This window comes from Kitasatospora sp. A2-31 (assembly GCF_022288725.1).
Taxonomy (GTDB): Bacteria; Actinomycetota; Actinomycetes; order Streptomycetales; family Streptomycetaceae; genus Kitasatospora.
Window position 1 is genome coordinate 118,620 of the sequence record NZ_JAKNTA010000006.1, and the last position, 55,183, is coordinate 173,802.

Below are 55,183 nucleotides of genomic sequence, written 5' to 3' on the forward strand. Positions count from 1 at the left end.
ACCAGCTCTGGAAGTCGACCGGGCGGTAGAGGTCGATGGCGATGTCACCGCTGCGGAAGCGGTCCTTGATGTCGTCCTGGAAGCCGCCGCCCAGGACGGCGACGGTGGCCAGCAGGGCCTGGCTGATCCAGATGTAGGTGACGGCCTGGGTGGTGTCGTAGCCGCCGAGGCCGGGCCTGGCCTGCCAGAGGGCCAGGAAGGTGTAGGCGAGGATGAAGCCGAAGACGGTGTTGGTGACGGTGCCGGCCAGGGTGGCGGCGCGGTAGCCGGCGAAGCGGCGGAAGCCTGCGCGGGCGACGGCGAGGTAGAGGCGGGCGGAGGGGCCGAGGCGGGCGACGCCGCCGGTATCGGGAGGGGGCCTGAGCTGCGTCGCAGCCGGCACGGCGTTCAGCATATTGTCTCCTTGTCGACAAATACGGGCGCGGAGCTGCGCCCGGGAACACCAGCGCACGCCGGAGTAGCCCCGACCGCCGCAACCCGGGGGGTACCGGGTCCGACGGGCAGAGCTGCCCGAACCGAGTGCGCTATGTGGTTTGCACCTTTCACCGTACCGCCGGCGATCACCACGCGCATCCGGTTTCCGCAACACCTGATCGCGGATCAAATAGCACATAATCGCGGCATGACACTGAGGGCAGACCACCGCACCCGGCGCCAGGCCAAACGGGCCGCCCGCCGCGAAGCGCGCCGCGCCAAGCCGCTCTGGCGCCGGCTCCTGCCCACCTGGCGGGTCACCCTCGGCGCGCTCACCGCCGTGCTGCTCCTCGCCGTCGGCTCCTTCGCGGTGCTCTACCTCATCGTCCCGGTGCCCGACGCCAACGCCCACGCCGTCGCCCAGAACAACATCTACCTCTACGCCGACGGCACCACCGAGATCGCCCGCACCGGCGCGGTCAACCGCACCGACGTGACGATCGAGCAGATCCCGCTGGACACCCAGCACGCCGTCGTCTCCGCCGAGGACCGCACCTTCTACCAGAACCGCGGGATCGACCTGTCCGGCATGATCCGGGCCGGCTGGAACACCCTCACCGGCAAGGGCATGCAGGGCGGCTCCACCATCACCCAGCAGTACGTCAAGAACTACTACCTGACCCAGGACCAGACCATCGAGCGCAAGGGCCGCGAGCTCTTCATCGCCCTCAAGGTCGACCAGCAGCGCGGCAAGGACGAGATCCTCTCCGGCTACCTCAACAGCAGCTACTTCGGCCGTGGCGCCTACGGCATCCAGAGCGCCGCCCACGCCTACTACGGCGTCGACGTCTCCGCCCTCACCCTCCCCCAGGGCGCCTACCTCGCCGCCCTGCTCCAGGGCCCCAGCATCTACGACGTCAAGACCGCCACCCCCGCCAACCGCGAGAAGGCCCTCGCCCGCTGGAACTACACCCTCGACGGCATGGTCCAGCTCGGCTTCCTCAGCCCCTCCGACCGCGCCACCACCACCTTCCCCGAGCCGATCGACCCCCAGCCCGCGACGGGCCTCAGCGGCCAGGCCGGCTACCTGGTCGGCGTCGCCGACGACTACCTCGTCACCTCCGGCATCATCGACACCCCCACCCTCAAGGCCGGCGGCTGGCGGATCACCACCACCTTCGACAAGGACAAGCAGGACGCCTTCGCCAAGGCCGTCCAGCAGGAACTCACCGACGAGCTGGACCCCAAGGCCCGGCCCAGCACCGACACCGACGTCCGCGTCGCCGGCGCCTCCGTCGAGCCCGCCACCGGCCGCGTCGTCGCCGTCTACGGCGGCCCCGACTACGCCAAGCAGCCGTACAACGACGCGCTCCGCCAGGACAACCAGATCGGCTCCACCTTCAAGCCCTTCGACCTCGCCGCCGGCCTCGACTCCGGCCGCAGCAGCGGCGACGGCCGCCCGATCACCACCGAGACCCGCTACGACGGCACCAGCGAACGCCCCGTCACCGGCGGCCCCACCCCGTACGCCCCACCCAACGAGGACGACACCGACTACGGCAACATCACCCTGCGCTACGCCATGGTCAAGTCGGTCAACTCGGTCTACGCCCAGGAGGGCGTCGACGCCGGGCTCGCGCACGTCCGCGAGACCGCCGTCCGCCTCGGCATCCCCGACAACGTCCGCGGCATGGACCCGGCCAACACCTCGATGACCCTGGGCACCGCGACGCCCAGCGCCCTCAACCTGGCCGGCGCCTACGCCGGTTTCGCCAACCACGGCCAGGCGTTCACCCCGTGGTCGGTCGTCAAGCTCGAACGCGTCCACCCCGGGGGCGCCATCGACGTCCCCAAGATGCCCGACCACGTCGCCACCACCGCGCTCGACCGCGGCACCGCCGACGCCGTCACCGACGTGCTGCGCGACGTCGTCACCCCGCGCGGCACCGGCGCCGCCGCCCTCGAACTGGGCCGCCCCGCCGCCGGCAAGACCGGCACCACCGACTCCAACCTCTCGGCCTGGTTCGCCGGCTTCACCCCCGAGCTCGCCACCACCGTCGGCCTCTTCCGGGAGCACCCGAAGACCCACGCCAAGGAGCCGCTCTCCGGCACCGCCGGCTTCACCCGGATCAACGGCGGCACCTTCCCCACCCGGATCTGGACCGCCTACATGAGCGAGGCGCTCGACGGCACCGACGTCCAGGACTTCGACCTCGAACCCAGCCGCGGCAACAACCGGGCGGAGACCCCGACCGCCACCACCGCCCCCTCGCCCACCGCGACCCCGACCACCACGGCGACGGCCACGGCGACCGCCACCGCGCCCGCCCCCAGCGCCCCGGCGCCCACCCAGCCGGCCCCCACCGCCCCGCGCCCGGAGCCCAGCAGCAGGCCCGCCGAACCCCAGCAGCCCACCACCGCCCCGACGCCGCCGAGCTTCACCCCCGCCCCGGAGCAACCCTCCGCACCGCCACAGCCACCCACCCCCACCGGTCGACCCACGCCCACCCGGCCGACGGCGCCGCCGACCGCGACCACGCCGCCCCAGCCCACCGGAGTGGCCACCCCGCCACCGGCCCGGTAGCCGCGGCCGCGGGCGCGGCGGGGCCCGGCGGGCGCAGCCGGACCCGCCCTACGCCGACAGCTCCCGCTCCAGCGGCGTCCGGAAGCGCGGCGTCACCCGCACCTCCCCCAGCCAGCCGGCCAGCCGCGCCGCCTCCGCCGCGACCGCCGCCCCGGCCTGCGCCCCGACGTCCGAGAAGAACCGCCACACCACCTCGCCGTCGGGGCGCTGCGCCCAGCCGCCCACCACCCGGCCGCACCACCACACCGTCGGCCCCGCGTTCCCGGCCCGGTCGAACAGCGCCGGCACGTCCTCCGGCCGCAGGTACCAGTCCCGGCCGCGCCAGCCCATCACCGTCGGGTCCAGCCCCGGCAGCAGCGCCGCCCACGGCTCGGGCTCCGGCACCGGCTCGGTGTCCGACGGCAGCACCAGCCCCGCCCCGCCGCCCGCCAGCGCCACGTCCACCGCGCCCACGTCGGCCAGCGCCTTGCGGGTGTCGCCCAGCGTCCAGCCGGTCCACCACTTCACGTCCTCGACCGTGGCCGGTCCGTACGCCGCCAGCCAGCGCCGCACCACCTCGGCCTTCGCCTCCCGCACCGGCACGTCCGGCCACTGCGCCACCGGCGCCCAGGGGTAGCTGCTGCTCAGCCAGGACCCGCGCGGACGGCACCGCCGCACGTGCCCGTCCGAGGCCAGCAACCGCAGCAGCCTGCTGCCCACGCTCTGCTTCGCCTCGTACGGCTTGCCGGCCGACATCAGCATGGTCTCGCGCAGGGCCGGCACGTCCGCACCGAGTTCGCTCGTGGTCGCCTCCCCGCGCCGCTCCAGCGCGGCCAGCACCGCCCGCTCCGTCTCGGCCAGCCGGGCCTCGTCCCAGCCCTCGGCGAACTCGCGCAGGTGCTTCAGCAGCGTCGCCCGCTCCTTGACGGCGATCGCCCGCGCCGTCGACGCGCTCACGTAGGGCGCGAACTCCTCGGTGACCGCGAAGAGCGTCCGCCGCATCGACAGCAGCTTCACCAGCGTGACGTCGTCGTAGAGCGCCCGCTCGACCTCCGCCGCCGACGGCTCCGCCAGCCGGGCACAGGCCGACAGGTACACCGTCGCCGCGTCGGTGGCGTGCAGGCCCACCACCGCGTCCGCCACCTGCTCGACCCGGGCCGCCCGCCCGCCGGGCGCCAACAGGTGCCGCCGGCCCAGCCGGGCACGGCGCTGCTCGTCACTGATCGGAATCGGACCGCTGCTCATGGCCGGACCCTAGCGCCCGCCACCGACACCGCCACCGACGACGCCCACACCCATCACCGGCCGGGGCGGCCTTCGGGGTCGGCGGCCGCCGACCCCGAAGGCCCCGCAGGACCCGCAGGCCCCGCAGGCCCGGAAGCCCCGAGGACCCCGGAAGCCCCGGTGCCCCGTGCCCCCGTGCCCCGGTCAGAGATACAGGCCGGTCGAGCCCTCCGTGTCACCGAAGCGCATCGCGGCCACGGCATGCAGGTCACGCTCGCGCAGCAGCACGTAGGTGGCACCGCGGACCTCGACCTCCAGCTTGTCCTCCGGGTCGTACAGCACGCGGTCGCCCGGCTCCACCGAGCGCACGCTCTGGCCGACCGCGACGGCCTCCGCCCAGGCGCAGCGCTTGGACAGCTCGGCGGTGGCCGGAATGAGGATGCCGCCGGTGGAGCGGCGCTCGCCCTCGCCGCCCTCGGTCCTCACCAGGACGCGGTCGTGCAGCATCTTGATCGGCAGCTTCTCGCCCAGCCGGTCGTGACGCGGCGAGTCGGACACGTGCGGGGCGCTCTGCGGGGTCGGTTCGTCGTTCGTACTCACGTCCCCGAAGGTACCGCTCCCGGGCGGGCGGTGTGACGCTGGCCCGGCATGCGGAAGGGCCGGGCACCACCGGCGCCCGGCCCCGACGACCTCCCGCTCAGCCCTTGCGGCGCTTGCCGGACGAAGCCACCAGCAGCACCAGCCCGACACCGACCAGCGCGGCCGGGACGATCCGCTCCTTGCGCGGCTGCCCCTTGTCGTCGACGAACTGCGCCTTCGCCTTCTCGACCAGCCCGCTGGCCGCCACGTAGGCCCGGCCCGCCTTCTCCTCCACCGTGGCCACGGCCCTGGCCTTGACCTGGGCGGAGATGGTGCTCGGGTGCACGCGCATGGCCAGCTCGTCCAGGGTCGACGCCAGCTGGGTGCGGGTACGGGCGATGTCCGCCTCGATCTGGGCGGTCGTCCGCGTCGCCATGTCCTTGCTCGCCTCGCCCACTCGGGCCACCCCAATTCACTGATGTTGTCCTGTGCGACTGACCCAGTCTGTCAGCTGCGCCGCACGGCCGCGCGGCCCCACCCACCAACGGGGGTAAGTTTGCGGTGGTACGACCACCCGTCCACGCACCAGGAGAGTCCCCCGTGTCTGAGCGACTCCAGCCCGGCGACACCGCGCCCGCCTTCAGCCTGTCCGACGCCGACGGCAACCAGGTGTCCCTCGCCGACCACCTCGGCCGCAAGGTGATCGTCTACTTCTACCCCGCCGCGCTCACCCCCGGCTGCACCAAGCAGGCCTGCGACTTCACCGACAACCTGGAGGTGTTCGCCGGCGCCGGCTACGACGTCATCGGCATCTCGCCGGACAAGCCCGAGAAGCTCGGCAGGTTCCGCGAGGCCGAGGACCTCAAGGTCACCCTGCTCTCCGACCCGGACCACGCCGTCCTGGAGGCCTACGGAGCGTACGGCGAGAAGCAGAACTACGGCCGGACGTACGTCGGCGTGATCCGCTCCACCGTCGTCGTCGACGAGCAGGGCAAGGTCGAGCGCGCCCTCTACAACGTCAAGGCCACCGGCCACGTGGCCAAGCTGCTGCGCGACCTCAAGGTCGAGGCGGCCTGACCGGACGCCCTCCGGGCCTGACCGGACCCCCGCCGGGGCACGGCCGGTGTCACTTCGTCACCGCCGTGTCCCGGTGCTGTCCGCGCTCCGCGAGATCCCTGACGAGCGACCCCCGCCGCCCCTAGCGTGCTGCTCACCGGGTCCGAACCACCCGGGTCACCCGGCCCACCGGCCGGGTCCGTCCTCGTCACAGGAGTGAGCCGCGTGCAGAGCGCCAGATCCGGGTACGCCACCCGCCTCGCCGTCGTCGGAGCGGTCACCGCCGCCCTCGCCCTGACCGCCTGCGGGCCCGAGAACTCCGACACCACCGCACCGGCAGCCACCACCACGCCCACCGCGGCCGCCCCGCCCGCCGCCACGGCTGCGCCCACCTCCACCGGTGCGCCTGCCGCCACCGGTGCGCCCACCGTGACGGCGAAGCCGACGGGCAGCGCCTCCGCCCCCGCCGGCAAGCGCCAGGTGGTCGAGGCGAAGACGGCCGGCGGGCTCGCCAGGACGACCGGCCCGGACGCCGTCTCCGACGTCGCCATCGACCCCGGTGAGATGCGCGACACCATGCACCTGGTGGTCTCGAACTTCGACCGGCCCGGCCAGACCTCCGGCCGCCGGATCCTGCTGGTCGCCGTGGACAACGTCCCCGAGGACCCGGCCAAGCGCCGCGAGCACCTCTGGCGCGGCCTGATCGACTACGCCCTGCAGCACGGCTCCACCGGCACCCCGACCACCGCCGAGCCGTACCCGGCGGGGCCGCTCGGCGGCTCGCTGGAGTGCCTGCAACTGCCCGAGGCCGCCACCACGGACGTCATCTGCGGCTGGTCCGACGCCTCCACCGCGGGGGTGGCGCTCTTCCCGAAGACCACGCCCGCCGATGCGGCCGGGCTGTTCGCGAAGATGCGGGCGGACGTCGAGAAGTAGGCACGCCGGCACGACGCAGCGGTGGCGGCGCACCCCCCGACCGGGTGCACCGCCACCGCCGTTCCTCACCTCGGCGGACCGCCGTGATCAGCAGGCCCCGAGGTCGCTCCAGACTCCCCAGGCTCCGCTGAGCGAGGGGTCCTCACCCTTGGTCCACCACTTGTTCTGGTAGTAGTGGCCCTTCCACGACACCTTGGTGGTGGTCGCGTAGGTGGTGGCCGCGTCCCAGCTCGGAGCGCCGGCGCAGCCGGCCGGGGTGGTCGGCGGGGTGGTGGGCGGTGTCGTCGGCGGGGTGGTGGGCGGGGTCGTCGGCGGCGTCGTCGGCGGCGTCGTCGGCGGGGTGGTGGGCGGCGTGCTCCCGTCCACCGCGCCGCGCGTCAGATCGCCCTTCAGGCCGTACAGCGTGCCGCCGACGTTGACCGTCCAGTTCGACGGCGTCGACACCGGCAGGTAGTAGACGAAGTCCATGTCGATCGACGCGCCCGGCGCCAGCGACTGCCAGCCCGGCAGCTTCACCGACACCCGGTTGTAGGTGCCCTTGAGACCGCCCACGTTGCCCGGCCCGGGGTTGTCCTGCTTGATGACGGTGAGGCCGAAGCCGGACTGGTCCTTGGCGTTGCCCGGGGCCGAGTTGCCGTAGTCGAACTGGAACTCGGTGCCGCCCGGCAGAGTCAGCGTCGAGTTGTTGACGATGTGGATCTTCGGGTTGATCGGGTAGTTCGAGTCGCCCAGCGCGAAGTTGGTGAACGACACGTCGACCGGCAGGGTCTGCTGCGGCAGCGCCGTGGTCGACCGGACGGCGCCGTACGGCGCGGCCGCCTTGAACTTGTCGTACATCACCGAGGTCAGCGTCGAGCCCGGCACGTACTGGCCCTTGCCGCCGTTGGCGGCCGCGTCCCACCTGTAGTCGCCCGCCAGCTCCCAGATCATCGCACCGCCGGCGCCCCGGTCGACGATGTAGTCCGCCTTGGCGGCCACCGACTGCTCGTCCTCGGTGGAGAGGAACACCTTCTTGGTGTCGTTCCACAACCACGGCGCCACCAGGGCGGAGCTGTAGTTGCGGGTGTAGGTGCCCTGCAGTGCGGTGTCCGTCACGCCGTACTTGGCGAGGTAGTCGGGCACGACGCCCTTCTCCAGGTTCTTGGCGTGCCACATCGGGTTCGACCCGGCCGGGGACTCCTTGCCCGCGTCGTCCTTGTCGTTCCAGATGTTGTCGATGCCGACCGCGCCGTCACCGCAGGTGGTCAGGCCGGAGCCGACCGGACAGGTGTTGGTGGACGCGGTGCCCCAGAGGCCGTTGGTGCCGCCGGTGACGTTCTTGAACCCGCGGGTGTAGTACGGCAGACCGACGTTGATCCGGCCGCCCGGCATCGCACCGCGGAAGTAGTGGTACGACCAGTCCGCGTTCAGGTAGCCGATCCCGCCGTACTGCGCGGTGCCGTAGACGTTGGCCGCCGCCAGCTCGCCGTCCTTGCCGTCGTCGAACAGCGAGGCGTTCGGGCCGACGTACTTGTTCCAGGCGCCGTGCAGGTCGTACGACATGATGTTGACGTAGTCCAGGTACTGCGCGACCTGGAAGGTCTCCATCCCGCGCAGCAGGTAGCCGGACGACGGGGCCGCGACCGAGAGCAGGTAGTGCCTGCCGTCGGCGGCCCCGGCCCGGTCCAGCTTCTCGCGCAGCGTCTTCATCAGCGCCGCGTAGCCCTTGGCCAGCGAGCCGCGCTTGCCGTTGGCGAGCTGCCAGTCCAGCGGGTTGCCGGCGTCCTTCATCGAGGTCGGGTACTCGTAGTCGATGTCGACGCCGTTGAAGCCGTACTTCTTGATGAAGTCGACCGCCGAGGTGGCGAAGGTGTCGATGCCGGCCTGGTTGACGCTGCCGTCCGGGTTGACGGTCATCGAGTAGAAGCCGCCGGAGTTGACGCGCTTGCCGTCGTCGCCGAAGTACCCGCCCGTCTCGGTCCAACCGCCCACCGAGATCATGGTCTTGACGTTCGGGTACTGCTTCTTGAACTTCGTCAGCAGGTTGAAGTGGCCCTTGTAGGGCAGCGACGGGTCCAGCTCGGCGCCGGGCACCCCCGGGAACGAGATGCCGGTGGCCTCGTTCTTGTCGTTGTCGGTGCCGACGGAGATCCTGTTGTCGCCGCCGACGTGCCCGAACGCGTAGTTGAGGTGGGTGACCTTGTCCCAGGGGACGTCGCTCACCAGGTAGGGCGGGGTGCCGTCCTTGCCGGTCCGCCAGCCGGTGAAGTAGCCGATGATGCGGCGCTGGTGGTCGGCGCCCATCTTCTCGCGGCCGGCGCTGTCGTAGACGCTGCAGTACGGGACGTCGACCCCGGGGGTCTGGTACAGCCCGTCGGGGCGACAGGCCGCGTTGTCGACGGCGGCGGACGCCTGCGAGGGCGCGGCGCCCAGCGTCGCCATCAGCAGGCCGGCCAGGCCGGCGGCCGCCAGCGAGGCCAGGCCGGCGCGGGCGGCCGGGCTCGTGGAGCGGCGGTCGGCGGGGGGACGCCGCGTCGCCGTGCTTCGGATCAACACTCGGTCCTCCGGGAGAGAGTGTCGGCGCGTGCCTGTGGGGGAGCACGCACGTGGGGGAATGCAGAATTGGCGCCGAACGTATGTGGTCTGAACCACATAGGTCAATAGGTCTGTACCAATTGATCGTCAGTTTCCTCCCGGCGAGGCCGTGACCGATCCTCGCGCCGATCGTTCACCGACCGGGGACGGGCGCACACCAGCCCGAAGGGGGACGACCATGACGATCAAGTACACGCGTGAACTGCTCGCGGCCACCGCGGCGACGGCGGCCTCGCTCGACGAGATGCTCACCGCCCTCGGCAAGGAGCCGAACAAGGACCGGCGCAAGTACCTGCGCCGCAAGCTGACCGAGTACGCGATCGACACGTCGCACTTCCGGCGCACTGGCAGCGTCTACACCCGCGAGGTCCTCACGGAAGCGGTCTCCGCCTGCCAGAGCGTCGCCGGCGTCGTTCGGTACCTCAACCAGCGCCAGGCCGGTGGCACCCAGGCTCACATCGGCCGCCGGATCAAGGCGCTGGGCATCGACATCTCGCACTTCACCGGGCAGGCGCACAGCCGCGGCAAGCCGGGCCCCACCCGCATTCCGGCCGAACGGCTCCTCACCCGCCGCCCGTGGGACGCCAAACGGCTGCCGGGCGGGCGGATCCGGCGGGCCCTGACGGAACTCGGTCGACCCGAGCTGTGCGAGGGCTGCGGCACCGGCCCCGAGTGGCAAGGGCGTCGGCTGACCCTGGAGGTCGATCACATCAGCGGGGACTGGTCCGACAACCGCCCCTGCAACCTCCGGCTGCTCTGCCCGAACTGCCACGCCGTCACCGAGACTTACTGCGGCCGCAACAGGAGCAGGCGGCGCGAGCCGGCCCTGGAGGTCGGCCAGGGCGACGCCCCCCCTCGAAATGGCGGTGTCCGCGCCCGGGACAAGCCCCTAGACTGAAGGCCATGCGGCCTTGGCGAAATGGCAGCCGCGCGGGTTTTAGGTGCCCGTGGGAGAAATCCCGTGAGGGTTCGAATCCCTCAGGCCGCACGAGCCTTTGAATCGAAGGCCCGCTCGAAGAAGATCTTCGAGCGGGCCTTCGGCTGCCAGAGGCTGCCTCAGCCCAGCAGGTCCTTCACCACCGGGGCCAGGGCGCGGAAGGCCTGGCCGCGGTGGCTGATGGCGTTCTTCTCCGCCGGGGTCAGCTCGGCGCAGGTGCGGGTCTCGCCGAGGGGCTGGAGGATCGGGTCGTAGCCGAAGCCGCCGTCGCCGGACGGCGCGGTGCGCAGGGTGCCGAGGAGGCGGCCCTCGACGACGCGCTCGGTGCCGTCGGGCAGGGCGAGGGCGGCCGCGCAGAAGAAGTGGGCGCCGCGGTGGGCGGCGTCGATGTCGGAGAGCTGGGCGAGCAGCAGCTCCAGGTTGGCGCGGTCGTCGCCGTGCTTGCCGGCCCAGCGGGCGGAGAAGATGCCGGGGGCACCGTTCAGCACGTCCACGCAGAGGCCGGAGTCGTCGGCCACGGCGGGCAGGCCGGTGGCACGGGCGAGCGCGTGGGCCTTGAGGAGCGCGTTCTCGGCGAAGGTCACGCCGGTCTCGGGGACGTCCGGGACCTCGGGGTAGGCGTCGGCGCCGACCAGTTCGACGTCGAGGCCGGCGTCACCCAGGATGGCCCGGAGCTCGGCGACCTTGTGCTGGTTGCGGGTGGCGAGAATCAGACGGGTGGACATGAACCCACCCTAACCGCCCGGTCTCCGGGGCCCGGCGTCAGCCGGTGCAGACCTTGGTCAGGTTGCCGGCGGCGTCGCCCAGCGGCTTGAGGTCCGGGACCTGCTTGTTGTTGACGGCCTGCTGGAGCTTGTCGACCTGGGTGTTGAGGTCGGTGACGGCCTTGGCGACGTCGGTGTTCGAGGAGTTCTTGCCCAGCTGGTCCAGGTCGTTCTTCAGCTTCTGCAGCGACTGCCCGGCGGCGGCGGCGTCGTTGCTCGCGTTGTTGAACGCGGAGACGACGTCGTTGACGTCGCCCGTGATGGTGACGGCGGTGTTGCCGCAGTCGATGGCCTTCTGGACGGCCGAGCAGCTGACCACGCTGAGCGGCAGGACGGCGATGAGCGCGGCCACGGCGAGGGCGGCGGGGCGGGTGATGCCGGCGCGGGTGATGCTGTCGGGCATCAGGTCCTCCTCGGGGCGCAGGTTCCGTAGGGGACGGACGCGCGCGAGGGGGCTCGCGGTTCCCGCAACGGTGTGCTGCGGGAACCGTACGGTCTCCGGGCCCGGCGTGTAAACGCCGGACCGCGGAGAGCCGGTGGTGAAGCGGGGTGCGGCAGGAGGGAGCGACGTGAAGGGGGGTCAGCCCTCCAGGGCCTTGCGCTGGATCTCGTCCAGCTCGGCGCAGCCGAGGGTGCCGAGGTCGAGGAGCCGGTCGAGCAGGGCGCGGTCGAAGGGGGCGCCCTCGGCGGTGCCCTGGACCTCGACGAAGCGGCCGTCGGAGGTGCAGACGATGTTCATGTCGGTCTCGGCGCGGACGTCCTCCTCGTACTGGAGGTCGAGCATGGGGACGCCGTCGATGATGCCGACGCTGACGGCGCTCACGCCGCCGGTGATCGGCTGGCCCTTGGCGCGCAGGATCTTCTTCTCGCGGGCCCAGGAGACGGCGTCGACGAGGGCGACGTAGGCGCCGGTGATGGCGGCGGTGCGGGTGCCGCCGTCGGCCTGGAGGACGTCGCAGTCGAGCACGATGGTGTTCTCGGCCAGCGCGCGGTGGTCGATGACGGCGCGCAGGGAGCGGCCGATCAGGCGGCTGATCTCGTGGGTGCGGCCGCCGATCCGGCCCTTGACGGCCTCGCGGTCGCCGCGGGTGTTGGTGGCGCGCGGGAGCATGGAGTACTCGGCGGTGACCCAGCCCTCGCCGCTGCCCTTGCGCCAGCGCGGGACGCCCTCGGTGACGCTGGCGGTGCACAGCACCTTGGTGTCGCCGTAGGAGATGAGGACGGAGCCTTCGGCGTGCTTGCTCCAGCCCCGTTCGATGGTGACGGGGCGGAGCTGGTCGGGGGTGCGGCCGTCGATGCGTGACATAGGCACCGAGCGTAGCCGCTCCGCCGGGTGCTCCGGGTTCGCCCCGACCGGTCCGCGATCGTGCTCCGAAAGGCGCCGGCCCGCCGGCCCCGGAGGGCGGGCGGGCCGGCGGCGGCGCGTCCGAGCGCGGTGCCCGGGGGCCCCGGGCGTCCCGGGCGTCCCGGGCGCAGCGGGGGCGGCGGGGGCGGCGAGCCCGGTGCGAGCAGCCGGGTGACGAGCCGCGCGGCGGGCCGAGGGGCTCAGCTCACATCATGTCCTCGATGTCGGCGGCGATCGGGTCGGCGTCGGTGCCGATGACGACCTGGATCGCGGTGCCCATCTTGACGACGCCGTGGGCGCCGGCGGCCTTCAGCGCGGCCTCGTCGACGAGGGAGGCGTCCTTGACCTCGGTGCGCAGGCGGGTGATGCAGCCCTCGACCTCTTCGATGTTCTCGATGCCGCCCAGACCGGCGACGATCTTCTCAGCCTTGCTGGCCATCTGTCTCTCCCTCTGTCTCGGCCCGCCGGCTGATCTGCCGGGTGCCGTCCTGCGCTGTGCTGGGTACCCCCGGCCGGAGGCCGGTGGCGGGTCGGTACCGGTGCTGACGCGGATTCAGCCGCCGTCGCGCCGCACGGCGGCGCGACAAGCATCACCCGATCTGGACCGGTCTGCCACGTTAGTCCACTTTTGGCCCATTTCGGCGCGCACCGTATGGATCTTCGCCGGAGGATGGCGATCAGCGGGGCTTCGTCCCGGCGCGCGCGGCCTGCGTACCGAAAAGTGGTCTACACCAATATATGTGTACTCCGATGAACGCAGGAAGGGCCCCGGTGGTTCCAGAGCCCCGCCCGGCGGCCCCGACCGGGGGATCCGCGGCCGGCAGCTGCTCGGAGGGCGACGGATGAGTTCGGCAGGCGCCGCGGCCCCGCGGACCACGCGGTGGCACACCTTCTACGGCGGGCTCCAGAAGATGGGCCGCTCGCTGCAGCTGCCGGTGGCGGTGCTCCCGGCGGCCGGCATCCTCAACCGGCTCGGCCAGCCCGACGTCTTCGGCCCGGACGGCCTGGGCTGGGACAACGTGGCCAAGGTCTTCGCGGCGGCGGGCGGAGCCCTGCTGGACTCCTCCTTCGGTCTGCCGATGCTGTTCTGCGTCGGCGTCGCCATCGGGATGGCCAAGAAGGCGGACGGCTCGACGGCGCTCGCGGCGGTGGTCGGCTTCCTCGTCTACTTCGAGGTGCTCCAGGCCTTCCCCGAGAAGTGCAAGCCGCCGACGGTGCTGATCAGCGACCAGTGCATCGACTTCACCTCGGCCAAGGCCGCGGCCGCGGTCTACCAGAACCCGGGCGTGCTGGGCGGCCTCCTGCTGGGCCTGATCTCGGCCTGGCTCTGGATGCGCTTCCACCGCACCAGGCTGGTGGACTGGCTGGGCTTCTTCAACGGCCGCCGCCTGGTGCCGATGATCACCGCCGTGGCGGGCCTGTTGCTGGCCTGCCTCTCGGTCTGGGTCTGGCCGCCGATCGGCCGCACCCTCACCGACCTGAGCCAGCACCTCTCCGACCTGGGGTCGGTCGGCGCCGGCATCTTCGGCGTCCTCAACCGCGTGCTGCTGCTGGTCGGCATGCACCAGCTGCTGAACTTCTTCCTCTGGTTCCAGTTCGGCGACTACACCAAGCCGGACGGCGCCGTCGTCCACGGCGACATCCCGCGCTTCCTGGCGGGCGACCCGACGGCCGGGCAGTTCACCTCCGGATTCTTCCCCATCATGATGTTCGCCCTGCCCGCCGCCGCGCTGGCGATCGCCCACGCCGCCAAGCCGCACCGCCGCAAGGAGATCTACGGCCTGATGCTCTCGGTCGGCCTGACCTCCTTCGTCACGGGCATCACCGAGCCGATCGAGTACTCCTTCGCCTACATCGCGCCCGCCCTGTACGCGGTGCACGCCCTGCTGACCGGTGCGTCGATGGCGATCACCTGGGGGCTCGGGGTCCACGACGGGTTCAGCTTCTCGGCCGGCCTGATCGACTACGCGCTCAACTGGGGGCTGGCCACCAAGCCCTGGCTGATCCTCCCGATCGGGGCCTGCTTCGCCGTCGTGTACTACGCGCTGTTCCGCTTCATCATCGTGAAATTCGACGTGAAAACCCCCGGACGCGAGGACGAGAGCGAGGTCGAGGACGTGACGAAGGCATAAACCGAGCGTCACCGCGCATTGTCCGCGACCGGCCCCCGGAGCGTTCGGCCGGGGGGCTTCGCCATTTCCGGAACAGCGGTTCGGCCGAATGTCCGGAACACCGGCATTTCCCCGGCGGGGAATTCGGCGGCGGCCCGGACGGCGCGGCCGGGCGGGCCGCGGCGCCGCCCGCACGGTGCCGCGGCGGCGCCGGGCGGGGCTGCGACCCGGCCCGGGAGGCAGGGTCCGCGGCACGCCGGCCGGGTGGGGGAATGATCGCCCGCCGGCGCGCGCCGGACCGACCGACAATCGGCGGCCACGGTTCCCCACGGGCGCCGCCACGGGTTTCTCGGAGCGAACGGGACGGAGCCTTCGACTCCGCCGCCACGGGTCCAGGGGGGAATCCGGACTCCGGGGTGCGGCGAGCCGGGCCTCCGGCCGGGCGGGGATGGGCCGCGGCAGACCCGCCCGGCCGCGACCGCCGGGAGGCGGGGGCGGCCGCGGCCCATCCCCGCCCGGGTGTCACCGCCCGGCCGTCCCCGCACCGCCGGGCCCGCCGACCGGGCCCCGCCGGCACCCGGGCCTTTTTGTTGCGCAAATAGCCAAAATCCCAATCACCGCCGGTAATCATGATCGTCGTTCCGCGGGTAGGTTTCGATTTCATAGCGCTTCCCGCCGACACCGCTTTCGAGGGTTCCCCCCCTTCCCCGCCCGTGCTACAAAACTGGTCTACACCACGTGTGGTGTAGACCAGTTCGCGGTTCGGCCCCCTGTGCACCTACCCCCGACCGACCCGCCCTGCCGTTAGGAACCCACCCCCATGAGTCAGTCTGCGCAGGCACCGGCGCCCGCCGCGGCTCCGGCCAAGACCAAGAAGTTCGGCTCCGGCCTCCTGCCCGGCCTCCAGAAGGTCGGCCGCAGCCTCCAGCTCCCCATCGCCGTGCTGCCCGCGGCCGGTCTGCTGGCTCGCCTGGGCCAGCCGGACGTCCACGAGAGCTGGCACTTCCCGGCGAAGCTGGTCGAGGTCTTCGGCGCCGCCGGCACCGCGATCACCGGCGCCCTGCCGCTGCTGTTCTGCGTCGGCATCGCCATCGGCTACGCCAAGAAGGCGGACGGCTCCACCGCGCTCGCCGCGCTGGTCGGCTACCTCGTCTTCAAGAACGTGCTGACCGCGTTCCCGGCCGACGGCACCGTCACGGCGGCCCTGCCGAAGGGCGAACCGCAGAACCCGGGCGTGCTCGGCGGCATCGTCGTCGGCCTGCTCTCCGCGATCCTCTGGCAGAAGTTCCACCGCACCAAGCTGGTGGACTGGCTGGGCTTCTTCAACGGCCGCCGCCTGGTGCCGATCATCATGGCCTTCGTCGGCACCGGCCTGGGCATCCTCTTCGGCCTCTGCTGGCAGCCGATCGGTGACGCGATCTCCCACGTCAACGACGGCCTGGTGGGCGCGGGCGCGGCCGGTGCCGGCATCTTCGGCCTGATCAACCGCGCGCTGATCCCGATCGGCATGCACCAGTTCGTCAACACGTACGCGTGGTTCCAGACCGGCGACTACACCGCCGCCGACGGCACCGCCGTCCACGGCGACATCAACCGCTTCCTGGCGGGCGACCCGACGGCCGGCCAGTTCATGTCCGGCTTCTTCCCGATCATGATGTTCGCGCTGCCCGCCGCCGCGCTGGCCATCGCCCACGCCGCCCGTCCGGAGCGCCGCAAGGTCGTCCTGGGCATGATGACCTCGCTGGCCCTCACCAGCATCGTCACCGGCGTCACCGAGCCGATCGAGTTCACCTTCCTCTTCATCGCCCCGGCGCTCTACGCCGTGCACGCCGTCCTGACCGCCGTCTCGATGGCGGTGACCTGGGCCCTCGGCGTCCACGACGGCTTCAGCTTCTCGGCCGGCCTGATCGACTACGCGATCAACTTCCACCTGGCCTCCAAGCCGCTGCTGATCATCCCGATCGGTCTGGTCTTCGGCGCGATCTACTACTTCGTGTTCCGCTTCGCGATCGTCAGGTTCAACCTCAAGACCCCCGGTCGCGAGGACGACGACGAGATCGAGGACGTGACGAAGGCCTAACGCCCGTCAGCTCCCCGACGCCGCTCACGGCCCCGCCCCGCCGCCTGCTCCCCCAGGCGGCGGGGCGGGGCCGTTCCGCGTTCGGGGCGCCGGGCCGGGCGGGGCCGTTCCGCGTTCGGGGCGCCGGGCCGGGCGCTGCTCCGGGCGCGGTCCGGGCGCGGGCGGGGGCGACCACGGCCGGTCCGCGGCCGTTCCGTCGTCGGTCCGCCGTCGGTCCGCCGTGGGTCCTCCACCGAGCCGAGGGCTGAGACGACGGCTGAGACGACGGTTGACGAACCGACGAGATCGCTGGTCAACTGATCCGGTGAACGCCCGGCGCATCCTGGTCTCCCGCAGCCACATCGACTTCGGTCGCGTGTGGTCGGCGGCGTGTTGCGCCTGACCTGACCGTTCCCCCGCCGCCGCCCGGCTGACGTCCCGCCGCGCCCGGCCCGCCTCCCGTCCCGGGTCCGCCCGCACCTCCGGGCCGCCGCCGCGTACCCGTCTGCGCTCCCGCGCGCACCCGCGCCCCCGCACGAGGAAGTCAAGGCCTCACCATGCCCCGCCAGCTGCACCTCTCCGCCGCCCTCGACAGCCCCGGCCACTTCGACGCCGGGCACTTCACGGCCCTCGCCCGCCTCGCCGAACGGGCCGCCCTCGACTTCGTCACCCTCGACGACTCCTACACCCCCGAACCGCGCCGGCTCGACGCCCTCGCCACCTTCGCCCGGATCGCTCCGCTGACGCGGGGCCTCGGCCTGGTTCCGACCGTGACCACCACCCACACCGAGCCGTTCCACACCTCCATCTCGGTCAACACGCTGGACTGGGTGAGCGAGGGCCGGGCCGGCTGGCTGGTCGGGGTCTCCGACACCGAGGCCGAGACCAGGGCCTTCGGCCGCAAGGACGTCGCACCGGCCGACGTGCTCTGGGCCGAGGCCGCGGAGGCCGCCGAGGTCGCCGTGCGGCTCTGGGACAGCTGGGAGGACGACGCGGAGATCCGCGACGCCGCGACCGGCCGGTTCATCGACCGCGACAAGCTCCACTACATCGACTTCGAGGGCGCCCACTTCTCGGTGCGCGGCCCGTCCATCACCCCGCGGCCACCGCAGGGCCGGCCCGTGCTGGCGGTGGCGGTCGCCGCCGCCGACCTCGCGCCGGACGCCCCGGCCGGCAGCCGGGCCCGGGTGGAGACCGCCGCCCGCTACGCGGACGTCGTGCTGCTGGACGCCCCCGACCGGGCGGCCCGGCTGGCAGCCGCCACCGAACTGCGGCTGCGGGCCGGCGAGGGCCCGCGGATCCTCGCCCGGCTGGACGCCGAACTCCCCGACGAGGCCGCGGTCGCCGCCCTGACCGATGAGCTCACGGCGGGCGCGGGCGGCGTCGACGGCTACCATCTGGTGCCCGCCGAGCCCGCCCGCGACCTGACCGCCGTCGCCGATCTGATCGTCCCCGCCCTGCGCGGGCGCGGCCTCTTCCGCAGCGGCTACACCGGCCGGACCCTGCGCGACCACCTCGGCCTGGACCGCCCGGCCGGTCGCTACGGCCTCGCCGCCGCCGTGCCCGCGGCCTCCTCGGCCGCCTCCGCCGCCACCACGGCGACCACCGCCACCACCGCCACCACCGCCTTCGAGGTGACCCGATGACGGACCGACCGCTCAAGCAGATCCACCTCGCCGCGCACTTCCCCGGCGTCAACAACACCACGGTGTGGACCGATCCGCGGTCTCGGAGCCAGATCGAGTTCTCCTCCTTCCGGCACCTCGCCGAGACCGCCGAGCGCGGGCTGTTCGACTTCCTCTTCCTCGCCGAGGGGCTGCGGCTGCGCGAGGTCAAGGGCCGCATCCACGACCTGGACGTGGTCGGGCGGCCCGAGTCGATCACCGTGCTGAACGCGCTCGCCGCCGTCACCAGCCGCCTCGGACTCGCCGCCACGGTCAACGCGACCTTCAACGAGCCGTACGAACTGGCGCGGCGGTTCGCCTCGCTCGACCACCTCTCCGGCGGCCGGGCGGCCTGGAACGTGGTCACCTCCTCGGACGCCTTCACCGGGGAGAACTTCCGCCGCGGCGGCTACCTCGACCGCGCCGACCGGTACACCCGCGCCGCCGAATTCGTCCAGCTGGCGCGGGAGTTCTGGGACGCCGAGGGTGACACCGTCCGGCACCGCGGCCCGCAGTTCGACGTCGAGGGCCGGCTCTCGCTGCCCCGGCCCCCGCAGGGCCACCCGGTCGTGATCCAGGCGGGGGACTCCGACGAGGGGCGGGAGTTCGCCGCCGCGACCGCCGACATCGTGTTCAGCCGGCACTCCACCCTCGCCGCCGGCCGGGCCTTCCACGCCGACGTCAAGCGACGGCTGGCCGCGTACGGGCGCAAGCCGGACGAGCTGAAGATCATGCCGGGCGTCACCTACGTCCTCGGCGACACCGAGGACGAGGCGGCCGAGCGCGCCGCCGAGATCCGCCGCGCCCAGGTCGGACCGCGGACGGCGATCGCCTACCTGGAACAGATCTGGGGCATCGACCTCTCCGACCACGACCCGGACGGGCCGCTGCCCGCCGCCGATCCGGTGGTGGACAGCACCGTCGTCCAGGGCCGGACCAGGCTCGGCGATCCCCGCGAGATCGCCGCCCGGTGGCGGGCGGTGGCGGCCGAGAAGCGGCTCACCAGCCGCGAACTGGTGATCGAGGTGACCGGCCGGCAGTCCTTCGTCGGTACGCCGGAGGCAATCGCCGCCCAGCTCGACGCGCACGTGCAGAACGACGCGGCGGACGGCTTCATCCTGGTCCCGCACCTCACCCCGGGCGGACTGGACGACTTCGTCGACCGGGTGGTGCCGCTGCTGCAGGAGCGCGGCGTGTTCCGCACCGAGTACACCGGGACGACCCTGCGCGAGCACCTCGGCCTGCCCGTGCCCGGGCGGCGCTGAGCCGGAGGGCCTCCGCCCGCGGACCCGGGTCCCGGCGGACGGCCCGGCGTGTTCCGGTTGCCCGAGCACCTGCGCCGGCTGGACCGCGGCGCACGCCGGCCGAGAGTGGAACTCCCCTACAGCGTAGGGAAGTTGACCGAGCCAACGATCCACCCGGCGCGCGCCAGGCCACCGCGACCGCTCAGATCCGGTAGACGGCCCCGGCCCGGGCGACGTCGACCGGGCCGGCGTAGGCGGCCTCGGCGTCGCGGCGGTTGCGTTCGGCGTCCGTCCACGGCGGGATGTGGGTGAGGACGAGCCGGCGGGCGCCCGCGGCGGTGGCGTGCTCGCCGGCCTCGCGGCCGTTGAGGTGGACGGCGCGGTAGGTGTCGCGGCCGTCGATGTAGGCGGCCTCGCAGAGGAAGAGGTCGGTGTCGCGGGCGAGCTCGACGAGTTCGGCGCTCTCGCCGGTGTCGCCGGAGTAGACGAGGCTGCGGCCGGCGTGTTCGATCCGGAAGGCGAAGGCGTCGACGGGGTGGTTGACCTGGGCGACGCCGATCCGGAACGGACCGAGGTCGAAGCTGCCGGGCGTGAGGGTGCGGAAGTCGAAGACCTCCTTCATGCCGGGGTTCTCCGGCATGTCGTAGGCGCGGGCCAGCCGCTCGGCGGTGCCCGCCGGGCCGTAGACGGGCATCGGATCCGGGCACCCCTCGGCGCGGTAGTTCCGGGCGACCCAGTAGGCGCACAGGTCCACGCAGTGGTCGGCGTGCAGGTGGCTGAGCAGGACGGCGTCGACCTGGTAGATGTCGGCGTACTTCTGCAGGGCGCCGAGGGCGCCGTTGCCGAGGTCGAGGACGAGGCGGTAGCCGTCGGCCTCCACGAGGTAGCTGGAGCACGGCGAGTCGGCGGACGGGAAGCTCCCCGAGCACCCCACCACGGTCAGTTTCATCCGAGCCCCTCCGCCCCGACACGTCCTGGCTGCCACTGGTCATGGCAGTGCGGGCCGGGTGAACCGGCCGGTAGCACTGCCCTCGCGTGTGTCGAGGGTAAGGGCGGAGGGGCACTTTGCCCCCGTCTCCGTGCCGCGCTGTGGCTGGAATCACCAGAACGCCGGGACCGGGGCGCAGCGGCTGGTCAGCGGTGGCCGGGGCGTCGGCGGGCCCAGGCGCGGATGGTGTCGGCGTACCAGCGGGGGTGCCCGCCGTCGTCGACGACGTCGGGGTCGGGCAGCAGCCCGTGGCGGCGGTAGTTGCGGACGGTCTCGGGCTGGACGTTGATGTGGCGGGCGATCTCGGCGTACGACCACAGGTCGGTGCTGCGGCTCACGGGGTCACCTCCGCGGTGCGTGGGGGCGTGCACGATCAGCCTTTCCGGCGCCCGCGGCGGCGCCACGGCAGAACGGGCGCTGTGGTCATACCGTGACGAACCGGGATCGCGACGCGGACAAATCACCGAATGTCACGCCGGCGACGGTGGTGGCGGCGGGTGGGTGCCCGGTACGGTTCGCCGCATGACCAACTACTGGTGGCTCGGGCTCTGGACGGTCGCCGCGGCGGTGGGCGCCGTGACAGCGGTTCGGTGGCGGGCACGCCGGCCGGAACGCCGGGCACCCGCGCCGACGGCGCCGCCGCGGTCGCGTCCGCAGCGGAGGCGGGCGGACGGCCCGGCGCCGCAGGAGATCTGGTGGGCGGAGGTGCCGTTCGAGGACGGCCCCGGGGCGAAGGACCGCCCCTGCCTGGTGCTGCGGGTGAACGGTCGGACCGCGACCGTCGCGAAGATCACCAGTAAGCACCACGCCGAGCGTCCGGGGGTGCTGCCGCTGCCGCCCGGCTCGGTGGGCGACCGCCAGGGCCGGAGCAGTTGGCTGGAGACGGACGAGCTGCGCGAGGTGCCGCTCGGCGCCTTCCGCCGCCGGGCCGGTGAGGTGGACCGGCAGATCTGGGCCCGCGCGCAGCGGGCCGTCCGGTCCTGAGCGCGCCGGGATCGCGGGGGGCTCGGGCCGGCGCCCCGGACGGGGCTCGCGCCCGGGGGCGTCAGGCCCAGAGCTGGCCCTGCAGGGCTTCGACCGCGGCCTCGGTCGACTCGGCGGTGTAGATGCCGGTGGAGAGGTACTTCCAGCCGCCGTCCGCGACGACGAAGACGATGTCCGCGCGCTGCCCGGCCGCGGCCGCCTTGCGGCCGGCGCCGATCGCGGCGTGCAGGATGGCGCCGGTCGAGACGCCTGCGAAGATGCCCTCCTGCTGGAGGAGTTCGCGGGTGCGGCGGACGGCGTCGGCGGAGCCGACCGAGAAACGGGTGGTGAGCACCTCGGCGTCGTACAGCTCGGGGACGAAGCCCTCGTCGAGGTTGCGCAGACCGTAGACCAGGTCGTCGTAGCGCGGCTCGGCGGCGACGATCCGCACGCCGGGGACCTTCTCGCGCAGGAAGCGGCCGGTGCCCATCAGGGTGCCGGTGGTGCCGAGGCCGGCCACGAAGTGGGTGACGGTCGGCAGGTCGGCGAGGATCTCCGGCCCGGTGGTGGCGTAGTGGGCGCCGGCGTTGTCCGGGTTGCCGTACTGGTAGAGCATCACCCAGTCGGGGTGCTCGGCGGCGATCTCCTTGGCCATCCGCACCGCGGTGTTGGAGCCGCCGGCCGCCGGGGAGGGGATGATCTCGGCGCCCCACATGCGCAGCAGTTCGCGGCGCTCCTCGCTGGTGTTCTCGGGCATCACGCAGACCATGCGGTAGCCCTTGAGCTTGGCGGCCATGGCGAGCGAGATGCCGGTGTTGCCGCTGGTGGGCTCGAGGATGGTGCAGCCGGGGGTGAGCAGTCCGGCGGCCTCGGCGCGCTCGATCATGTGCAGCGCCGGGCGGTCCTTGATGGACCCGGTGGGGTTGCGGTCCTCCAGCTTGGCCCAGAGGGTGACCAGGCCCTCGGTGTTGCCGGGGACGGCGGCGGAGATGCGTGGCAGGCGGACCAGCGGGGTGTTGCCGACGGCTTCGAGCGGGCTGTCGTAACGCAAGGGGGGCCTCCGGCAACGGCGGTGAGGGTTCGGGGCGGCCGCGTCCCCGCCCGCGCGGCCGGCGGGCGGGGGCGCGGGGGTCAGCGGGCGCCGCCGGCCACGGCGGGCAGGATGGTGACGCTGTCGCCGTCGGCGACGGCGGTGGAGATGCCCTCCAGGAAGCGGACGTCCTCGTCGTTCAGGTAGACGTTGACGAAGCGGCGCAGCTCGCCGCCCTCCAGCAGGCGGGCGGCGATGCCCGGGTGGCGGGCGTCGAGGTCCTGGAAGAGTTCCCCGAGGTTGCTGCCGGTGCCCTCGACGGCCTTGGCGCCGTCGGTGTAGGTGCGGAGGATGGTCGGGATGCGGACCTCGATGGCCATGGGTGCGCTCCTGTGCGAGTCGTGAGGTGGGATGGGCCGCAGCGGTCGCGGCAGGGCTGGGTGGGCCCGTGGCGCAAGGCCTGCGGCGGGCCTGGGCGGGCTGCTCAGCGAGCGCGCGCCGGCGTGCGGGGACAGATCGCGCCGGCGTGCCGGCACAGGTCGATGTGCAGGCGCGCCACGAGGCGGGTGCCCGGGGCCTGGTTGCTCACATCGACGGAACGCATGGGCTCATCGTATAGATTCCCGGCCCTGCGGGAACATGCCTGTCTCGGGATCCGGATGTTTCCGTTTCCCCTGGTGAGACGAAGCGGCCCGCCGACCGCTCGGGGAGGGTCCGCGGGCCGCGTCCAGGTGGGTGCCGGCCAGGCCGCTCAGGCCTCGACGACCTGGACGTCTTCCTCCGTGATCTCGCCGTCCACGATGCGGAACGAGCGGAACTGGTACGGGTCGTCGGGGCCGTTGCCCTCGGCGGTGGAGACCAGGACGTAGTGGGCGAACGGCTCGGAGGCGTAGCTCACGTCGGTGCGCGACGGGTAGGCCTCGGTCGCGGTGTGCGAGTGGTAGACGATCACGGGCTCCTCGTCCCGCTCGTCCATCTCCCGGTAGAGCTTGAGCAGATCGCCCGAGTCGAACTCGTAGAAGGTGGGCGAGCGGGCGGCGTTGAGCATCGGGACGAACCGCTCGGGCCGACCGGTGCCGGCCGGTCCGGCGACCACACCGCAGGCCTCGTCCGGGTGGTCGGCGCGGGCGTGGGCGACGATCGCGTCGCGCAGTTCTCGAGTGATGGTCAGCATGCGGTCAGGATAGCCACGCCGCGGCGGCTGCCCGCCGGGTGTCCACGGCGTGGTCCACCTGTCGGTCAGCTGCCGCTCCCGGAGCGCAGCTGGTCGGGGGCGACGGCGTCGACGGCCTCCGGGCGGCGGCGCTTGAGCACCTGGTAGCCGATCACCAGGACCACGGCCCAGCAGGGGAAGACGTAGAGCGAGATCCGGTTGTCCTCGTCCAGCGCGATCAGCACGACCACCATGGCGAGGAAGGCGAGCGCGGCCCAGCTGCTCCAGACGCCGCCGGGCGCCTTGAAGGTGGGCGCCGGCAGCCGGCCGCTCGTCCAGGCCCGGCGGTAGCGGATCTGGCTGATCAGGATCATCGCCCAGGTCCAGAGGCCGCAGACGGTGGCGACCGAGGTGATGTACTCGAACGCCCGCGCCGGGACGAAGGCGTTCAGCAGCACGCCGAGGCCCATCAGCGCGCAGGAGAGGGTGATCGCGGCGGCGGGCGTGCGGCGGGAGTTGAGCGTGGTCAGCCCCTTGGGGGCCTGGCCGCGCAGCGCGAGGTCGCGCAGCATCCGGCCGGTGGAGTACATGCCGGAGTTGCAGGAGGAGAGCGCGGCGGTGAGCACCACGAAGTTGATGATGCCGGCCGCGGCGGGGATGCCGATCTTGCCGAAGGCGGCGACGAACGGGCTGACGCCGGGCTGGAACTCGGTCCACGGGACGAGCGAGAGGATGACCACCAGGGCACCGATGTAGAACAGGGCGATGCGCCACGGCAGGGTGTTGATGGCGCGCGGCAGGGTCTTCTGCGGGTCCTCGCTCTCGCCCGCGGTGACGCCGACGAGTTCGACGCCCAGGTAGGCGAACATGACGATCTGCAGGGTCATCACGGTGGCGCCGATGCCCTTGGGGAAGAAGCCGCCGTCCGCCCAGAGGTGGCTGACCGAGGCGGTGTCACCGGCGTCGCTGAAGCCGAGGGTGAGCACGCCGATGCCGATCAGGATCATGCCGATGATGGCGGTGACCTTGACCATGGAGAACCAGAACTCGATCTCGCCGAACAGCTTCACCGAGATGAGGTTGGCCGCGTAGAGGACCACCAGGAAGGTGAGGGCGCTGGCCCACTGCGGGATGCCGGGCGCCCAGAACTTCACGTAGACGGCGGCCGCGGTGGTCTCCGCCATGCCGGTGACGACCCAGAACAGCCAGTACGTCCAGCCGGTCACGTAGCCGGCGAACGGGCCGAGGAACTCCCGCGCGTACTCGGCGAAGCTGCCGGAGACCGGGCGGTAGGTGAGCAGCTCGCCGAGCGCCCGCATGATCGCGAAGATCACCACGCCGGCCACGGCGTACGACAGGATCAGGCTGGGGCCGGACTTGGAGATCGCGGTGCCGGCGCCGAGGAAGAGGCCGGTTCCGATCGCGCCGCCGATGGCGATCATCTGGATCTGGCGGCCGCCCAGCCCCCGCTGGTAGCCCTCCTCGTCCTGCGCGGCGGGCCCGGTACGGACCTCTTCGTCGTACAGCTGCTCGGCCATGGTTGCACCGTCCTGGTGGTCTCTTGGGGCTAGCAGTCGTACCACGCCCGGTCCGGATACCGGTGACCATCTGAGCGACATTTGAGCATGGAGTCGCATGGTTTCGCCCGATTCGGACGGATACGCCCCGACCCCCCGTCCAGCATGCGGACAGGGGGTCGGGGCGCCCGGAGAACCGGGCAGGATCGGGCCGCGGGATCAGTCCGCGATCGCCTCCAGCAGCGACTCCTGCAGGGCGCCCAGCCACAGGTAGGCCATCACCAGCGGCTTGCGCTCGTCGGTGTCCGGCAGGTCGTAGAGGCCCTGCTCGTCCTCCTCGGTGACGTCCAGCAGCACACCCAGGGTCAGCCGCAGGTCGTTCAGCGCGCCGAGCCAGCGCAGGCAGTCGGCCGCGGGCAGCTTGAGCACCCCGCCCTCGCCGCCGAGCCCGTCCAGCGTCCGGACCACCTGGAGCGCGTCCTCGCGCTTGCGGGCCCGCAGGTCGAGCTCGGTGTAGCGGCGGAACTCGCTGGACGCCGCCTTGCTCTCGGCGTCCGGCCGCTCCGACGGATCCCCGTACGCGTCGGGGAAGAGCCGGGCCAGTGCCGGGTCGGCGGGCGCCTCGGTCGGGCCCTCGGCGAACAGTGCGGCGAGCGGGTCACCGCCCTCGCCGCCCGGGCCCGGGCCGATCCGCTCCAGCAGCTGCACTTCCAGGGAGCGGAGGATCGAGGCCTCCCACTCGTCCAGCGCGATCACCGCGCTGCCGCCGCCGGCACTCTCGAACAACCCAGCCATCTGTATCGGTCAGCCCGTCTTCGTCGTCTCGGTCGTCTTCGGTGGTGGTGTGCGGTGGTGCCGTGCGGGGCGCGGGGGCGCCGCCCGGCCGTGCCGGCGCGTCGCTCGCACCGACGCGCCGGGCGCGTCAGTCGTGCTGCAGCGTGGCCCAGAGCCCGTAGCCGTGCATCGCCTGCACGTCGCGCTCCATCTCCTCGCGCGAACCGCTGGAGACCACCGCCCGGCCCTTGTGGTGCACCTCCATCATCAGCTTCCGGGCCTTGTCCTTCGGGTAGCCGAAGTAGGCCTGGAAGACGTACTGGACGTAGCTCATCAGGTTGACCGGGTCGTTGTGCACGATGGTCACCCAGGGCGTGTCCGGCTCCGCCACCGGCAGGCCTTCGACCTCCGGGCGCTCGATCTCCACGGGCGCGACACTCACCGCCGGGTTCCTCTCAGCCGCTCTTCTCGCACATACCCCTTCAGCCCCCATGCTGCCATCCGGGGGACCTCCGGGCGATTCCACCCCCGGGCCTCACAGCGGCCCGGAACGAGAAATCGTCACTCTGACGCTAAGTGGTAGTAGCATCATCTCCATGGACGCCACTTCCGTACCCGCGGCCGGTTCGACCGCGCTGCTCACCGACCGCTACGAGCTCACCATGCTGCAGGCCGCCCTGCGCAGCGGAGCGGCGCACCGCCGCTCCGTCTTCGAGGTGTTCACCCGCCGCCTCCCGAGCGGCCGCCGGTACGGCGTGGTGGCCGGGACCGGCCGGGTGCTGGACGCCGTCGAGAACTTCCGCTTCACCGCGGCGCAGCTCGACTGGCTGGCCGGCCAGGGCGTGGTCGACGACGACACGCTGCGCTACCTGGCCGACTACCGGTTCACCGGGGACATCCACGGCTACCCGGAGGGTGAGGTCTACTTCCCCGGCTCGCCGCTGCTCACGGTCTCGGGCACCTTCGCCGAGGCGGTGATCCTGGAGACGGTGATCCTGTCGATCCTCAACTTCGACTCGGCGATCGCGGCCGCCGCCTCCCGGATGACGTCCGCCGCCGGCGGGCGGCCGGTGATCGAGATGGGGGCCCGGCGCGCGCACGAGCAGGCCGCCGTCTCGGCCGCCCGTGCCGCCTACGTGGCGGGCTTCTCCGCCACCTCGGACCTGCAGGCCGGGTTCACCCACGGCATCCCGACCACCGGCACCGCGGCGCACGCCTTCACCCTGGTGCACGACAGCGAGCAGGACGCCTTCCGGGCGCAGATCGCCTCGATGGGCAAGGGCACCACGCTGCTGGTCGACACCTACGACCTGCGCGAGGCCGTGCGCACCGCCGTCGAGGTGGCCGGCCCCGAACTGGGCGCGGTCCGGATCGACTCGGGCGACCTCACGCTGCTCGCCCACCGGGTCCGCCGCCAGCTGGACGAGCTCGGCGCCCACCAGACGAAGATCATCGTCACCTCGGACCTGGACGAGTACGCGATCGCCGCGCTGGCGGCCGCCCCCGTCGACGGCTACGGCGTCGGCACCAGCCTGGTCACCGGCAGCGGGCACCCGACCTGCGCGATGGTCTACAAGCTGGTCGCGCGGGCCGGAACGGAGGACGGTCCGCTGGTGCCCGTCGCCAAGCGGGCGGCGAGCGGCAAGACCAGCATCGGCGGGCGCAAGTGGGCGGCCCGCCGCCCCGACGCGGACAGGGTGGCCGAGGCCGAGGTGGTCGGCACCGGGCCGGTCCCGGCCGAGCTGGAGCCGCACCTGCTCCAGGTGCCGCTGGTGCTGGCCGGCGAGGTGGTCGGCCGGGAGCCGCTGAGCGCGGCGCGCGAGCGGCACGTCCGGGCGCGGGCGGCCCTGCCCCTGTCGGCCACCCAACTCTCCAAGGGCGACCCGGTGCTGTCGACCGAGCTGATCGTCTGACAGTCGGCGGCCCCGGCGGCGGGGGCGGGCGGCCGGGGCCGCGGGCGGGCGGCGGTCGACGGGCGGAGGTCCGTGCACGGCCGGGCCCTCCCGGGCCTTCCGCCCCCGGGTGCCACTGCCTACAGTCGACCGTAGAGTTCCCACCGGAAGCGCACAGAACAAGCGCAACCGTCCCCCACTACCGAGGATGCGAGCCATGCACCGGGCACTGATCGTCGTCGACGTGCAGAACGACTTCTGCGAGGGCGGCAGCCTGGCCGTCGCCGGCGGGGCGGAGGTCGCCGCCGCGATCACCGACCTGATCGCCGAGTCCAGCCCCGGCTACCACCACGTCCTCGCCACCCGGGACAACCACATCGACCCGGGCGACCACTTCTCCGACGACCCGGACTACGTCACCAGCTGGCCGGTGCACTGCGTGGCGGGCACCGAAGGGGTGGGCTTCCACCCCAACTTCGCCCCGTCCGTGACCTCCGGCGCGATCGAGGCGGTCTTCGACAAGGGCGCCTACTCGGCGGCGTACAGCGGTTTCGAGGGCGTGGACGAGAACAACCGCGGGCCGATCGAGTGGCTGCGCGAGCGTCAGGTCACCGAGGTGGACGTGGTCGGGCTGGCCACCGACCACTGCGTCAAGGCCACTGCCCTGGACGCGGCCCGGGCCGGCTTCACCACCCGCGTCCTGCTGGACCTCACGGCCGGGGTGGCACCGGAGACCACGGCGGCCGCGCTGGCGGAGCTGCGGGCGGCCGGGGTCGAGCTGGTCGGTGAGCCGGTGGTGCAGGGCTGACCCACGGGCCGCCGGGGGTGGGGCCGCGCCGTCATGGGGGCCACCGTGGTGGGGGCCACCGTGGTGGGGCCGCGCCGTCATGGGGGCCGCCTGGTCGGCTGGTCGATCGGTCACCCGGCCGCCGGATGCCGTGGGTCGGGCGAGCCGGTCGCTCGGGGGACGGACAGTTCTCGCAGGTCGGTGGGCAGGTCGGGCGGGCGGCAAGGTCGGGCGGGCGGGCAGGTCGAGCGGGTCGGGCAGGTCGGTCAGGTCAAGCGGGTCGGGTGGCCCGACCGCGGGGACGGCCGCCCGGCAGCGGGGGTGAACACCCGGTCCCCGCAAGCTCAGCCCTCGGTGACCAGCAGCTCCACCACGTCGGTGCCGCCCTCCCGGAAGGCCTCCCGCAGCTCGGCGCCGACGGCGTCGGGCTCCACGGCCAGCCGGGCACCGGAGAGGTAGACCACCCGGATCCCCAGGTACTCCATCCGGTGCTGGCCACCGCGCACCCAGGCCGCCTCCCCCTCGCTGACGCACCGCAGGTCCGAGTCCACCTCCACCGCGACGCCCTCCTGCGGCCAGTAGAGGTCCGGCACCGCGATGTAGGTGCCGCCGCGCATCCGCAGCTCGGGCCCGGCCAGGGGAACGGGCAGCAGCCACTCGTCCACCAGCGTGCCGAGCCGCTCCAGCACCGCCTCCCGCTCGGAGGCCAGCAGCTCGTCCAGCGCGGCCCGCACCCGGGCGTCGCCGACCAGGCCGGACTCGGTCAGCTCCGCGGCCAACTCCCGCACCGTGCAGCGGATCTCGGGGCGGCTCACGGCCTCCCGCAGCACCTCGCGGATCGGCAGCGCGACACCCGCGCCGAACGCGGGGGCGGCTCCGTCGCCGGCCCCCTCCGCGGCCTCGTCGGCGGCCCCGTCGGCCGTCCACTCGGCCAGCGCGTCGGCCACTGCCCGGGCGACCGGCGCGCAGGCCAGGCCGTGCACCGAGCGGGCCACCAACTCCCTCTCGGTGCGCCGGATCCGGACCTCGCCGGCATCCTTCAGCCGGCGCTGACGGGGCACCAGGACGTCCACCCCGGTGACGGCGGGCAGCCGGGGCACCGCCGCGAAGCCGTACAGCGCGAGCGCGGCGGTACCGGTGATCACCGCGCCCTCCCGGCGCCCCTCCTCGCGGCCGTTCTGTGCCGCATAGAGCAGGGCGGCCCACATCCGCTGCTCCGGCGTGGGCTCGCCGGACTGCAACAGGTAGACCCGGGGCAGCAGGCGCTGCCAGGGACCGCCCCGGCGGCAGTGCTCGGTGATGACCCTGGCCGGCACGCCACGGGCGCGCAGCTGGCTGGCGGTGACGACGTTCTGCTGACGCTTCGCCAGCTCCTCCAGGGACGGGGGCGGCGAGGGAATCCGGTAGCTCATGCGGACACCATCCCCAACAGCTCCGGCCGCTCACCGGCCACCTGACGCACTGTTACCCAACCGTCGCGAAACCGGGACCACCCCGCACTAAAGTCCCCATACCCTCACCCATTCGGAGTATTGGCGCTTATATGGTTGTCCTCTTTACTCCTGTCCCGCTCTCCACCGTTCCCACGACCAGGTCGTCTGACCGTGAGTGACCAAGGGCATACGGAAAACGCCCTCCGGGCGTCACTCCCGCTCCCTGGATTGCCTACCCTTAGTTCATGTCACGTGACGAGACCGCCGGCCTCCGCGCGGCCCAGCTCCGCCTCGGCCGTCTGCCCGGATACGTCCGCCGGCCGGACCCGGCCCGCCGCAGCGGCGCAGAGGGCCATACGTACAAGAAGGGCTGGGAGGTCCGCTTCACCGCCCGCAGCGAGGCGGAGATAGCCGAGATCCGCGACCTGGTGGTCGCCGCCGGATTCGCCCCGGCCAGACCCTTCTTCAAAGGCCATCAGCTGATCCAGCCGGTGTACGGGATGGCCGCCGTCCAGGCCTACCTGGCCGCCAGAGAGGCGGCCGAGGAGCACGCCGCCCGAGCGGCCGGCCGCGGTCGGCGCAGCACCGCCGAAGCCGCGAGCGAGGGCGGGAAGCACGCCGCGTCGACGGCGGAGGCGGCCGAGGCGCCGGCCACCGCGGCGACCGCGGCGGCGGCGGCAGCGGCGGCCGCCGCCAAGGCCGAACTGGCCCGACGGCGGGCCGTCGAGGCGTTCCCCACCCAGCTCGAACGGTGCGCCGTGGCGGACGACCGGATCTCCCCCGCGGAGGCCCGCCAACCACACTGATCGACCGTCACTCCGCAGGCGCACTCCCTTCGTCGCCCCCGCCGCCGCCCCCGTCACCGACCCCCGCCGCGATCCTTCCGCGGCGGCGGCACCGGACGGCCGTCCGCCGCTCACGGGGCCGACCGGCCAACGACCGCGGACACCCCGCGGACACCCGCCGCCCCCGGCATCGGCTCGCGCCACGGCCCTCGCGCCCGGCCCGCGCCGCGCCCCTCCCGGACTGCGCCACCCGCCCGGCGCGCCACCTCTCACGGGAGCGCGCCCCACGCCCGCACGCCCACTTCCGCACCCGCCTCCACCGCCGCGCGCGCGACCGGGAGCGCGGGTGCGGCTTCACGCCGCGGGTGTGGACGCGACCCGGTGAACCGCCTACGGTGGCCCCTCGACAAACCTGCGCCCACTCCTCGCCCACCCCCGCCCGTCACCCCTCGCCGACCGGCCACGACGCCCGCGTACCAAGGCTCCCGGCAGCTCCGCACGCCACCCCGGCCACCGGCGCCGCCACTCCGCCGCCGGCCGTCCCGCTCCCCTCGCTCCACCCCGTGCGCCCCGCGCCGACCCGTCGACCCGCCGTCCCCGCACCCGCTCACCACCGGAACCGGCCGCGCGATGGCACCTTCTGGGCATTCAATCCGATTGGTCACCCAGCGCACCGAGCGCCTACCGTAGAGTGAGCACAGATGATCGACCGTCAGATTCCCATCTCACTTGCCGAGAAGCCGAGATGACCAATCGTCACGACAGTGGCGCCGAGCCTCCCCCGGGGCTCGACGAAACGCCGGCCGTACCGCTGGAGTTCGCGGCGTTCTGCGAGCTGCACCGGCCGCGTTACCTCAGCTATGCCCGGGTCTGGCTGCCCGAGCGGGCCGAGGCTGCCGACGCGGTCCAGCAGGCCTTTGCCGAAATAGCAGTCCACTGGCGAGAGTTGCTGGGAAGTTCGAATCCGACGGCGCACGCCTGGCAGATCCTGCGCGAAACCGTCGCCGCTCACAGCACCGGCGGGCCGGTGGGCGCCGGCTCCACCGGTTCCGGCGGCCCGGCCGCGGACGGCCTGACCACGGACGGGCCGGCGGCGGACGGCAGGAACGCCGACGGCCGGTCCGCGGACGGCGGGACCGGCTCGGGGCGGGGTGCGTACCTGAGCACCGTGGACCGGGCCGATCGGCCGCCCGACGACGACCTCGCCATCCTGCACTACGTGGTCGGCCTCGCCGCCCCGGAGATCGCCGACGTCATCGGCACCGACACGGCCAGCGTGGCCGGCCGGCTCCGCCGCACCATGCTGCGCGAGGCCTCCGGCTGGTGACCGGAGGCAGGTGGCGGGGACGCGTGGCGGGCGGGGGCGGTTGCGGGGGCGCGTGGCGGGCGGGCACGGGGCGCGGGCGCGCGGGGGGTCAGGCGCGCTCGCCCGTCACGTCGTAGAGGTGGTGGCCCGGGTCGTGGACCAGGTAGCGGGAGAACGACTCGACCGTGAACCGCGCGCCGTCGCTGCGGTTGCCGGTGCGCAGCCACTGCGCGCCCTCGACCCGCTCGAACGCGTCCGCGAGGACCTGCGCGGCCTCGGTCAGATCGGCCGCGACCGTCTTCGGCTCCTGCTCCCCGTACCGCTCGGCGACGGCCGTCGCGTCCTGGTCCCAGTTGGGGAAGTCCGGGCCGTCCTGGTCGAGCATGAGGTCCAGCCGGAACCGGAACAGGCGGAAGACGTCCCGCACGTGGCAGGCGTACTCCAGGTCCGACCAGGTGTCCGGGGCGGGCCGGCGGCGCAGCTCCGCCTCGTCCCCGGCCAGTACGGCCGCCCAGGCCTCGGCGTTGGCCCGGATCAGCCCGGGGACGGCCGTGCGCGCCACGGCACCGGAGTCCAGGCCGCAGTCCGGGCAGGGACGCTCCAGGACCCAGGTCCAGTCCTTGGTGTCGGGGACGATGCCCTCGGCAGGGGCGGTGGCGGCGGGCGGGGCGGCGGACTGCCGCTCAGACGTGGTCATGCGTCCAGGATGGCCGGGCCGATCCCCCTCCCACCAGCGGCGACAGCGCCAGCGGGCGCCGAAATCCTGCCAGTGGGCCACCGCACCCTAGGCGCCGCCCCGCTCCTCCCGCTCGTACGCCTCGCGGGCCTCCAACAGCGTGGCCAGGTTGGCCCGGCTCCACTCGCACACCGCGTCCATCGGCCCGAGCAGCGACCGGCCGAGCGGTGTCAGCGCGTACTCCACCCGCGGCGGGTTCTCGTCGAACTCGGTCCGGCTCACCACGCCGTCCTGCTCCATCGCCCGTAGCGACTCGGCGAGCACCTTCGCCGTGATGCCGACCAGCGGCACCCTGAGCTCGGAGAACCGGCGCGAGCCGCCCTCCAGGCAGCGCATCAGCTTCCAGGTCCACTTCTTGCCGCCCAGCACCGGCAGTGTCACGACCGGGCAGGCCGGGTCGAAGAAGTCCGCGGGCAGCGGTGCGGCCGCCTCCGAGGGCCCGGTCGCCGAAGGCCCGGCCGTCGGGGGCCCGGCTGTCGGGGGCCCGGTCGTGGGGGGCCCGGTCGTGGGGGGCCCGGCCGTCGGGGCTCCGGGTGGCAGGGAGACGAGCGCGGTCTTCGTCATGCCCCGACGGTAGCCGACGCACCGTCCGCCCAGGCCCCCGCCGGTACCGTTGAAGTAACCGGCACCCCCCGGTCTACCGTCACGGCAACGGCGGGGCGAAAGCGCCCCCGACGAGCGGACGGAGGACCGATGGGCAGCACCGGCAATCAGGTCGAGCGGGACGTGGTCGTCTTCGGCGCGGGCGGCCAGGTCGGCCGTGCCGTGGTCGCCGAGGCGAGGCGGCGCGGGCTGGCGGTCACCGCCGCGGTCCGCGACCCCGAGCGCCACCGGGACCTCGGCGGCGCGGGCGTCGCGGTCGTACGCTGCGACGTCACCGACGGAGCCGCCGTCGCCGCCACCGCCCGCGGCCACGCGGCTGCCGTCAGCACCGTCTACACGCCCGACGTCCCGTCCACGCAGTTCTACTCCGCCGCCACCGCCGCCCTGGTGGCCGGCCTCGACGCGGCCGGGGTCCGCCGACTGGTCCACGTGGGCGTCGCCACCACGCTGGAGACCGCGCCCGGCGTCGCCGTCCACGACGACCCCGCGTTCCCCGAGGCGTACCGCGCCTTCTCCCGCGGCCACGCCCGCGCGCTCGACCTGCTCCGTGAGGCCGGCGGCGCTCTCGACTGGGTGGTGGTCACCCCGCCCCTCGACCTCGACCGGACCGCCCCCGGCACCGGCCGCTACCGGACGGGCGGCCCCCAGGTGCTCGGCGACCGCATCGCCCAGGCCGATCTCGCCCTGGCGGTGGTCGACCAGCTCACCGCGCCGACCCGCCACCGGGAGCAGATCGCCGTCGCCGAGTAGCGGGGACGGGGGCGCGGAGCGCGGGGTGGCGGACGGGTGGTGGGCGCGCGGGCGCGGGCACCGAAAATCCGTGGTCGGGGGCCGGGGGCGCGGGCGATGCTGACCCGAAGGATCATCCGCGGCGCGGGCCGCGCGCCCGCCCGCCACCGACCGGGAAGCCCGAGGGACACCACTGTGATCAACGACGCCGCGCTCGTCGAGAAACCCACCCTGCACGGCCCGTTGGTCACGCTCGTCCCGCTGAGCGCCCGCCACGGCGAGGCCGTGTGGCAGGCGGTCCACGACGAGGAGACCAACCGGCTCACCGGCAACCGCCGGGCCTTCACCCGCGAGGAGATCCAGAAGTGGTGCGCCACCCGGCCCGACCAGCCGGACCGGCTCGACCTCGCGATCGAGGACCCGGCCACCGGCCGCTTCCTCGGGGAACTCGCCCTGAACGACCTCGACCGCGACAACGCCTCCGCGGGCTTCCGGATCGCCCTGACCCCCGACAGCACCGGCCGCGGCATCGGCACCGCCGCGACCCGTCTCCTCCTCCGGCACGCCTTCGAGGTGGTCCGCCTCCACCGCGTCTCGCTGGAGGTCTACGACTACAACCCGCGCGCCGCCCACGTCTACGAGAAGGCCGGCTTCACCCTCGAAGGCCGCGCCCGCCAGGCCCACCGGTGGGACGGCCGCTTCCACGACGTCCTCCACATGGCCGCCCTGCGCGACGAATGGCTCGCCGCGCACGTCACGCCTCACTGATACGGCGGCGCCTGCTGCGGCGGGGGCTGCGCCCCCGGGTAGGGGTACGCGGGTGGCGGCGGGTACGCGGCGGCGGCAGCCGCCCGCCGCCGCGACCGCACCAGCAGCCCCACGACCACCCCGGCGACCACCAGCACCCCGAGGCCCCCGGCCCCGAGCAGCGTGTAAGTGATCCCCGGATTGCCCTCGGCCCCGGCCACCGGCACATCCACCGGCGGCACCGCGGACGCGTCATCGGTGGGATCCCCGGACGCCGGCGCCCCCTGCGACTCCCCCCGCCCGAGCAGCGGATTCTCCTTGGGCCCACCATCCACACCAGGATTGGGCTCCAGGGCCTTGGCAGGGTCGACAACCCCGTAGCCGTAGTGCGCATTGGGCACCGCCGAGCCATCCGCCGGCGGAGAAGCGCTCTTGATCATCCGATTGATGACCTGCCCGGCGGACAGATTGGGGTACTTCGAGCGCACCAACGCAATCACAGCGGATGTATACGCAGCAGCATCAGACGTGCCGTTGCCTACGGTGTAGCCGGAGGTCGACTTCGCCGAGGCGTGGTAGATCCCTACGCCCGGCGCGGAGATCGTGGTCTCAGGCCCAAATGTGGACTTCTCCCAAACCTGTCCCCGCTCGTCGACTGCGGCAACGGCCACGACCCCGGGATACGCCGCGGGGTACTCAACTGGAGCGGCCTTGTCTCCACTGTTTCCCGCGGACGCCACAAGTACAATTTCCTTGGAAATTGCATACTTGATCGCTTCGCGCGTCTGGGGATCGCTCCCCGAGTAGCCCCCGAGGGACATATTGATGACCTTCGCGCCGTGATCCGCTGCGAATCTGATCGCTTGCGCTAGGTCTGACTGTTGAGCCTCTGGAAGCCCTTCAGTGCTTCTGATCTTGATGGGGAGAATCTTCGCCTTGGGTGCGAGACCGACGATCCCCGCTTGTGAGCCGTGCCCGGTCCCAGCGATCAGACTCGCCATCGCCGTACCGTGGCCGTCTGTGTCCAGACGTCCATCCGACTTCCCCCCGGTCAGGTCAGCACCGGCCAGCACTTGGCCAAGGAGATCCTGGTGATCCTGGTTGACACCGCTGTCGAGAACAGCCACGACAACGCCTTCTCCCTGGCTGACCGGCCAGACTTTCGATTCGGCGCTGAATGTCCTCAGTGGCCATTGCGAACTTCTGATCTGATCAGCTGCCGCCGGCGAGGAAGCCACACCCCACACCAAGGCCCCCGCAGCGATCACGGCCGCTCCGCGCCCCATTCGGCTGCTCGTCAAGCCTTGTCACCTCACTCAGCGAAGCGTCCCGCAGGCAACCGGCCTGCGGGACGAGCGTTCATTGGCCTGTCCAAGGACAGACTTCATTCCACCACATTCGGGTTCACGGGCTTATCCGGCGCCCACGTCTCCTCATCCTCGACGAGGTAGTCTGGGCGCTTACTGCCCTTCTCCTTGTCCTGCCTCCGTCGCTGGGCATCGCCCACCGGCATACCTGGTCCCACGGGGCTTGTAGCACCGACGCTGGATTCGCCTCTGCCCCTGCCTCGAGCTCCGATTCCTGAGCCCCCCTCAGTGAAGGCCTGCTTGGCAGGCGCTCCCCCGGACCGGCTGCCCTCTCCGACTGCGCCCGCTGACCACCCGGACTGGCGGCCACCAGTGGGACGCGAACCTCCGGCGGCCCGACCACCGGCGCCGAAGCCTCCTTCCATGACCTCGCCGGCACCAAATGCTTTGGTCCCACGAGCTGCAGCCTGAGCAGGACCATTCGCGCGATTCAACGGATCGCCACCCTGCCCGACGGACCTTCCGGAATTCACCGCACCCGAATTCGGCTCGGCGACCTTCGCCCGGGACACGGCCGGATAGCCACCGCTGTTGGGCCCGCTCGTGTGACCGCTCGGCATCCCATGGTTGGGGCCAGTGCCAGCGGCCACAGAAGGCGTGGTGGTGGTGTTCGGCGGATTCGAGACGGTCGCAGCGTCGATTCCTGTCCCTGGACCGAAGTTCGCTGCCGACGGCAACCTTCGCGGCACCTGTGCAGAGCCTCCCTTGATCCCCGAATCCACCGGGGCTGCCGGTACCGCTGCCTTTTGGTTGGTGGCAGGTTGTCCGGCGGCTTTCTGGGGACGAGGGGCGGGAACGCTCCTGGCTGGAGGCGTTGCTACAACGCCTGAATAGCTGGCACCAGCCATCACGGCACTCGCCGCGGCCGCAGACGGGTCGTCGCCCGAGGAGACCTCCTGGTAGCCGTCTCCCCGCTGCTTGTTCAGCGGCGGCGGTGGGGGTGGGGGTGGTGGGGGCTTCAGGATGGGGGCGGCTACGCGGTAGTGCATGGCGAGGGTCTGCATGACGGCTGCGGCTTCGACCTTCTTCTGCTGCGCGATCGCCGTCCTGGTGTCCTCGTCGTCGCCGCCGAAGAGAGCGGAGACGGTGTCGCCGACGCCGTCGGTGAACTGGTCCCAGCCGCTGGGCTCTTCGGGCATGTCGCGCTTGGCCTTGGCGATGGCCTCGGAGAGGGACTTGAGGGTGTTCGCCGCGTCGTTGGCGTAGGAGGCCGCGTTGTTGATGGTGTTGGCGAGGTGGAGCATGCGGCTGTGGAAGGCGTCGCTGGTGGCGCCCTCCCAGGTGAGCGCCGTCTCGGTGCTGGTGCGGGTGAGGGTGGCCCGGATCGCCTTGAGGGTGTCGGAGGCGCGGCGCCAGGGGTCGCTGGCGGCCATCACCTCGCCGGGGTTGAGGGCCTGGGCCATCTTCCGGAGTTCGGCGTGGCTGTAGTTGTTGAACTTGGTGTAGTCCATCGCGTTCATCGGCGACCGCCTCCGTTCTCTCCGGGGTTCGGGCGTTCGGTGCTCACCGCTCGGACTTCCCGCCGTGGTGCCGGGCCGGGGCCACGGTCCGGGCGTAGGCGGCCGTGCTGGTGGCCGACGGGGTCGCGACCGACCAGCCGTCGTCGCCGAGCTTGAGCTTGCCCGAGGTGCGGTGCTCCTGCTCCTCGTAGTTGGTGGCGGTGAGTTCGGCCCTCTTCTGGGCGTCGTCGACGGCTTCCTGGAGCTGGTTGAGCACGTCGCGCAGGCCGTCCCGCATGGCCTGGTAGCGGTTGTGCAGCTCGGTGGCCTCGGCGAAGGTGCCGAAGGCGCTCTTGCCGACGGCGCTCTGGCCGTGGGTCGTGGTGCCGTCGGCGTGGCGCTGGAACTCGGCCAGCAGCAGCCGCACCTGGGCCGCGAAGGCCCTCAGCTGTTCGACCTCGACGCGGTAGCCGTTGCCGCCCCCGCCGGTCGATCCGGTTCCCGTCGCCATGTCGGCGCCTCCCCCGTGCGTCCGTCCGTAGCCCACTGTCCCGTACTGCTGCCGGAGAGACATGTCTAACACATGGCCCGCCCCGGCAGAACGGGGCTCCGGACGTTCCGCGAGCCGCCTGGCGAACCGTCAGTTCGCGGACGTCCCCTGCTGCAGCTCGGCGAGGGTCCGGCGGCAGAGCGAGTCGGCGTGGCGGGTGGTTTCGGGCAGCCGGTACCGGCGGGCGAGGGCGAGGGTGGTCTCGACGGCCTCGGTCAGACCGATGCGGTGGCCGACCGAGACGAACACCGGCTTGACGCCGGCCCGGGTGCGGACGGCGCGCCCGACCTCCTCGCCGGTGGCCGGGTCGGTGAGCGGGCTCCAGGAGCCGCGCGGCGCGTCCGGCTCGTGGTGGTCGAAGGTGAACGGGGTCTTGGCGACGCCGATGGTCCGCAGCCCGGTCAGTACGCCGAGGTGGCTGGCCAGGCCGAGACGGCGCGGGTGGGCGAGGCCGTAGCCGTCGCACACGACCGTGCCGGGGGTGCGGGCGAGCCGGCCGAGGGCACCGAGCACGGCGGGGAGTTCACGGAAGGCGAGAAGGCCGGGGACGTAGGGGAAGGCGACCCGGTCGACGGCGGTGGTCTGCTCGACGACGGCCAGCGTGTCGAGGTCGAGCACCACGGCCGCCGCGACGACGAGGTCGCGCCCCTCGTCGTAGGCGACGTCGACGCCGGCGATCAGGCGGTCGTCCGGCCGCGCCGCGGCACCGGTGGCCTCCTGGGGGCCGGACGTCGGTCCGGCACCGGTCGCCGCGCCCGGGTCGGGCGACGGCACCGGGTCGGGCGACGGCGCCGGGCCGTGGGGGTGGACGAGCGGGCGCAGCCGCTCCTGCTCGGCGATCGCCTCGGCCTCGGTGGTGGGCCAATCGGCGGCGGACCATGCGAATGCGGGCACGGTGTCTCCCCCTGGGTGCCTGGACGGTGTGGGACGGTGCGGGACGCGGACCGGACCGGTCCCGCTTCACCGTACCGACCGGGGCGGACGACCCCGCGGTGAGCCCGTGCGCCCCCCGTGCCCCGGGTTCGGCGAGTTAGGCTGCACTTACCGGGCTCGCCCACCGGGTAGGACATCCAGTGCGGCACCAGTTGCCCACGGCACCACCCGCCCGTTCCCCCGACGCGCGAAGGACCGACGCCATGCCGCGCCCGACCACCGCCCAGATCTGCTTAGGTACCTTCACCGTCGTCGCCTCCACCGTGGCGCTGCTGGCCGTCTCGGGCGCCGCGGGCGTCCTGGAGGTCGCGGTACTGGTGGGCTTCGCGCTCGCGCTCGGGACGCTGGTGACGCTGGTGCCCCGGTCCACCGCCGCACGGCGGGGCGCGTCCCGGCCGGCACCCTCGCCCTCGCCCTCACCCACACCCGACTCTGCCCCCGCCCCCGCCGGGCACGGGTACGCCCGGCAGCGCTGAGGCGCCACCGGGCGCCCGCCCGGGGATGAGGCCCGCTCAGGCCGTCGAGACCACCACGGTCTTGGCGGCCTTGTCGTGGACGCACTGGCGGTACGGCTTGTCGAAGACGCCGAACAGGCCGTCGATCACCCACCAGAGGGCGGCGCAGCAGAGGACCGCCGGGAGGATGAAGACGGCCGCGCGGGTCCAGGCGGCGGCGGGCGTCGGCACGTTGCCGTCGACCAGCATGGCCACCCGGATCTTCATCGCCTTCATGCCGAGGGTCTGGCCGTCCCGGCTGAACATCACGCCCTGGTAGACGAGGTACAGGCCGCAGGCGACCCAAAAGGCGCCGGCGGAACCGGAGCGGTCGCTGAGACTGGCGAAGGGCAGCACCACGATCAGGCCCACGATCTGCACCAGCAGGTAGTCGATCACCGTGGCGAGGATCCGGTTCGGCCAGCTGCCGAGCGGCGGCATCCCGGGGACCGGGCCGGCACCGGGCGTGCCGTAGCCGGTGGGGCCCTGGCCGGGCGGCGGCTGGTCGTACGGCGACTGCCCGTAGGGGCTCTGGCCGTACGGCGAACCCCCGGGCGCGCCGCCGTAGTTGCCGCCGTACGCGCCGGGTCGGTCGTACGGGCTGCCGGACGGCGGCGGGGTCGGGCCGGGTGGCGGGGTGGGGCCGGGCGGCGGAGTTCCGTTCGGCTCGGACGGCGCACCTTCCGGCGTGCCGCCACTCGGCTGCGGGGGCTGCTTGTCGAAGGAGGGCTGACCGCCCCCCTCCGGCTCGGAACCTGAGGGATTGTAGGTGCTCATGCCCCGAGTAGAACATCACACATTCACCGAAGTTCGGACATTCTGTCCGTTTTGCCCCTCGACGTGGCCGAGGGGCGGCAGCCGCGGCCCGGGCCGGCATCAGCCCCGGACGACGCGGGTGCCGGCGGCCCGGTCGTGCCAGCCACGGCGGGCTGGGCGGTCGAACACGGGCCAGACCAGGCCGAGCAGCAGCACCGCCGAGACGTTCCTGACCAGCCATCGGACGAGGGAGCGGCCCAGCGGCAGCCGGTCCCCGGTCGCGGCGGAGCCCGCGGCGACCACCTTGATCCGGGCCAGCCGCTTGCCGAAGGTCTGGCCCGTGCGCGCGGTCGGCAGGACCTCGTAGAGCAGGCCCACGAAGGCCAGGATGCCGAGCAGGACGGCGATCTTGCCCACCACCACGCCGTCCACCAGCCAGACGTCGACCTGGCGGCGGGTGAGCGAGCTGGCCATCCGGGCCTGGTCGAGCTTCTGCTGGACGTGGGTCAGCGCGGAGCTGCCGAGCGGGACGGCGGCGGCGGTGGCGACGACGGCGAGCACGATGGTGTCCACCAGCCGGGCGGCCAGTCGGCGCCCAAGTCCGGCCGGGACGGGCGCGGCAGTCCGGCGGCGCGCAGCGGTCCGGGTCGCGGCCCCGGAGCGGTGGGCGGCCCCGGAGCGGTGGGCGGACCCGGAGCGGTGGGCGGACCCGGCGGCCTCGGGGCGAGGGACGACCCCGAGGCGGTCGGCCATCGTGGCGGCGGGGTGGGTCAGAGCGGGGGCCGACTCGGACGCGGCGGCGACCGGAACGGAGGCCTCCCGGGACGTCGCCGGTACGGGCACGGGCGCCGGTACGGAGCCGGACGCGGGCCCGGGCGCAGCCGAGGGCGTGGTGATCCGGACGGGCGCGGTACCGGCGGCGGCGGCGAGCGTCCGGGCTCCGGGCTCGGGATCGGGCTCGGGCTCGGGAACGCGGGCGGCTGCTGCAGCCGGCTCCGGCTCGCGCGCCGGCGCCGACGGCTGCGCCGGCATCGCCCCGGCGGCCCTCAGAGCCACCACGGGCGGCTCGCCTCCGATGGCCTCCGCCCGGCCCGGCGCCCCGCGGTCCGCTTCGGCGCGGGCCGCCTCGGCCGGCGCGTCCGCACCCGGAGCCGCACCCGGACCAGCGTCCCCGGCCCCATCCGGCGACGGCTGCGTCGTCGGCAGCACGCCCCAGGAGACCCAGCGCTGCGATCCGCCCGTCTCCATCAATCCGCGCTGCGCGCGAGGGTCCGCCTGCCACCCGGACGGTTCCGCCGCAGGCCCGGCCCCGGCCTCGGCCAAAGAGCCGACCCCGCGCGCCACCGAGTGCGGTTCCTCGGCCGAAGCCGGAGCCGGGCCCGAGTCCGAGCCGGACAGTTCGCGCCCGGCCGCGCCCGCCCCCTCGATCGCGGCCCCCCGGAAGACCGTTCCGGCGGCCAGCTGCGGACCGACGGTGAACGAGGCTCCGCCCGCCGTCTGGTCCAGGTACACCGGCCCTGTGTCGCCGGTCGGCGCCCCGGGCGCACGTTCCGGAACCCGCTCCGGACCGGAGTCCGGCACGACCTCCGCCTCCGGCACCACCGGCGGCGGCACGAACCGCGCGCCGACGCCCACACCCGGGCCGCCCCCTGCACCGGAGGCCGCCCCGGCCCCCGCACGTCCGGCCCCTCCGGCGCCCCCGCCGCGCCCGGCCGCTCCGCCGCGGCGGGCCACGAACCGGGGCGGCTCCAGCACCTCGCCCTCCGCCGGGGCGGGCCGGCTGGTACCGGGCACCCACGCCGAACCGCCCCAGTAGCGGACGAAGCCGGGGATCGAGGGGTCCGGGTAGTAACCCGGGGCGGGGCCGACGGCCGTGTCGGCGCCACCGGTGAGGGGCCGGTCCGTCATACGGGCCTTCTTTCCTGGCAGGGGGCCGAGACGGCACGCCCGGCAGGCGGTACGCGCGGCGGTGCCTCGGGGCCGGGGTGGCGGGGCCGGGGTGGCGGTGGCTTCGCCTCCGGCGCGCGCGAAGGTACCGCCGAACGGGCGGACAGTCGCCGGGCAGTCACAAAGGGTAGTACCTCGGAAGCCCGAAGGTTGGAAGTTGGCCATTCGCCGGACAGTCCGGGCCTGCCCGGGGTAAAGGAGGGGGCGCGCGGACTAACGTCCTGCGCCCCCTACCCCGAGCCGTGCCCCCTATCCCACGGGCCGCGCCCCCCAACTCCGGGCTGCGCCCCTCCCGCGCCCCGGCTCCGGCGGACGTTCCGAAGAAATCTCGGAAACGTGTGTAAGAACGCTCGTCGACCGGCCTCTTCAAGGTCACAGGGCCCGGAACCGGGCACGAACCGCAGGCGAGAGGAACCCGATCATGGAGCGCGCGACGGGCGTGGTCGAGCAGGAGCTGGAACTCAACCTGGTGCTCTCCCCCGAGCACAGCGTCCCCGTCCCGGCGCGGCTGTCCTACGGCAGCCACGACCCGTACGCGGTGCACATCACCTTCCACCTCGACAGTGGCTCGCCGGTGACCTGGGTCTTCGCCCGCGAGCTGCTGGTGGAGGGCACGTTCCGGCCCTGCGGGCAGGGGGACGTACGGATCTGGCCGACGCGGTCGGGCCGGCGCAGCGTGCTGTGTCTGGCGCTGAGCTCGCCGGCCGGGGACGCGCTGCTGGAGGCGCCGCTGCCGGCGGTGGCCGCCTGGCTGGAGCGGGCGCACCGGCTGGTGCCGCCGGGCAGCGAGATGGCCGCTCTGGACATGGACGGCTCGCTCGCCGAACTGCTCGCGTGAGCGCGCGTGTCGACCGGCGGCCCGGCACCGGGACGCCCGTCCGTACGGGCATACCCGTCCGCACGGACAGATCCGTCAGCACCCGCAGATCCGGCAGCGCCGGCAGGCCCGTCCGCAGCGGCAGGCCCGCGCGCACGCCCCCGGCCGTCGCCGGCCGGCCACGACTCAGCGGGCCGCGGGGGCCTGCTGACGGTCGTGTGCGGTGCCCGGGCGTCCGCCGTTCCGCGGCCCCGGCACGGGGACCAGCGGAGCGCCGGCCGCCCGGCGGCGCGCCCTCGTCCGCGTCGCGGCCGCCAGCAGGAAGCCGATCCCGACCAGGGGGTAGACCGCGGCCGGGGCCTGGCTGACCGGCGGCAGGTGCAGATCGAGGTCCCCGTGGTGCGGCACGACCCACATCGCGAACGAGAAGAAGGCGACCAGCGTGGCCCCGAAGGCGGCCCGCCAGCGCACCTTGCGCACGGCGGCCGGGCGGCCGTGCTCGATCGCGGCCTCGCAGGCGAGCAGGGCGAGCACCGGCACGCACCAGACCCAGTGGTGGGTCCAGCTGATCGGCGAGATCAGCACCGCGGTGACGGCGGCGCAGCAGACGCCCCACGCCTCCGCGCGCGGCAGCCAGCGCGAGCTAGCGGACGCCCAGGCGGCGATCGCGAGCCCCGCCAGCGCGACCAGTCCCGAGCCCACGGTGGCCAGGGTGCCGGGGTCGGCGGTGTGCAGCAGGCGGGCGAAGGCGCCGCGGACCGACTGGTTGTCGACGATCTCGGTCTTGCCGACCCGGGACGAGTCGTAGAGGTACTTGGTCCAGAAGCCCCAGGTGGCGTCCGGCAGGACGAGCGCGCCGAGCAGGAAGGTACCGAGGAAGGTGAAGCCGGCGACGAAGGCGGCCCGGATCCGGCCGGTGAGCAGCAGGTAGACGGCGAAGAGCCCGGGGGTCAGCTTGATCCCGGCGGCGATGCCGATCGCGACGCCCTTGCTGCGGCGGGAGTCCGGGCGGGTGAGGTCCCAGAGGATCAGGCAGGCGAGCGCGAGGTTGATCTGGCCGTAGCGCAGCGTGGTGAAGACGGGTTCGAGCCAGACGCCGCCGCCGGTCACCAGGATCACGCCCAGCGGGCGCAGCTCGCGGCGCGGCCAGCCGACCAGCTTGAACGACAGGTGGGTCAGCAGCGCGAGCAGTCCGAGGTTGCCGAGCGTGATCGCGACCCGGAGGAAGGGGATCGGGAACCAGGTCGTCGGCACGAACAGCATCGCGGCGAACGGGGGGTAGGTGGCGGGCAGGTTCCACTCGGTGACCCGGAGCCCGTAGAGGTCTCCGCCGTCGGCCACCGCGGCGCCCTCGGCCCGGTAGACGACCATGTCCACCATCGAGGTGTGGACGAAGTGGCGGACCACCGCGTAGACCACGAGGGACAGCAGCGCCACGGCCGAGACGGCCAGCAGCGGACGGCGCGGGGCCTCCCGCAGGGCCCGGACGGGTGCGCCGAGGGCGTCCTTGACGCGGTCCGGCAGAGGGGCGGGCGCCGGATGTGGTGCGGTCAGCACCGGGCTGCGCTCGTCTTGCACCGCTGTCACTGTTCGCTCCGTCCACCGTTCGGCCAACCAGCGACGATACCGGATGACCGGCGGGCCGACCCGGCGAGGAAGGTGACGGAGAGTGACCGAGCGGGCGCCAGGAACGGAGGGTGAGCCTCCGGCCGGCCGTGCTCCGTTGCGGGCGGAGCACGGCCGGCCGGGTGTCCCGGGGAGGGTTCGGCGGCAGGCCGCCGGTGCGGCCTCAGCCGGTGTAGGCGCCGAGGGCCCGGGTGAAGTCCAGCGGCTGCTGGACGATGCTGCTGCAGGTGGCGTCGGCGAAGGCCTTGGCGCCGCCCTCGCAGGCCTTGTCCCGGGTCCCGGACCACATCGCCAGCCAGGCCAGGTGCTTGGTCTTGGCGAACTCGGCGAGCTGCTTCGCATCGGCGACCGTGAAGACCTCGGTGGCCACGTCGTTGACGCCGATCATCGGGGTGACCGCGACCTTGCGCCAGGCGGCGGCGTCGTCGACCCCGAGCACGCTCTTGACCTGGGCCTGGGTGGCGGTGGCCGCCGCGATGGCGTACTTGCCCATCTGGCCCTGCGGGTTCGGGGCGACGCCGTCGCCGAAGTCCATCGCCATGATGTTGACCGCCCCGATCGCGACACCGTTCCGCTTGGCGTCGGCGACCAGGTTCACGCCTTCCTGGGTCAGACCGGAGGGCAACGCGGGGAGGGTGAAGGAGACGTCCAGGGCCTTGCCCTTGGCCGCCGCGTTCCGCTGCAGGTCGGCGACGGCCTGGGCGCGCCGGGTGTTGGCCGCGGTGTCGGCGATCGCGCCGCCCTCGACGTCGAAGTCGACCTTGGTGAGGCCGAAGGCGTCGACGGTCTTCTGGTAGACGGCGGTGAGGTCGGCCGTGGAGGTGCAGGCGAGGGCCAGCTCGCTGCCGTTGGCGCCGCCGAACGAGACCCGGACGTCGCCGCCGATCGCCCGCAGCGCGCCGATCTGCGCGGCCACGGCGTCGGCGGAGAGGTCACTGACACCGCCCCACTTGGGGGTGCAGCCGCCGCCGGAGACCACGAAGGCGAGGTTGAACTGCTTCACACCGGTGGCCTTGGCCGTGGCGACCAGGTCGAACGGCGGGTAGAGCGAGGTGTCCACGTAGGGGGCGAAGCCGGCGCCGCCCACCGGGGCGGGGGTGGCGGTCGCGGTGGCGGTGGGCGTCGCGGTGGCGGTCGGCGTCGGCGCCGGGGTGGTGGGCCGGACGGTCGCGGTGGGGCTCGGCGAGGCGGTGGGGGGCTTCGCGGTGGCGGTGGCCGTGGGCGTCGCGGTCGGCTTGGAGGTGGGAGTGGCGGTGCCGGTCGTGGTCGGCGAGGCGGTGGGGGTGCCGGTCGGCCGCCCGGAGGGGGTGGGCGGGGTGCCGTCGCCGGCCTTGCAGGACACGTTGTTGATCAGGCAGTTGCCCGGCTCGGCCTGGGCGCCGCCGGAGCCCTGGGCGACGAAGCCGACCACGACGCTCTTGCCGGGCTCCAGGCGCTTGCTCCAGGACTCCGGCTTGACGGTGACGTGCCGGCCCTCGGCCGTGAAGGTGGCGTTCCAGAGCGAGTCGATCTTCGCCCCGGCCGGCAGGTCGAAGGAGAGCGTCCAGTCCTCGATCGCCCGGGCGTCCGGATTGGTGACCAGGTACTGGCCGGTGTAGCCGGAGTCCCAGGAGCTGGTGCGGCTGTAGACGGCGCCGAGGGAGGCGGCGCTGGCCGAGGAGGCGAGGACGACGACACCGCCGGCGACCAGCGCGGCGGCGACCGCCGAGGCGCCGAGGACGACGCCCTTGCGGCTGCGCCGGCGACGGGAACGGCGGTGGGGCTGAGTCGTCATGGGACGTACCTCCGTGGGGGGCTCCCCCGCCCGACGGGTGGCGGGAGGCGGCTGGCCGGACGGGGGCGCGGCCGCCGGGCGCGGGTCCGTGGACCCGTCGCGGGCGGTGCGACCCGGCTCGGTCGGGTGACCGGCGCGAACGACGCTAGCGCCGCCGAAGAGCCGGAACGGGGCTGCTGAGCGAGGGGTGAAGGTCTCTTAGGGCCCGCTTAAGGAAGAGGGGGACGCCGCACCGGCGGGAACCGCCGCGCCGCAGCACCGTCCCCGTTCGCCTCGGACCCGACCGCCCTGGGCTCAGGGGTTCGGCCGTTCAACGGCTCAGCGGTTCAACGGCTACTAGCGGTGGAAGAGCGCGTTGCGGTGACGCCGCCGGCTGCCCCGGGCGGGTGCGCCGTCGGGCCGGATCTGCAGCCGCAGCCTCAGCTCGGCGCCGCCGAGCACCGCCGAACGACCGAGTGCGAGGTCGCCGCCGGTGGACTCGGCGAGCTTGCGGACGATGTCCAGGCCGAGCCCGGTCGAGCCGTCGCCGCCGTGGCCCTGGCCCCGCTGCAGGGCGGACTCGGGATCGGTGAAACCGGGGCCGGCGTCGCCGACCAGGACGATGACCGAGCTCTCGGTGGCCAGCACGTCCACCGAGAAGGCGGTGCCGAGGGCGGTGTGCCGGAAGACGTTGCCGAGCACGGCGTCGACGGCGGCGGCCAGGTCGCCGCGCTGGACCGGCACCTGGGCCGGCCGGTCGGCGCCGGCCAGCTGCCAGCGGCGGCCCTCGTCCTCGGCGAGCGCGGACCAGAAGCCGACCCGTTCCCGGATCACCTCGGCGGCATCGCAGCCGACGGTGACGGCGGGTGCGTCCTCGGGCGCCCGGCGGGCCGAGCGGATGATCTGGTCGACCTCGCGCTCCAGTTGGGAGACGGCGTGCCGGGTGGCGTCGGCGGCGTCACCCTCGCCGAGCGAGGCCGCGTTGAGCCGCAGCACGGTGAGCGGGGTGCGCAGACGGTGCGACAGATCGGCCGCCAACTCGCGCTCTGCGGCCAACAGTTGGACGACTCGGTCGGCCATCGTGTTGAACGCGTGGCCGGCCTCGCGCAGTTCCTCGGGGCTGCCCGCACCCGTCCGGCCGTCCACCGGCACCCGAACGGTGAGGTTGCCGGCGCCCAGCGAGCGGGCGGCTGCGGCCAGCCGACGGGCGGAGGCGACGATCCGCGCGCCCATCCGGTCGGCGACCAGCACCGAAATGGCGACCAGGGCGAGGGCGACGGCCGAGAGCACCAGCCAGGCGGTGGCGACCCCCCGGGTGAGGTCGTCGTCGGCCACGTACACCTCGACCACGGCGGTGCGGCCGGTGTCGACGGCGACCGGCTGGAGCAGCGCGAAACCGCCGGGGACCTCGACGGTGAACGAGCGGCCCTGGCCGCCGGCGGTGGAGACGTCGGCGGACGCGGCGTGGGCCTCGCCGATGGTCGCGCCGCCGTCCGGTCCGACCATGGTTCCCCCCGGGACGGCCACCGCGGGGGCCGGTCCGGGCAGGTGGACGGCCATCCGCCGCTGGGCACCCGCGTCGGTGCTGGCCACCGCACGGGAGATGGCGTCCTGGTCGGTGGTGATGGCGAGGGCCGGGCCGAGCGCCGCCGCCTGCCGTTCGGCCGCCGTGAACGACCGGTCCCGGGCGGTCTGCTGGACCATCAGCCCGAGCGGGATGAGGAAGGCCAGCGCGACCATGGTGGTCCCGGCCACGGCGGCCTTGATCAGGGCCCAGCGCAGCGAGTGCCCGAACCGCCTCATGTCCGGCGCTCCGCGGGGTCCGGCCCCGGCCCGGTCGCCTCCGCTCCGGTCGCCCCCGGCCCGCCCGCCCCCGGCCCTGCCGGGTGGCCGGCCGCCTCCAGCCGGACCCCGACACCGCGCACGGTGTGCAGGTAGCGGGGGTTGGAGGCGGTCTCGCCGAGCTTGCGGCGCAGCCAGGAGAGGTGGACGTCGATGGTCTGGTCGCCGCCGTAGGTCTGACGCCACACCTCGGCCAGGATCTCCTTGCGCGGCACCACCACACCCGGCCGGGCGGCGAGGAAGGCCAGCAGGTCGAACTCACGCCGGGTCAGGTCGAGCGGTCGGCCGTCCAGGACGGCCTCGCGGCGCTGGAGGTCGATGGCGAGCCCGCCGACCCGGAGCACCTGGGCCACCGGGGCGGCGCCGCCGCCGAGCCGGCGCAGCACGGCGGCCATCCGGGCGCTCAGGTGCTCCCCGGAGAAGGGCTTCACCAGGTAGTCGTCGGCACCGTCGTTGAGCAGCCGGACGATCTCGGCCTCGTCGTCTCGGGCGGTGGAGATGATCACCGGCACGTTGGTGAGGCCGCGGATCATCTTCAGCGCCTCGCTGCCGTCCAGGTCGGGCAGCCCGAGGTCGAGGATCACCAGGTCGCAGCCGACCTGGGCGACCTCGCGCAGTGCCTCAAGTGCCGTGCCCACACTGCGGACCGCGTGACCGGTGTCGGCCAGGTGCCGGATGAGGGCGGATCGTACGAAGGGGTCGTCCTCGACCACGAGCACTGTTGCCATGGGCCTGCACGGTACGCCATCGGCGCGCGGTGGTCTGTACCTCGGGGGTCGGTCCGGGGCGGGCCGCCCGCCCGACCCGTCCGGTTCGCTGCGGCCCCGGCCGGTTTGTGCAAGTTCCCTGCAGAACCGCAGGGGTACCCACCTGCAACGGGCCGGAGTACGGCAGGATGTGCGGACGATGCGGAACGGACTGGTACAGCTCGGCGCCTGGGCGGCGGCCACCGGGGCGGCGGTGGCGCTGTCCTGGTTCGGCGTGCACACGGTGCTGACCGGTGCGGCGTTCGAGCGGCCGAGCGCGCTGCCGCTGCCCTCGGCGTCCGGTGGCACGCGGACCGCGCCGGACGAGGGCGGTCCCGGCACGCCGGCCCCGGCGCCCGCCCAATCCCGGACGCAGACCCAGGCCGGGCCGCCGTCGGCCCCGCCCGCCCCGCCGTCCGTCACCGCCACCGCCACCGCCTCGGCCACGTCTGCGCGCGCCGCGGCGCCGTCGGGTGCGCAGCCGTCCTCGCGCCGCCCGGCCCCGGCCGCCACCACGACGTCCTCGGTCCACAGCTACCCGGTCCAGGGCGGCCGCGTCGCGCTCGACCTCCGGCCCGACGGCGCCTCGCTGGTGTCCGCGGTGCCGGATCCGGGCTGGCAGATGCAGATCTGGAACGAGCCGCAATGGCTCCGGGTGGACTTCACCAAGGACGGCCAGGCCAACTCGGTCTTCGCCACCTGGAACGGTCACCCGCCCACGGTGGAGACGGTGGTCCGCTGACCTGCCGGCGTCCCGCGCGGACGGTGGCGGGCACCGGTGCGCACCGCCCTCACCATCGTTCGAAGGGCACGAACCCGGGCAGATAGGGGCCGCGGTAGCGGGACCGGTCGACCAGGGTGTGCCGGGTGCCGCCGGGCACCGCGATCGCGGCGAGCACGACCGTCCCGTAACGGTCCTCGGTCTCGTAGGGCTCGGCGAGCGCGCGGGCACCGCGGTCCACGGCGTAGTCGAAGGCGTAGTGGACGTCCGGCACGGTGACCGCGAGGTCCAGCACGCCGTCGCCGTGCCGGGCGAGGTGCCGGGCGAGCTCCCGGCCGCGCGACCCGATCACCTGGACCAACGAGGTGATGACGAAGCGGGTGCCCGGCGCGTCCAGCACGTACGAGACGGTCTCCGGCTCGCCGGTCTCGGGTCCGGCGTAGGCGGTACAGCGCAGGCCGAGCGCCCCCGCGTAGCGGCGCGCCGCCCGCTCGGCGTCGCCGACCGCGAAGACCACCGCGTCGGCGCGCCCCATCGGCAGGAGGTCGGGCTCCCGGCCCGCGGTGCTCAGCACGGGTTCGGCGGCGGTGTCGGTCATGACGGCCTCCCGGTAGGCGTACGGACCACGTGTGCCCCGGGCGCCGGTGCGGGGCCGGGCGCACAGGGGCGTGGCTGGAGGGTGGCGCCGAGCCGACCGCCGCGCAACTGTTCCGTTTCCTCCTGGTCAAGGTGTGCGCCGGGGCGGGAGAATCGGACCCACCGCTGTACAGAATGCCCACCGGAGGACGGAGTCCGCGATGCCCCCCGCCCACTCCCCGATCAGCCCCGACTCCCTTGAGGGGCAAGGGCCTTCCGCGCCCACGGGCGGCACCAACGACGCGATCGACGCGCTGGACGGCCGGCTGATCCGGCTGCTCGCCGAGGAGCCGCGGATCGGGGTGCTGGAGTGCTCGCGCCGGCTCCAGGTGGCCCGGGGCACGGTGCAGGCGCGGCTGGACCGGCTCCAGGCCAAGGGCGTGATCGGCGGCTTCGGGCCGGAGGTGGACCCGGCCGCGCTGGGCTACCCGGTGACGGCCTTCGCCACCCTGGAGATCTCCCAGGGTCAGGGGGCGGACGTGCGGGCGCACCTGGCGGCGGTACCGGAGGTGCTGGAACTGCACACGATCACCGGGCGCGGGGACATGATGGTGCGGATCGTCGCCCGGTCCAACGCCGATCTGCAGCGGGTGATCGACCGCGTGGTGGGCTTCGACGGGATCGTCCGGTCCTCGACCGCGATCGCGCTGGAGAACCCGGTGCCCTACCGGATCCTGCCGCTGGTGGACCAGGCCGCCGCGGAGTAGCCGCGCCGGGCGGACGGAGCCTTCTCGGAGTAGCCGCGCCGGGCGGACGGGGCCCGCCCGGCCCCCGCTCAGCAGCCGGGGACGGCCCCGCCGCTGCGCAGCGCGTCCAGCGCGGAGACCGCCTCGCCCAGCGTGCCCACCGGCACCAGTCGCAGCCCGGCGGGCGTGTTCACCTTGGCGTCCGCGCACTCGTCCTTCGGCAGCAGGAACACCGTCGCGCCGTCCCGGGCCGCCGCCTGGGTCTTCAGCGGCACGCCGCCCACCGCGCCGACCACGCCCTGGTCGTCGATGGTGCCGGTGCCCGCGACCTTCAGCCCCCCGGTGAGGTCGCCGCCCTTGCCGTCGCCGGCCAGCTTGTCGACGATGCCCAGCGCGAGCATCTGGCCGGCGCTCGGCCCGCCGATGTCGCCGAGGTCGACCTTCACCTTCACCTGGTCCGGCGAGAGGTGGAGGTAGGAGAGCGCGGCCGTGGTGGCGCTGTCCTGCGACTCGACCATCTGCTGGGCGGTCACCTCCTCCGCCTTGGCCGGGTCGCCCTGCGGGTAGACGGTCTCGGTCGGCCGGATCGCCTCGTCCTGGTCGAACCAGGCCCGCAGCGAACGCCAGAAGGTGGTCTCCTCCCCCGGGTTGGTCGCCGAGATGGTGACCATCCGCAGCTCGCCCGAGGGGGTCCGCACCGGGGCACCGGTGATGGTGAGCACCGGCTTGCCCTGGTAGCTGCCGAGGGTGTCCGCGGTCACGCCCGGCCAGGTCAGCGTGTAGGGCAGCGGGACGAAGCCGGCCACGGCGAACAGCGCGGTGATCAGCGCCCCGCACAGCGCCAGCGCGCGGGTCCGGGGAGCGGTCAGGGCCGGGGGCAGCTTGGTGTCGGACACAGGGGAAATCCAAACACACCCGGGCCGGTGCCCGGCACTACCGCAGGGCGTCGGCGACCTCGGTGGCGGCCTCCACCACCCTGGGGCCGACCCGTTCCGGGACGAGACCGTTCAGCATCACCACACCGACGCTGCCCTCGATCCCGCTCAGCCCGATCAGCGCCGCGGCGGCGCCGCACGCCCCGGACTGCTCCTCCGCGCGGGTGATGACGAAGCCCTGCTCCGGACGGCGCTGGCTCGGGAAGCCGCGCGCCTCCAGGATCGCCCGCCCGGCGGCGCTCTCCCCCAGCGGGTGGCGCAGCCCGGTCCGGTACGCGACGTGGAAGTCGGTCCAGCTGGGCTCGACCACGGCGACGGCCAGCGCCTCGCTGCCGTCCACCAGGGTGAGGTGGGCGGTGGCACCGAGGTCCTCGGCCAGGCTGCGCAGTGCCGGCAACGCGGCCTCGCGCAGCAGCGGGTGCACCCGGTGGGCCAGCCGCAGCACGCCGAGGCCGACCCGGGCCCGGCCGCCGATGTCGCGGCGGACCAGCCCGTGCTGTTCCAGGGTGGCCAGCAGCCGGTACACGACGGTCCGGTTCACGGCCAGCCGGGCCGCGAGCTCCGTCACCGTGAGCCCGCGCTCGGAGTCGGCGAGGAGTTTGAGGACCCGGACGCCACGGTCCAGGGTCTGGGAGGTCTCTGCAGTCACGACGCGCATTCCTTTCCGCGGCGGAGGTCGCCGGAGCGGCGGCGCCGGTCCGGGACTCGGGTGTCGCGCGCAGGTGGGGTGGCCGCGCTCGGGCCGCGGTGTGTCGTCCTTGACGCCCTGGCGGTCCTGCGGAGCCCGTCTCGCGGGGGGTGTCCCGGCGGGAGAGCGTGTGGGAAAGGTAGTGAAGGAATTCTCGCTGGGGAAGTGGTTGTCCAAAATTCGGTCAAGATCAATTACCTTGCGGCCACCAAATGCGGGCAAAGGCAGACAATCCACGAGCCGGGTGGGGGCGCCAGTTCGAACACAGTCCGCTGTCCGGACACCGGGTCGGAGGGGGGCGCCCGCAGATCCCGGAGGGGGGCGGGACGGCGGAGGCCCGGGCGCCGGGGCTCAGAGCGCCAGGTTCCGCAGGACCGTCCAGGCCACCGCGGTGCCGAGCACGGCGGCGATGCCGCCCCGCCCCAGCACGGGCCGCCAGCTGCGGCCGGCCAGGCCGTGCCGCAGCCAGGTGAGGTAGAGCAGCGCGACCAGGGGCAGCGCGAGCAGCAGTGCCGCGTTGTCGTGCCAGGCCGCCGCGAGGTCGCCGTGCAGCAGGTCGTACGCCAGCCGGGTGCCGCCGCAGCCGGGGCACTGCAGGCCGGTCACCTTCCGCCAGGGGCAGAACGGCAGTGCCTGCCCCGGCAGGTGCGGGTTCCGCGACCACAGGTACGCGGCGCCGGCCAGCCCTCCGGCGGCCACCGCCAGGGGCGGCAGGGCCGTGCGCACCCGGGCGGGAACGGCGAAGCCGCCCCGGCCGTCGTGGCCGGGGCGGCGCGCCGCGCGTGGTGGGCGCAAGGTCAGCCGCGCAGCAGACGGCCCTGGGCGTCCGTGCGGTCGTTGCTGACGAGGAACATGATGCCGTCGATCAGGGCCCAGAAGCCCAGACCGCCGCAGGTCAGCAGCTGGGCGATGCCCATGCCGATGTGGCCGGTGTAGAAGCGGCCGACACCGAACCCGCCCAGGAAGAGCTGCAGGATGCCCGCGACGATCTTGGACTTGTCGGACAGCTCGGGCTGCGGGGCGGCATAGGGCGGGTACGACACGTTCGGTGTGCTCCTTGTGACGACATGTCCGAGGGCGCGACGAAGGTGGTCGCGTCCTCGAGGGGTGAGGTGCCGGCCGTGCTCACCGGGGCCGCGACAGCCGCCCGGACCGGGCGGAGCGCAGCTTTGACGGCCCGGAGGCGGCGCGGCACGCGGAACACTAGCGGATGATCAGCCCGGATGTCTCCACGATTCCTTCGCGTATACCTGAATGTCATATGACCTTCGGATACCACGGGATTACCCGAAGGGCCGTCACTTCGCCCATTCGCGGATTCGGGCGATCCGCGCCTTCAACTGGTTGGCGGTGGCCTGCGCGGTGAGCGGACCTCCGCACTGACGGCGCAGCTCGTTGTGGATGGTGCCGTGCGGCTGGCTGGTGCGGTGGTGCCAGGCCGCCACCAGGGCGTTCAACTCCTTGCGCAGCTCGCGGAGTTCCTGATGGGTCACGACCGGCCGCTGCTCGGCCGGAAGCTCCAGCAGGTCGGCCTCCTCGGCCGGCTTGCCCTTGCTGCGCTGGATCTGCCGGTGCTGGCGCTTCTGCAGCAGCATCTGCACCTGGTCCGGCTCCAGCAGGCCCGGGATGCCGAGGTAGTCCTCCTCCTCCTCGCTGCCCGGGTGCGCCTGCATGCCGAACTCCATGGCGTTGTACAGCACCCGGTCGAAGACCGCGTCGGAGCCGATCGCCTCGTAGGAGAACTCCTCGCCGCCGGCGCCGTCCGGCCCGTCATTGGCCCGCTCGGCCTCGGCGAGCAGCCGGTCCTCCTCGTCGAAGAGGCCCTCGCCCTCCTTCTTCGGCCGGTCCAGCACGTGGTCGCGCTGGAGCTCCATCTCGTTGGCGAAGCCCAGCAGCATCGGGATGGTCGGCAGGAAGACGGAGGCCGTCTCGCCGCGCTTGCGGGCGCGCACGAAGCGCCCGACGGCCTGGGCGAAGAACAGCGGGGTGGAGATCGAGGTGGCGTACACCCCGACGCAGAGCCGGGGCACGTCGACGCCCTCCGACACCATCCGGACCGCGACCATCCAGCGGGACGTCCCCGCCGCGTAGTCGGAGATCCGCTTGGACGCCTCGGCCTCGTCGGAGAGGACCAGGGTGACCTTCTCGCCGCTGATCTCGCGCAGCATCTTGGCGTACGCGCGGGCCACGGTCTGGTCGGTGGCGATCACCAGGCCGCCGGCGTCCGGGATGGCCTTGCGGACCTCGGTCAGCCGGCGGTCGGCGGCCTGCAGCACGCTCGGGATCCACTCGCCCTGCGGGGCCAGTGCGGTGCGCCAGGCCTGGGCGATCAGG

The 55,183-nt window shown here is 73.4% G+C and carries 56 protein-coding genes and 1 tRNA gene (2 of these 57 only partly in view); 20 read left to right on the top strand and 37 right to left on the bottom strand.

What is annotated here, in order from left to right:
- Window positions 1–394 carry the 5' portion of an ABC-2 family transporter protein gene (locus tag MCM47_RS18500; RefSeq protein WP_238862757.1) on the bottom strand. The gene continues 485 nt to the left of window position 1, outside the view, so 394 of the gene's 879 nt are visible here — the first part of the coding sequence; the start codon lies at window positions 392–394; the stop codon falls past the left edge of the window.
- Window positions 395–622: 228 nt separating this feature from the next.
- Here MCM47_RS18500 and MCM47_RS18505 point away from each other — a divergent pair, with 228 nt between their 5' ends.
- Window positions 623–2,998 (top strand): transglycosylase domain-containing protein, encoded by a 2,376-nt coding sequence (locus MCM47_RS18505; RefSeq protein ID WP_255752454.1) that lies wholly within the window; start codon window positions 623–625, stop codon window positions 2,996–2,998.
- 48 nt (window positions 2,999–3,046) lie between these two features.
- On the opposite strand, the gene MCM47_RS18510 is transcribed toward MCM47_RS18505, so the two are convergent.
- The 3 genes from MCM47_RS18510 to MCM47_RS18520 form a co-directional block, all read right to left on the bottom strand.
- A complete protein-coding gene (locus MCM47_RS18510) occupies window positions 3,047–4,222 on the bottom strand; it encodes a winged helix DNA-binding domain-containing protein (protein ID WP_238862758.1) in 1,176 nt (391 codons plus the stop codon).
- Between the two features lie 183 nt (window positions 4,223–4,405).
- Entirely contained in the window at window positions 4,406–4,708 is a 303-nt protein-coding gene (locus tag MCM47_RS18515; protein WP_238863023.1) for a co-chaperone GroES, read from the bottom strand.
- Window positions 4,709–4,898: 190 nt separating this feature from the next.
- Window positions 4,899–5,216 (bottom strand): DUF3618 domain-containing protein, encoded by a 318-nt coding sequence (locus MCM47_RS18520; protein WP_238862759.1) that lies wholly within the window; start codon window positions 5,214–5,216, stop codon window positions 4,899–4,901.
- Window positions 5,217–5,380: 164 nt separating this feature from the next.
- Here MCM47_RS18520 and bcp point away from each other — a divergent pair, with 164 nt between their 5' ends.
- A complete protein-coding gene (bcp, locus tag MCM47_RS18525) occupies window positions 5,381–5,857 on the top strand; it encodes a thioredoxin-dependent thiol peroxidase (protein WP_238862760.1) in 477 nt (158 codons plus the stop codon).
- A gap of 204 nt (window positions 5,858–6,061) precedes the next feature.
- Complete coding sequence (locus MCM47_RS18530; RefSeq protein WP_238862761.1) at window positions 6,062–6,772, top strand: hypothetical protein; 711 nt, start codon at window positions 6,062–6,064, stop codon at window positions 6,770–6,772.
- 87 nt (window positions 6,773–6,859) lie between these two features.
- Here MCM47_RS18530 and MCM47_RS18535 read toward each other — a convergent pair whose 3' ends face one another.
- On the bottom strand, window positions 6,860–9,304 hold the full coding sequence (locus MCM47_RS18535) for a chitinase C-terminal domain-containing protein (protein WP_374209162.1): 2,445 nt from the start codon (window positions 9,302–9,304) through the stop codon (window positions 6,860–6,862).
- A 220-nt stretch (window positions 9,305–9,524) separates the two neighbouring features.
- On the opposite strand from MCM47_RS18535, the gene MCM47_RS18540 reads away from it, so the two are divergent.
- A complete protein-coding gene (locus tag MCM47_RS18540) occupies window positions 9,525–10,244 on the top strand; it encodes an HNH endonuclease signature motif containing protein (protein WP_238862762.1) in 720 nt (239 codons plus the stop codon).
- A 7-nt stretch (window positions 10,245–10,251) separates the two neighbouring features.
- Window positions 10,252–10,334 (top strand) — tRNA-Leu (locus tag MCM47_RS18545).
- 68 nt (window positions 10,335–10,402) lie between these two features.
- Here MCM47_RS18545 and rdgB read toward each other — a convergent pair.
- From rdgB to MCM47_RS18565, 4 genes are all read right to left on the bottom strand, one after another.
- Window positions 10,403–11,008: an RdgB/HAM1 family non-canonical purine NTP pyrophosphatase gene (rdgB, locus tag MCM47_RS18550; RefSeq protein ID WP_238862763.1), complete on the bottom strand. Its 606-nt coding sequence runs from the start codon at window positions 11,006–11,008 to the stop codon at window positions 10,403–10,405.
- Between the two features lie 37 nt (window positions 11,009–11,045).
- On the bottom strand, window positions 11,046–11,450 hold the full coding sequence (locus MCM47_RS18555; RefSeq protein WP_238862764.1) for a hypothetical protein: 405 nt from the start codon (window positions 11,448–11,450) through the stop codon (window positions 11,046–11,048).
- Window positions 11,451–11,627: 177 nt separating this feature from the next.
- A complete protein-coding gene (gene rph, locus MCM47_RS18560) occupies window positions 11,628–12,353 on the bottom strand; it encodes a ribonuclease PH (protein WP_238862765.1) in 726 nt (241 codons plus the stop codon).
- A gap of 244 nt (window positions 12,354–12,597) precedes the next feature.
- Complete coding sequence (locus MCM47_RS18565) at window positions 12,598–12,831, bottom strand: glucose PTS transporter subunit EIIB (protein ID WP_238862766.1); 234 nt, start codon at window positions 12,829–12,831, stop codon at window positions 12,598–12,600.
- Window positions 12,832–13,234: 403 nt separating this feature from the next.
- Between MCM47_RS18565 and MCM47_RS18570 the strand changes: the two genes are divergently transcribed.
- The 4 genes from MCM47_RS18570 (at window position 13,235) to MCM47_RS18585 (ending at window position 19,491) form a co-directional block, all read left to right on the top strand.
- Complete coding sequence (locus tag MCM47_RS18570; protein WP_238862767.1) at window positions 13,235–14,524, top strand: PTS transporter subunit EIIC; 1,290 nt, start codon at window positions 13,235–13,237, stop codon at window positions 14,522–14,524.
- 799 nt (window positions 14,525–15,323) lie between these two features.
- Window positions 15,324–16,583: a PTS transporter subunit EIIC gene (locus MCM47_RS18575; RefSeq protein ID WP_238862768.1), complete on the top strand. Its 1,260-nt coding sequence runs from the start codon at window positions 15,324–15,326 to the stop codon at window positions 16,581–16,583.
- Window positions 16,584–17,119: 536 nt separating this feature from the next.
- Window positions 17,120–18,208, top strand: a complete 1,089-nt coding sequence (locus tag MCM47_RS18580) for an LLM class flavin-dependent oxidoreductase (protein ID WP_238862769.1) — start codon at window positions 17,120–17,122, stop codon at window positions 18,206–18,208.
- Entirely contained in the window at window positions 18,205–19,491 is a 1,287-nt protein-coding gene (locus MCM47_RS18585) for an LLM class flavin-dependent oxidoreductase (RefSeq protein WP_238862770.1), read from the top strand. Before MCM47_RS18580 ends, MCM47_RS18585 begins: the two co-directional genes overlap by 4 nt.
- A gap of 181 nt (window positions 19,492–19,672) precedes the next feature.
- Here the strand turns inward: MCM47_RS18585 and MCM47_RS18590 are convergent, their stop codons facing one another.
- Window positions 19,673–20,419, bottom strand: coding sequence for an MBL fold metallo-hydrolase (locus MCM47_RS18590; protein WP_238862771.1), 747 nt, complete (start codon window positions 20,417–20,419; stop codon window positions 19,673–19,675).
- A 185-nt stretch (window positions 20,420–20,604) separates the two neighbouring features.
- Window positions 20,605–20,796, bottom strand: a complete 192-nt coding sequence (locus MCM47_RS18595; protein ID WP_238862772.1) for a MerR family transcriptional regulator — start codon at window positions 20,794–20,796, stop codon at window positions 20,605–20,607.
- Between the two features lie 184 nt (window positions 20,797–20,980).
- Between MCM47_RS18595 and MCM47_RS18600 the strand changes: the two genes are divergently transcribed.
- The gene (locus tag MCM47_RS18600; RefSeq protein ID WP_238862773.1) at window positions 20,981–21,442 is read left to right on the top strand and encodes a type II toxin-antitoxin system PemK/MazF family toxin; all 462 of its coding nucleotides are present in this window, start codon (window positions 20,981–20,983) and stop codon (window positions 21,440–21,442) included.
- A 61-nt stretch (window positions 21,443–21,503) separates the two neighbouring features.
- On the opposite strand, the gene MCM47_RS18605 is transcribed toward MCM47_RS18600, so the two are convergent.
- From MCM47_RS18605 to clpS, 7 genes are all read right to left on the bottom strand, one after another.
- On the bottom strand, window positions 21,504–22,472 hold the full coding sequence (locus tag MCM47_RS18605; protein WP_238862774.1) for a PLP-dependent cysteine synthase family protein: 969 nt from the start codon (window positions 22,470–22,472) through the stop codon (window positions 21,504–21,506).
- A gap of 80 nt (window positions 22,473–22,552) precedes the next feature.
- Complete coding sequence (locus MCM47_RS18610; RefSeq protein WP_238862775.1) at window positions 22,553–22,831, bottom strand: MoaD/ThiS family protein; 279 nt, start codon at window positions 22,829–22,831, stop codon at window positions 22,553–22,555.
- A gap of 104 nt (window positions 22,832–22,935) precedes the next feature.
- Window positions 22,936–23,055, bottom strand: coding sequence for a putative leader peptide (locus MCM47_RS44030; protein ID WP_313763949.1), 120 nt, complete (start codon window positions 23,053–23,055; stop codon window positions 22,936–22,938).
- Window positions 23,056–23,202: 147 nt separating this feature from the next.
- Entirely contained in the window at window positions 23,203–23,625 is a 423-nt protein-coding gene (locus tag MCM47_RS18615) for a Mov34/MPN/PAD-1 family protein (protein WP_238862776.1), read from the bottom strand.
- Window positions 23,626–23,690: 65 nt separating this feature from the next.
- Window positions 23,691–25,142, bottom strand: a complete 1,452-nt coding sequence (locus MCM47_RS18620) for an amino acid permease (protein WP_238862777.1) — start codon at window positions 25,140–25,142, stop codon at window positions 23,691–23,693.
- A gap of 198 nt (window positions 25,143–25,340) precedes the next feature.
- The gene (locus tag MCM47_RS18625; RefSeq protein WP_238862778.1) at window positions 25,341–25,916 is read right to left on the bottom strand and encodes a DUF2017 domain-containing protein; all 576 of its coding nucleotides are present in this window, start codon (window positions 25,914–25,916) and stop codon (window positions 25,341–25,343) included.
- Window positions 25,917–26,043: 127 nt separating this feature from the next.
- Complete coding sequence (clpS, locus tag MCM47_RS18630) at window positions 26,044–26,337, bottom strand: ATP-dependent Clp protease adapter ClpS (protein WP_238862779.1); 294 nt, start codon at window positions 26,335–26,337, stop codon at window positions 26,044–26,046.
- 154 nt (window positions 26,338–26,491) lie between these two features.
- Here clpS and MCM47_RS18635 point away from each other — a divergent pair, with 154 nt between their 5' ends.
- Window positions 26,492–27,808 carry a nicotinate phosphoribosyltransferase gene (locus MCM47_RS18635; protein WP_238862780.1) on the top strand — a complete coding sequence of 439 codons (1,317 nt, stop codon included), beginning with the start codon at window positions 26,492–26,494 and terminating at the stop codon, window positions 27,806–27,808.
- Window positions 27,809–28,004: 196 nt separating this feature from the next.
- Entirely contained in the window at window positions 28,005–28,595 is a 591-nt protein-coding gene (locus tag MCM47_RS18640) for an isochorismatase family protein (RefSeq protein ID WP_238862781.1), read from the top strand.
- A 323-nt stretch (window positions 28,596–28,918) separates the two neighbouring features.
- On the opposite strand, the gene MCM47_RS18645 is transcribed toward MCM47_RS18640, so the two are convergent.
- Complete coding sequence (locus tag MCM47_RS18645; protein WP_238862782.1) at window positions 28,919–29,986, bottom strand: hypothetical protein; 1,068 nt, start codon at window positions 29,984–29,986, stop codon at window positions 28,919–28,921.
- Between the two features lie 266 nt (window positions 29,987–30,252).
- On the opposite strand from MCM47_RS18645, the gene MCM47_RS18650 reads away from it, so the two are divergent.
- The gene (locus MCM47_RS18650; protein ID WP_238862783.1) at window positions 30,253–30,813 is read left to right on the top strand and encodes a hypothetical protein; all 561 of its coding nucleotides are present in this window, start codon (window positions 30,253–30,255) and stop codon (window positions 30,811–30,813) included.
- Between the two features lie 724 nt (window positions 30,814–31,537).
- Window positions 31,538–32,119: a hypothetical protein gene (locus MCM47_RS18655; RefSeq protein WP_238862784.1), complete on the top strand. Its 582-nt coding sequence runs from the start codon at window positions 31,538–31,540 to the stop codon at window positions 32,117–32,119.
- Window positions 32,120–32,207: 88 nt separating this feature from the next.
- Here the strand turns inward: MCM47_RS18655 and MCM47_RS18660 are convergent, their stop codons facing one another.
- Together MCM47_RS18660 and MCM47_RS18665 are read right to left on the bottom strand one after the other, a co-directional pair.
- Window positions 32,208–32,795, bottom strand: a complete 588-nt coding sequence (locus MCM47_RS18660) for a DinB family protein (protein ID WP_238862785.1) — start codon at window positions 32,793–32,795, stop codon at window positions 32,208–32,210.
- Window positions 32,796–32,882: 87 nt separating this feature from the next.
- A complete protein-coding gene (locus tag MCM47_RS18665; protein WP_308222362.1) occupies window positions 32,883–33,398 on the bottom strand; it encodes a helix-turn-helix domain-containing protein in 516 nt (171 codons plus the stop codon).
- 129 nt (window positions 33,399–33,527) lie between these two features.
- On the opposite strand from MCM47_RS18665, the gene MCM47_RS18670 reads away from it, so the two are divergent.
- Entirely contained in the window at window positions 33,528–34,187 is a 660-nt protein-coding gene (locus MCM47_RS18670) for an NAD(P)-dependent oxidoreductase (protein WP_238862786.1), read from the top strand.
- Between the two features lie 174 nt (window positions 34,188–34,361).
- Window positions 34,362–34,934 (top strand): GNAT family N-acetyltransferase, encoded by a 573-nt coding sequence (locus MCM47_RS18675; RefSeq protein ID WP_238862787.1) that lies wholly within the window; start codon window positions 34,362–34,364, stop codon window positions 34,932–34,934.
- Here the strand turns inward: MCM47_RS18675 and mycP are convergent.
- The 4 genes from mycP to MCM47_RS18695 form a co-directional block, all read right to left on the bottom strand.
- A complete protein-coding gene (mycP, locus tag MCM47_RS18680) occupies window positions 34,928–36,199 on the bottom strand; it encodes a type VII secretion-associated serine protease mycosin (RefSeq protein ID WP_255752541.1) in 1,272 nt (423 codons plus the stop codon). The two genes, MCM47_RS18675 and mycP, sit on opposite strands and share 7 nt — an antisense overlap.
- A gap of 98 nt (window positions 36,200–36,297) precedes the next feature.
- Window positions 36,298–37,740 carry a WXG100 family type VII secretion target gene (locus MCM47_RS18685; protein ID WP_238862789.1) on the bottom strand — a complete coding sequence of 481 codons (1,443 nt, stop codon included), beginning with the start codon at window positions 37,738–37,740 and terminating at the stop codon, window positions 36,298–36,300.
- A gap of 43 nt (window positions 37,741–37,783) precedes the next feature.
- Entirely contained in the window at window positions 37,784–38,230 is a 447-nt protein-coding gene (locus MCM47_RS18690) for a hypothetical protein (RefSeq protein ID WP_238862790.1), read from the bottom strand.
- A 129-nt stretch (window positions 38,231–38,359) separates the two neighbouring features.
- Window positions 38,360–39,163 (bottom strand): endonuclease V, encoded by an 804-nt coding sequence (locus MCM47_RS18695; RefSeq protein WP_238862791.1) that lies wholly within the window; start codon window positions 39,161–39,163, stop codon window positions 38,360–38,362.
- A 302-nt stretch (window positions 39,164–39,465) separates the two neighbouring features.
- Here MCM47_RS18695 and MCM47_RS18700 point away from each other — a divergent pair, with 302 nt between their 5' ends.
- On the top strand, window positions 39,466–39,678 hold the full coding sequence (locus MCM47_RS18700; RefSeq protein ID WP_238862792.1) for a hypothetical protein: 213 nt from the start codon (window positions 39,466–39,468) through the stop codon (window positions 39,676–39,678).
- Window positions 39,679–39,714: 36 nt separating this feature from the next.
- On the opposite strand, the gene MCM47_RS18705 is transcribed toward MCM47_RS18700, so the two are convergent.
- Window positions 39,715–40,473: an RDD family protein gene (locus MCM47_RS18705; protein WP_238862793.1), complete on the bottom strand. Its 759-nt coding sequence runs from the start codon at window positions 40,471–40,473 to the stop codon at window positions 39,715–39,717.
- A gap of 99 nt (window positions 40,474–40,572) precedes the next feature.
- Window positions 40,573–42,360: an RDD family protein gene (locus MCM47_RS18710; RefSeq protein WP_238862794.1), complete on the bottom strand. Its 1,788-nt coding sequence runs from the start codon at window positions 42,358–42,360 to the stop codon at window positions 40,573–40,575.
- A 460-nt stretch (window positions 42,361–42,820) separates the two neighbouring features.
- On the opposite strand from MCM47_RS18710, the gene MCM47_RS18715 reads away from it, so the two are divergent.
- Window positions 42,821–43,237 carry an SsgA family sporulation/cell division regulator gene (locus MCM47_RS18715; protein ID WP_238862795.1) on the top strand — a complete coding sequence of 139 codons (417 nt, stop codon included), beginning with the start codon at window positions 42,821–42,823 and terminating at the stop codon, window positions 43,235–43,237.
- Window positions 43,238–43,402: 165 nt separating this feature from the next.
- Here the strand turns inward: MCM47_RS18715 and MCM47_RS18720 are convergent, their stop codons facing one another.
- The 4 genes from MCM47_RS18720 to MCM47_RS18735 form a co-directional block, all read right to left on the bottom strand.
- Entirely contained in the window at window positions 43,403–44,803 is a 1,401-nt protein-coding gene (locus MCM47_RS18720) for a glycosyltransferase 87 family protein (RefSeq protein WP_238862796.1), read from the bottom strand.
- 202 nt (window positions 44,804–45,005) lie between these two features.
- Window positions 45,006–46,616, bottom strand: a complete 1,611-nt coding sequence (locus tag MCM47_RS18725) for a cellulose binding domain-containing protein (protein ID WP_238862797.1) — start codon at window positions 46,614–46,616, stop codon at window positions 45,006–45,008.
- 336 nt (window positions 46,617–46,952) lie between these two features.
- Window positions 46,953–48,377, bottom strand: a complete 1,425-nt coding sequence (locus tag MCM47_RS18730; protein WP_238863026.1) for a HAMP domain-containing sensor histidine kinase — start codon at window positions 48,375–48,377, stop codon at window positions 46,953–46,955.
- 17 nt (window positions 48,378–48,394) lie between these two features.
- Window positions 48,395–49,165, bottom strand: coding sequence for a response regulator transcription factor (locus MCM47_RS18735; RefSeq protein WP_238862798.1), 771 nt, complete (start codon window positions 49,163–49,165; stop codon window positions 48,395–48,397).
- 178 nt (window positions 49,166–49,343) lie between these two features.
- On the opposite strand from MCM47_RS18735, the gene MCM47_RS18740 reads away from it, so the two are divergent.
- Window positions 49,344–49,925, top strand: a complete 582-nt coding sequence (locus MCM47_RS18740) for a hypothetical protein (RefSeq protein ID WP_238862799.1) — start codon at window positions 49,344–49,346, stop codon at window positions 49,923–49,925.
- Window positions 49,926–49,974: 49 nt separating this feature from the next.
- Here the strand turns inward: MCM47_RS18740 and MCM47_RS18745 are convergent, their stop codons facing one another.
- The gene (locus MCM47_RS18745; RefSeq protein WP_238862800.1) at window positions 49,975–50,502 is read right to left on the bottom strand and encodes a VOC family protein; all 528 of its coding nucleotides are present in this window, start codon (window positions 50,500–50,502) and stop codon (window positions 49,975–49,977) included.
- A gap of 199 nt (window positions 50,503–50,701) precedes the next feature.
- On the opposite strand from MCM47_RS18745, the gene MCM47_RS18750 reads away from it, so the two are divergent.
- Entirely contained in the window at window positions 50,702–51,247 is a 546-nt protein-coding gene (locus MCM47_RS18750) for an Lrp/AsnC family transcriptional regulator (protein ID WP_238862801.1), read from the top strand.
- A 68-nt stretch (window positions 51,248–51,315) separates the two neighbouring features.
- Here the strand turns inward: MCM47_RS18750 and MCM47_RS18755 are convergent, their stop codons facing one another.
- The 5 genes from MCM47_RS18755 to MCM47_RS18775 form a co-directional block, all read right to left on the bottom strand.
- Window positions 51,316–52,122, bottom strand: a complete 807-nt coding sequence (locus MCM47_RS18755; protein WP_238862802.1) for a S16 family serine protease — start codon at window positions 52,120–52,122, stop codon at window positions 51,316–51,318.
- A 37-nt stretch (window positions 52,123–52,159) separates the two neighbouring features.
- On the bottom strand, window positions 52,160–52,810 hold the full coding sequence (locus tag MCM47_RS18760; protein ID WP_238862803.1) for an IclR family transcriptional regulator: 651 nt from the start codon (window positions 52,808–52,810) through the stop codon (window positions 52,160–52,162).
- A gap of 390 nt (window positions 52,811–53,200) precedes the next feature.
- Window positions 53,201–53,644 (bottom strand): DUF2752 domain-containing protein, encoded by a 444-nt coding sequence (locus MCM47_RS18765; RefSeq protein WP_238862804.1) that lies wholly within the window; start codon window positions 53,642–53,644, stop codon window positions 53,201–53,203.
- A 2-nt stretch (window positions 53,645–53,646) separates the two neighbouring features.
- The gene (locus MCM47_RS18770) at window positions 53,647–53,892 is read right to left on the bottom strand and encodes a TM2 domain-containing protein (protein ID WP_238862805.1); all 246 of its coding nucleotides are present in this window, start codon (window positions 53,890–53,892) and stop codon (window positions 53,647–53,649) included.
- Window positions 53,893–54,147: 255 nt separating this feature from the next.
- Window positions 54,148–55,183: the 3' portion of a DEAD/DEAH box helicase gene (locus MCM47_RS18775; RefSeq protein WP_238863027.1), read on the bottom strand. The gene runs 797 nt beyond the window's last position; only the last 1,036 of its 1,833 coding nucleotides appear in the window; its start codon lies off the right edge, out of view; it ends in the stop codon at window positions 54,148–54,150.

What these genes read in the sequence shown, in the direction of transcription:
- MCM47_RS18505 (WP_255752454.1), top strand. Translation starts at nt 623, where the DNA reads ATGACACTGAGGGCAGACCACCGCACCCGGCGCCAGGCCAAACGGGCC.
- MCM47_RS18510 (WP_238862758.1), bottom strand. Translation starts at nt 4,222, where the DNA reads ATGAGCAGCGGTCCGATTCCGATCAGTGACGAGCAGCGCCGTGCCCGG.
- MCM47_RS18515 (WP_238863023.1), bottom strand. Translation starts at nt 4,708, where the DNA reads ATGCTGCACGACCGCGTCCTGGTGAGGACCGAGGGCGGCGAGGGCGAG.
- MCM47_RS18520 (WP_238862759.1), bottom strand. Translation starts at nt 5,216, where the DNA reads ATGGCGACGCGGACGACCGCCCAGATCGAGGCGGACATCGCCCGTACC.
- MCM47_RS18540 (WP_238862762.1), top strand. Translation starts at nt 9,525, where the DNA reads ATGACGATCAAGTACACGCGTGAACTGCTCGCGGCCACCGCGGCGACG.
- rdgB (WP_238862763.1), bottom strand. Translation starts at nt 11,008, where the DNA reads ATGTCCACCCGTCTGATTCTCGCCACCCGCAACCAGCACAAGGTCGCC.
- MCM47_RS18555 (WP_238862764.1), bottom strand. Translation starts at nt 11,450, where the DNA reads ATGCCCGACAGCATCACCCGCGCCGGCATCACCCGCCCCGCCGCCCTC.
- rph (WP_238862765.1), bottom strand. Translation starts at nt 12,353, where the DNA reads ATGTCACGCATCGACGGCCGCACCCCCGACCAGCTCCGCCCCGTCACC.
- MCM47_RS18565 (WP_238862766.1), bottom strand. Translation starts at nt 12,831, where the DNA reads ATGGCCAGCAAGGCTGAGAAGATCGTCGCCGGTCTGGGCGGCATCGAG.
- MCM47_RS18570 (WP_238862767.1), top strand. Translation starts at nt 13,235, where the DNA reads ATGAGTTCGGCAGGCGCCGCGGCCCCGCGGACCACGCGGTGGCACACC.
- MCM47_RS18575 (WP_238862768.1), top strand. Translation starts at nt 15,324, where the DNA reads ATGAGTCAGTCTGCGCAGGCACCGGCGCCCGCCGCGGCTCCGGCCAAG.
- MCM47_RS18580 (WP_238862769.1), top strand. Translation starts at nt 17,120, where the DNA reads ATGCCCCGCCAGCTGCACCTCTCCGCCGCCCTCGACAGCCCCGGCCAC.
- MCM47_RS18585 (WP_238862770.1), top strand. Translation starts at nt 18,205, where the DNA reads ATGACGGACCGACCGCTCAAGCAGATCCACCTCGCCGCGCACTTCCCC.
- MCM47_RS18590 (WP_238862771.1), bottom strand. Translation starts at nt 20,419, where the DNA reads ATGAAACTGACCGTGGTGGGGTGCTCGGGGAGCTTCCCGTCCGCCGAC.
- MCM47_RS18600 (WP_238862773.1), top strand. Translation starts at nt 20,981, where the DNA reads ATGACCAACTACTGGTGGCTCGGGCTCTGGACGGTCGCCGCGGCGGTG.
- MCM47_RS18610 (WP_238862775.1), bottom strand. Translation starts at nt 22,831, where the DNA reads ATGGCCATCGAGGTCCGCATCCCGACCATCCTCCGCACCTACACCGAC.
- MCM47_RS44030 (WP_313763949.1), bottom strand. Translation starts at nt 23,055, where the DNA reads ATGCGTTCCGTCGATGTGAGCAACCAGGCCCCGGGCACCCGCCTCGTG.
- MCM47_RS18615 (WP_238862776.1), bottom strand. Translation starts at nt 23,625, where the DNA reads ATGCTGACCATCACTCGAGAACTGCGCGACGCGATCGTCGCCCACGCC.
- MCM47_RS18620 (WP_238862777.1), bottom strand. Translation starts at nt 25,142, where the DNA reads ATGGCCGAGCAGCTGTACGACGAAGAGGTCCGTACCGGGCCCGCCGCG.
- MCM47_RS18625 (WP_238862778.1), bottom strand. Translation starts at nt 25,916, where the DNA reads ATGGCTGGGTTGTTCGAGAGTGCCGGCGGCGGCAGCGCGGTGATCGCG.
- MCM47_RS18635 (WP_238862780.1), top strand. Translation starts at nt 26,492, where the DNA reads ATGGACGCCACTTCCGTACCCGCGGCCGGTTCGACCGCGCTGCTCACC.
- MCM47_RS18640 (WP_238862781.1), top strand. Translation starts at nt 28,005, where the DNA reads ATGCACCGGGCACTGATCGTCGTCGACGTGCAGAACGACTTCTGCGAG.
- MCM47_RS18645 (WP_238862782.1), bottom strand. Translation starts at nt 29,986, where the DNA reads ATGAGCTACCGGATTCCCTCGCCGCCCCCGTCCCTGGAGGAGCTGGCG.
- MCM47_RS18650 (WP_238862783.1), top strand. Translation starts at nt 30,253, where the DNA reads ATGTCACGTGACGAGACCGCCGGCCTCCGCGCGGCCCAGCTCCGCCTC.
- MCM47_RS18655 (WP_238862784.1), top strand. Translation starts at nt 31,538, where the DNA reads ATGACCAATCGTCACGACAGTGGCGCCGAGCCTCCCCCGGGGCTCGAC.
- MCM47_RS18660 (WP_238862785.1), bottom strand. Translation starts at nt 32,795, where the DNA reads ATGACCACGTCTGAGCGGCAGTCCGCCGCCCCGCCCGCCGCCACCGCC.
- MCM47_RS18665 (WP_308222362.1), bottom strand. Translation starts at nt 33,398, where the DNA reads ATGACGAAGACCGCGCTCGTCTCCCTGCCACCCGGAGCCCCGACGGCC.
- MCM47_RS18670 (WP_238862786.1), top strand. Translation starts at nt 33,528, where the DNA reads ATGGGCAGCACCGGCAATCAGGTCGAGCGGGACGTGGTCGTCTTCGGC.
- mycP (WP_255752541.1), bottom strand. Translation starts at nt 36,199, where the DNA reads ATGGGGCGCGGAGCGGCCGTGATCGCTGCGGGGGCCTTGGTGTGGGGT.
- MCM47_RS18685 (WP_238862789.1), bottom strand. Translation starts at nt 37,740, where the DNA reads ATGAACGCGATGGACTACACCAAGTTCAACAACTACAGCCACGCCGAA.
- MCM47_RS18690 (WP_238862790.1), bottom strand. Translation starts at nt 38,230, where the DNA reads ATGGCGACGGGAACCGGATCGACCGGCGGGGGCGGCAACGGCTACCGC.
- MCM47_RS18705 (WP_238862793.1), bottom strand. Translation starts at nt 40,473, where the DNA reads ATGAGCACCTACAATCCCTCAGGTTCCGAGCCGGAGGGGGGCGGTCAG.
- MCM47_RS18710 (WP_238862794.1), bottom strand. Translation starts at nt 42,360, where the DNA reads ATGACGGACCGGCCCCTCACCGGTGGCGCCGACACGGCCGTCGGCCCC.
- MCM47_RS18715 (WP_238862795.1), top strand. Translation starts at nt 42,821, where the DNA reads ATGGAGCGCGCGACGGGCGTGGTCGAGCAGGAGCTGGAACTCAACCTG.
- MCM47_RS18725 (WP_238862797.1), bottom strand. Translation starts at nt 46,616, where the DNA reads ATGACGACTCAGCCCCACCGCCGTTCCCGTCGCCGGCGCAGCCGCAAG.
- MCM47_RS18735 (WP_238862798.1), bottom strand. Translation starts at nt 49,165, where the DNA reads ATGGCAACAGTGCTCGTGGTCGAGGACGACCCCTTCGTACGATCCGCC.
- MCM47_RS18740 (WP_238862799.1), top strand. Translation starts at nt 49,344, where the DNA reads ATGCGGAACGGACTGGTACAGCTCGGCGCCTGGGCGGCGGCCACCGGG.
- MCM47_RS18745 (WP_238862800.1), bottom strand. Translation starts at nt 50,502, where the DNA reads ATGACCGACACCGCCGCCGAACCCGTGCTGAGCACCGCGGGCCGGGAG.
- MCM47_RS18750 (WP_238862801.1), top strand. Translation starts at nt 50,702, where the DNA reads ATGCCCCCCGCCCACTCCCCGATCAGCCCCGACTCCCTTGAGGGGCAA.